We start from the raw sequence: 47,170 nt of genomic DNA, 5'->3' as shown, positions 1-47,170 counted from the left end.
TTACTACCTTGAACACGCGACTGTAAAAAATATTGAAGAGAGAATCGAGTAATCCTTTAGATCTATTTTTTAAAAATAAATTTTATGATAATTTTATAAGACATTAAGAGCCCAATTAGTTTTTTCTATATTAAGTTCGTCTTATGAAAAATTTAGAAGCTAAGAATTAAAAAAGAATAGAAATATTTTAGGATTATTTTTTTATCCATCGAACATCTAACCGGCTCACTTTTACAAAAGGTGCAAATGTAAAAGATCGGTTTAGAAAGACGAAATTCGGATCCTTCAAACTATATAAAAGAAAGGTGACGAAGCTTCGCAAGTAATCCGACATAATTTAAGGTTCTAAGAATCGTTTGAAATAAATTATTTTAGTATCTATGCCTGCGATCTTCATGCTAAAATCGACGGGCTATGTTGAACTCTAGACAGATAAAACAAATTCTCTTCGGCTATCGCGAGAATTCGAAGAAGAATATCGAGGATAAATATGGCAGAAAACGAAATAGATCTTCTATTGGAAGAAGACGAAGCGGATGATGAAGACACACTCGAAAACAAGTTTTTAGTCTTTTCACTGTCGGAAAGAGAATACGGATTAGAAATCAAATATATCATCGAAATTATCGGGATGCAACCTATCACGGAAGTTCCCGATATGCCGGCCTTTATCAAAGGAGTGATTAATCTTCGAGGCAAAGTAGTTCCACTAATCGACGTTAGGTTAAGATTCCACATGGAATCCATTCCTTATACCGAAAAAACCTGTGTCATTATTCTAAGCATAGAAGGAGAAAGCCTCGGCCTCATTGTGGACACCGTTCGCGAAGTGGTAAGTATTCCTTCCGAGAACACTGAACCCGCTCCAAAAATGGGAGACGGTGAGGCAAATCGCTTTATCGCATTCTTTGGGAAAGTCGAAAACTCCGTTAAAATCCTACTCGATGTGCGTAAACTGCTGAGAGACGACGAGTTGGAAGTCCTACATGAAAAACTTCCTGAAAATGGAACTCCAGCCTAAACAAAAGAAATTTATAATAAAGCAAGGATAGAAGAATGAGCGTCAAAGCCAAATTAACCATAGGATTCTCAACCGTAGTCGTTTTGTTGATCTTCGTAGCAGGATTTGCGGTGTATCGTTTAAATACTTTTAATGCAGTAGTTACTAAAGCGGTTAATGTTTCTGCTAAAAAATCGACTATGCTACTCGCAATGCGCACCGCAATTCTCAAGGTTACTCGAGCGGAAAAAAACACGATCCTTTCCACCGAAGAAGATGATATGAAAAAATATATCGGTGAAACGGAGACAAACTTAGCACTTTTACCTCAATTGGGAACGGATGTCTATCCTCTCCTCCAAGAAGCAGGTAAGAAGAATATGGAAGAGTTTAGGGTCGTAGAGAAAGAGTATAGAGCTACTCTGAAAAAAGTTTTAGATCTCGCATATATTAATAAAAACGTAGAAGCAAGGCAGATCTCCCAGGTCCAACTGAGAGCTCACTTGGATAAGATGGAAGGTTATCTGAATCAGATGATCGACCGTGCTCAAAAGGAATTAGATGACGCAAATAAGAGCACGGATGACTTGTATGCAGAAACTACTTTTTTAATGATCTTAATCCCGATCATTTCTTCCTTGATTGCAGTTGCTTGCGCTGTTTGGATCACAGTTTCAGTAAATAAGGCTCTGAGCACAGCATTAGAAGTGGTGGGTTCCGTTTCTTCTGCGGCAGCACAGGTTTCAGCAACTGCATTTTCTTTAAGCCAATCCTCAAACGAACAAGCGGCCAGCTTAGAAGAAACTACCGCGGCTGTGGAGGAGATGTCTTCTACGATCGAACAAAACTCACATAACGCAAAAGAAACCAACTCCATGGCAGAATCTTCTGCAAGAGATGCGAATAAGGGTAGAAAATCTGTATTAGAAACCTTAAACGCGATGAAAAAGATTTCTGGTAAAGTTAATATTATAGAAGAGATCGCATACCAAACAAACTTGTTAGCCTTAAACGCAGCAATTGAAGCAGCAAGAGCAGGTAAACACGGAAAAGGATTCGCAGTGGTTGCGGACGAAGTAAGAAAGCTGGCTGAACGAAGCCAGATCGCTGCCCAGGAGATCAACGGACTTTCTAAAGATTCGGTGGAACGTGCAGAAGATGCAGGAAAACTTATAGAAGAGATTGTTCCAAGTATAGAAAGTACTGCAAAGTTGATCCAAGAAATTTCGGTTTCTTCGGACGAACAAGCAAGAGGTATCACTCAGATTAATACCGCAATGGTCCAATTAGACCAAGCTACTCAAGAAAATGCTGCGGCCTCCGAAGAGTTGGCATCCACGGCAAAAGAATTGAACGAACAAGCAGAAACTCTTTTAGAAGTCATGGGAACTTTGATCAAGATAAGGGAAGAAGTATTAACCGCTTCTAAAGGAAAGTCCAGAAAGCAGGACAGGGAACCTTCTATAATAAATCAACCGGCCAAGTCTCATTTCCATGCTCCTCATTTTGATCTAAAACACGCAGCTTCTCAATTCGGGACCGCAAAGAAGGATAAAAAAAGTTCTAACGGAAAAAATTTCCTTCCATTGATAGATGAAGAGTCGGAGGCAACGAGCCAATCCGAACATTCTTCAGGCGCAGAAGAAAATTCCGGCGAAATAAAAGTATAAAATATGGATCGAGAACATCTTCTTTCGGAATTCGTTTCGGAAGCGCGGGACCTGATCGACTCTGCAGAAACTTCTCTTCTAACATTAGAAGAGGAGATAACAACCCTTGGGCAGGGAAATCCGGAGACTCTTAATAAGGCTTTTCGTTTTTTCCATACTCTAAAAGGTTCTTCTGGGCTGTTAAAACTGGAAACAGTGGTTAAGATCACTCACTTGGGAGAAACCCTTCTAGATATATTAAGAAATCAGAATAAGGTTACCGAGTTTGATTTCAGCGATGATCTGATGGAAACTTTGGACCTTCTTCGCAGGATATTCGATCGTGTGGAAGAGGAAAAGACAGACGCTGGTTTCGAGCAAGAAACAGAGATTATCCGGAATAAACTAAAGGAGCAATTGGATCGAATTTCCAAAGGCCCGGAAAAAGAAAAAGCTCCTCCGGAGAATAAATTCGGATTTTTTGAGGAGGTATCTCCACCTGCTCCAAAAGGATTCGGTTTTTTCGAAGAAGAAACCAAACCCGCAATCGTGGAAAAAATCCCAAGTCCTACTTCAGAGGTAAACCCGGTCATACAAGAAGTCCAAGTGGTAGAGAAGAAGAAGGATATCCGTATCTCAACGGATAAGTTAGATCAACTCATGGACTTCATGGGGGAATTAGTGATAGCAGAGTCTAACGTGATCCATCATCCTGAATTAGAAGGATTAAGATTAGAAGGATTCCGCTCCGCAGCAAGACATTTACACAAAATAGTCAGAGACTTGCAAGAAGTCACATTATCGATGAGGATGGTGCCTTTATCTTCTACCTTCCAAAAGATGAACCGGTTGGTAAGAGACTTGCAAAAACGTTCTCAGAAAAAATTGGATTTTAGGATCGGCGGAGAAGACACGGAAGTTGATAAGTCCGTAGTGGAGATCATACAGGATCCCATCATCCATCTATTAAGAAATTCTATTGATCACGGTTTAGAAACTCCGGAAGAAAGAGCGGAACTCGGCAAAAAAGATAAAGGTGTGATCCGCTTACAAGCCAGACAATCTGCAAACGAAGTGTGGATTCTAGTGGCGGATGACGGAAGAGGACTCGATCGAGAAAAGATCATCAACAAGGCCAGAGAAAAAGGTATACTAAAAGGAAATCCGGACGAGATGAGTGATAAGGAAGTTTTCCAACTCATATTCACTCCTGGATTTTCTACCGCGGAGAAACTCACCGATATTTCCGGAAGAGGTGTCGGAATGGACATCGTTCTTCAAAATATCAAAAAACTAAACGGTAAAGTAGAGGTACGTTCCAAAAAAGGAGAAGGTACCACGTTCATTTTAAGAATTCCTCTTACTTTAGGGATTATAGAAGGAACCGTTTTTGAAGTGGGGGGAACCTATCTCACTCTTCCGACGATAGAAATCAGCGAGTTAGTCAGTCTAAAAGATCAGAAATTGATCCATCCGTATAAGGACCAAGAAGTTTTGGACTTAAGAGGAATTTATATACCTGTAATACGGATCAACGATCTACTCGGCCTCAGAGAAAAGCTCGAATACAAAAGTAAAAACCCTGTCTTGATCATTCTGGAAAATGAAGATAGATTCTTGGGGGTACTCGTGGACGAAGTATTAGGAAATCAGAATATTGTGATTAAACCACTCTCTTCTTCCATACAAAAGGCCCAAGGGGTAAACGGATTCACTATTTTAGGGAACGGAAGAGTGAGTTTGATCTTGGACACTAAATTTTTATTCGAAAAATTCCATGGAGCCGCGTCCACATCGACCGGCGAAAACTCGAATCTAAGTTTGGAAAAATTGGCCTGAACTAGAATGATAAGTGTGTATATCATAGACGATAACCGGATTGTCCGTGAAATAATCGCTTCCCAATTGCAGGAGGACCCTAGATTCACAGTAGTAGGATCTTCCACCGCAACCGAGGCGATGAAGGAAATAATAAAGGCCAAACCGGATGTGATCACACTAGATGTGGAGATGCCGGACATCAGCGGGATAGAATTCCTACAATGGCTGATGCCTAAATTCCCAATCCCTGTGATCATGCTCAGCTCCTTTACGCAAGCAGGAGCCAAAGTCACGTTAGATTCATTGCAAGCGGGGGCCTTGGATTTCGTCCAAAAAGCGGACGGAAGTGAAGAGGATTTCCTCAGAATGGTATTGGAACTTAAGAATAAGATCCGTGCCTGCGCAAAAACGAATGTGTCCGATGTATTAAATCGGAACCAAAGGACTTCTCAAACAAAATCACGGGACAGCTCCGCAGTTTCCAAGATCAAATTGATCGCTATCGGAGCTTCTACAGGTGGAACACAAGCAATCGAATATTTGCTTAGAAATCTTTCTGGAGAACTTCCTCCTATTCTGATTGTACAACATATGCCTGAATATTTTACGGGAATGTTCGCGGAAAGATTAGATTCGGTTTCTTCTTTAAATATCCAAGAGGCTCAAGAAGGCCAAAGTATTTCCAAAGGAAATGTGTACGTTGCTAGAGGAGATCATCATATGGAACTTGGAGATCCCCCTTATTATAATATTCGAATACACAAGGGGGAGAAGGTCACAGGTCATAGACCCTCCGTAGACGTATTATTTCATTCAATTTCAAAATCCCCATTGGCTTCTTTTTGCGCGGCGTTTCTTCTCACAGGAATGGGAAAAGATGGAGCAAAAGGACTAAAGGCACTTTTCGAAAAAGGTGCAATGACATTCGGACAAGACGAATCCACATCCGTAGTATACGGAATGCCTAGAGAAGCATACGAGATGGGAGTGGTAAAAGAACAGATCTCCTTAGACAATATCCCTGAAAAAATTTCAGAACTATGTTTCGGAACAGCAAACAGTTATAATTAATCAAAGGTAAGGTAGAAAATGACAAAAATACTCTGCGTAGACGACGCTCCCACGGTTTTAAAACTTTTAGATTTCACTCTTACGGAAGAAGGTTATTCCGTATGCAAAGCCGCGGGACCTGACGAAGCTCTCACTAAAATAGAAGCGGAAGGTCCTTTCGATATAGGCATCTTCGATGTGAACATGCCTGGTAGAACCGGAATAGAACTCACTAAGGAAGTTTTAAGAACGGAAAAAGGGAAAAGTATGAAAATATTAATCCTTACCACTGAGTCCAGCGACGCAATGAAATCACAAGGAAAAGAAGCAGGCGCAAAAGGATGGATGATCAAACCTTTTAACGACGAGGACCTTCTCGCCGCAGTAAAACATCTGATCGGTTCTTAAATTTTCCAATATAATCTTTTTTTATCCAAAAAGAAAAGGATCAAAAACCATAAGACCAACACAGTTATAGAATATAAGAAGGAACTCAACTCCGGAGAATCTATCCAGCTTTTATAATATTCTTGATAGATCAGATTTTTTAAAGGGATCTTTTTCCCTTCCGGAGAAGAGACCATAATTATATTCAAACTTCTGGCAAATATCCCCGAACCGAAAAACACCAACAAAGCGTTCTTACCGAAAGGAAGAAGAAAACTTTGCAGGACTCCAAACCCAAATCTTTCGTATTTTTCTAAAATTAAAAACAAAGAAACAACAAGAAGAGCCCAGCCCGCTGTCCAAAGGGAATAAGTCCCGGTCCATAAACTTTTATTGATCGGATAATAAATCCCCCAAACCCCACCTACAAACAATACTACAAAAGCGCCTAATGTTATTTTTCCCGAAATAGAGAGAATGGATTCCCCCTTCCCCAAAGAAACTTTTAAAAATTCTCCGGCAAAAATCCCGCAGAACACAGATGCGATAGCCGTAAAAGAAGTCAGAAGTCCTTCCGGGTCCCAGACCTTGCCGAATTTCCATAAATGTGTTTGGCCGAAAACTTCTCTGTCTATCCAAGCTCCCCAGTCTTTTCCTTCTTTCATGCTTGGCTCTAAGGTTTCAGGAGGAGGGACAAATTCCAATAAATACCAATACGCAATCAATAAGGATAAAAATAGGAAGATCCTGAATTTCAGATTTTTCTCTTTGTATAAAATTGCTCCGAAGAAGTAAGCGAATCCTATCCTTTGTAAAACTCCAGGAAATCTAAGATTAGAAAAACTCCATTCTCCGAAAAAATTCAGAAACAATCCAAGAAAGATAAGAATCGAAGCACGCTTTAGAATTTTAGGAAATTCTTGTATTCCATTGGATACGGAAAAGGGAATAGAAGCTCCGACCACAAAAAGAAAAAAAGGAAACACTAGATCCGTTGGGGTACATCCATCCCATTTAGCATGTTTAAGAGGCCAGTACATATTGGACCAGGTCCCCGGATTGTTTACCAGGATCATCCCGGCCACAGTCAGACCTCTCAAAAGATCAATGGATAAGATACGGATCGGATTTTCAGGCTTCAAGTCGCGAATACTACCAAAGAGATCTATGGAATTCCGTGAAACCCCAGACATCTTTGATCTGGACTTCTCTTCCTTTTTCCGGCCTAAAACTGCCTGAAAATTTTCCTACGAATTGCCTGAAATACAATTTAGTCCAGATCAGATTTACTTTTTCTCTTCTTTCTCCCTGGGGTTCGAATTCTAAACGGATTCTTCCCTCCTCGTCCCAAAGCCTCCAAGGCTTATAAGGATCTTTATGAGAAAAATCGAATATACACCTGTTGACTCTTTGCCTTTCAGAATCGATCCAGTAGGCATTCTCAGGGAAAAAACTTTCATTTACTAAAGCAGCAAAATTGGCTCCTATCTTTGTCCTATCAGGAAGAACCGAGGAAAAAGCCGCCCAATACCAATTTGTCTCCCTTCTTAAATAACCACCGGACCAGTCATAGACCATTGTGGTGTTAGAAAGATTTCGCACCAGTTCCTTCTTCTCATATTTTACGCTAATACGATCAGGAATCAATGGAGAACATTTTTCCGTAAATGTCCAACGACTTGGTTCTGACGGATTTAAAACCCTAAGAGGATTATGAGTGAGAAGAGAATATGGAAATTCCCCAAAGATCTCCAATTTATTTCCAAAGTTTGCATCGAGTAGAAGTTTTCCTTCGGAATGCGACTTTCGGATATTCAAGAAAGACTTTCCCTTTTTAAAAGAGATCTCGTATTCATCCGGATTGGCCGGGAATTTTAAAGCAAGACCTAAGTCGGGTCCTTTTACATCGAATTCGTAGACCTTGCCCTGATCGAATTTATATAAATAAGCAAACACGTTATACGCATAGCCGAGGCTCACAGCTGCAATACCGACTAGGCAATCTTCCATCATGATCCCTAGATAATTGAAAGAATGGAATGCGAACTTCTTTTTGAGTCCTTTGATCTCTTTCCCGAAAAAATCCAGAAGAGTAAAATCGTGGTGATTGAATTCGATCGGACTGTCCCAAACTCCGTAGTGTACTTGATTTTCAGGTCCGATAATTTTTTGCATAGATTTCGCTCGATTTTCGAACGCTTAGAGGAAAAATCAATGGGATTTCTACCCTATCAACCAAATCTGCTTTACAATTAACTTTTTCATACCAAGATCGACCTAACAATCGTTCGGGAAAATCGGCATAACCATTTTATGGGAGAAATCCAGAGCAAGCATGCAGGAAGCAGAGAAAATCTCGAAACTTCCGACTTAAAAACTCTGAAAGATAAAAAAACTTCCCGAGAGATCTCAGTTCTTCTCTATCGAGTATTATTTCGAAGCGAAGAAGTTCGGGGAGGTTCGGTCAAAGTAGTTAAAGAGACCTTTATCCGCACCCATTCCAATCACCCGGAACTCTTTCCCATCCTAGACAGATCCAAGTTTGTTCGGGACATGATCTCGGTTTTCAAAACTTCTACTGTCCTTAATCCTGAAAAGTTAGAAGCATTCTTCGCCTCTATACACGCTGCTTTCCAAAGCGAACTTAGATATTTATTAGGCAAGTCCACTCAGTTCACCTTCGACATTATGTTTCAAGTGATAGAATCTATCCTTCAAGAGATGAGTCATCCAGAAGACCAAAGAACCGTGGATGTAAAAGATAGAGAGCTTATCTTAAAACATTTTAGAGCTTATAACGATCTTTCCAAATACTTCAATAAGATGGGAACTTCTAAAGCAGTGATCGACAAGAAGGACGATATCATCACCGAGATCTCCATCAATCATAAAGAGATTACTATCGTTTCAATCGAGAATATGTTCCGAAATATTTTGGCCCAGATCCTTCTTTCCCGAAAATACAATTGTGGGACATTAATAGATAAGTGGTCTACGGAATACGGCTTTGGTCCGGAACAGGCCCAGTCTATGAGAAATTATATCCAAGATACTGCGACTCTGACCGATTTCAGGACACAATACGCAAACGCATTACGCGCTATTGGAACGGAGAATGATATGGATCTTATGTTCCTTAGAACATTATCCAACTATTATTCTTCTTGGGTGACTCAGGTTTCAGAACAGATCCCTGCTTAAGGGAAGAAGACACGCCGCAGTAATAAACCACGGCGTATTTTAAAATTATCCGATCTTTTTTAAAGAATATCCCAAACAATAAGACGCGGCGGCTAATCCATAATGAAATAGATCCACTCTAGGAAGCTCTGCAATCGTTCCCACTGTTCCGATCACAAGTCCGGAAAGAATAAATAAAAGCGCACCAGCGATTCCATACAATGCAGCAGTTTTATGAGAACCTTTATATTTTCGGATACATACTACCAAAACTGCGATCAATGCAATCGCTCCGATCAAAGTAGCATATAAACCTAAAGGATAAAGATAACTTAATACAGCTAAAACTAAAAGAATAAGGCTAAGAAGATTCCAAGTTTTACTGTCTATCTTTCCGAAACCCGCATGGAAAAATGCGATTCCGATCCAAGGAACTCCTACCACTCCCGCAACATGAACGATAGGTCTATAAATTGGGCTAATCCAATCGCCTCCTAAAAAGAAAACCACTCCAAGCAGAGCACCTAACCCGATCAAAAAAAGACCGTAGGCTCCTCCTTTTTTAGAAACATTTCCTCTAGCGGAAGACTGGACGGAAAGACCGGCCCAAGCGGCAAAGATTGCCAATACTAAATCCGAAATAGCAGTACTAATATGCATGACGAACAAAGAATCCCATCCAAATCAAAAAGCAAGAAGGATTCATTTTAAAATTGATTTTCCTAGAGTCCCCTCTATTCTCAGGACTTTTTATTATGAGTTTGGACTCTTGGATCTCAGAATCAGATAGTATTCGTAAGGAAATTAAAAATCCCTATTCGAGCGGATGTATATTCGTAATTGGGATCTTGGCCTTTGGTGTATTTGGAAGTATCGCTTCCTTATTTTTCGGAGTATTATTCCTTACGGAAGAAGATAAAATTTTTCCAGGATTCGGGTTCTTCTTTTGTGTTTCACTCGTTACTATTTTTATCATTACTATGAGAAGTTATAGAAAAGCATCTCATATAGTAAAAACGATCGAGATCCAAACAAATACCTCTCTACTTTCTTTAAGAGAAACAGGCAAGGCAGATGTAGAACTTTCTCTTTCCGAATTCATTTCATATATGATCTTATTTAGAGCAGAAAGATCTTCTTCTACTGGAAGCAGTATCAATACGAACAGCACTTGGAAATACTGGGATTTATACTTGGTATACAGGGATGGAAGTTGTATTTTACTAGAAACTTTTAGAGATGGGAATTCTCTTAAACAAGGATTAGAATTTTTTAAAACAAAACTTCCTCTTCCCGTTTGGGACAGATCGGATCTAAGGATCACAAATCCTGAATCAAAAGATATCCCTCATAAACAAGATCCTAAAAAGATAGAACCTTCTGCCTGGGTTAAAACGGAATCTAAAGACCAAGGAACTAAGATAGAAATTATAGAACCTAAATCTATAGGAAAAACCTTTATCACACTCCTTGTTCCCGTTTTATTTTATGGAGCATGGTTTACGGTCTTAAATTCTTTCCTGAAGAATTTTGAAAATCTGATCTTTTTAATTTTCTTGATCCCATTTTCTATTTTCTTTCTGGGAATTACCACTCTGATGACTGTCTTTATCATATTCAAGAAGACAGATATAATCGCAAATACACTCGAATTAAAATTTCGTTATTCTACCAGAATTCCTATCTTAAGCAGTTTATTATATAAGGAAAGAAGTATCCCCCTCTCTTCTATCCGAAATGTGCGCACGATCCGTATGGAACAGGATAATCATATACTTTGTGTTGCATTAAAATCTTCTCATGGATCAAAACAAAGAACCTTCTTGGATTTTCTATATAATGTCCAGGGAGTCAATCTTTCAGCAAAACAACTTCCTGGAGATACGGAACTTTTAGGAATTATAACTTTAAGCTCCTGGATACCAAAAGGCCCAGGATATAGTGATCTAGTATACGCGGAGAACGTATTGGAATCCGTTTTGGGCCTTAGAGAAGAGTCCCTAACATTCTCTGGTTTGGCTTCTTCTTCCAAAAAATAAAATTATATCATTTAGAAAGAAGAATGGATCCAATCTGTACAAAAGGAGTCTAAGAGCAAGTATGCAAAACTTAATATTAAACCAATCCGTCCGACTCAATAACGGAGTGGAGATGCCTGTCCTCGGACTCGGGGTTTGGAAAACTAGATCCGGAAAAGAATGTATAGATTCAGTTTTGAACGCATTGGAATTCGGATACAGACATATAGACACCGCTAAAATTTACGGAAACGAATCTGATGTGGGAGAGGCGATTAAGAAGAGCGGGATTCCTAGGAAGGAATTATTCATCACCACAAAACTATGGAATGGTGATCAAAAAAATCCACGTAGGTATTTGGATGAATCCTTAAACACTTTAGGATTAGATACAATAGATCTATATCTGATCCATTTCCCGGTGGCTGGAACCAGAAAACAAGCCTGGAAAGAACTAGAAAAAGCCTATAAAGAAGGTTTAGTCCGTGCGATCGGGGTCAGTAATTATACAATCCCTCATTTACAGGAATTGTTTCAATACGCAGAAATTATTCCCACAGTAAATCAGGTGGAATACCATCCTTTCCTAAATCAGAACGAACTTTTAAATACTTGCAAAAAGAATAATATAGTTCTGGAAGCATATAGCCCCCTTGCCCATGGCCAAAAAATTTCAGACCCAAAACTCGCGGCGCTTGCCTCGAAGTATAAAAAAACTCCTGCTCAGGTCTTGATCCGATGGGCAATCGATAAGGGCTTAGTAGTAATCCCGAAATCGGTCAAAAAAGAAAGGATCTTGGAGAATTCGCAAGTATTCGATTTCAAACTCAGCGACTCGGATCTGCAGGCAATGGAAACTTGGAATGAGAACTTTCGGACTTGTTGGGACCCTACTGGAGCTTAAATAGACTTGAGTTTATTAGCTTTTTTTGTTGACTTTTTTCTTTTAGGGAAGTCTATACATTAATAGTTCAATCTTAAAGTATTATGGCTACTCATTATAAAGGAAAGTCTAGAGATGTAAAGGTACTCGATGCCTACATCAAATTAAGCCGTTGCGCGGACTCCATCCGTACAATGGAGGAAAAATTCCTCAGCCAGTACAATCTGACCAGCGGCCAATTCGGATGTTTGGAAACTCTTTATCATCTGGGCCCAATGTGCCAAAAAGAGATCGGTCAAAAAATATTTTCCTGTGAAGGAAATATAACACAGATCATAGACAACTTGGAAAAAAGAAGCCTAGTACTCCGAGTCAGAAGTGAAGAAGACAGACGTTATTTTATCATCAATCTTACCGACAAAGGAAAGGAACTCATCGGAACTTCTTTCCCTGATTATTTGGAGCAGTTGAAGGGCAAGATGTCCTGTCTCAGCGACGAAGAACTCAAAAATTTAGGACAGATCTGTAAGACTGTCGGACTCAAATCCGCGTAATATGAAAGGAGGGATCTATGTTTTTCGGATTTTTCGGCCCATTACTTTAATAATAAACTATTAACCAATAGACTATACAAACAGGAATCATTCAGGAGGTGATCATGATTCAGAAAATTCTCAAAACGGATTCGGATATAACATCTTTAATTCTAAGGATAACCCTAGCAGTGGTAATGTTCCCACATGGAGCGCAAAAGGTTCTAGGCTGGTATGGCGGCTACGGATTCTCCGGAACTTACGCATACTTAACCGGCGCAGGCTTTCCAGGTTTCTTGGTAATACTTTTATTCATCGCAGAATTTTTAGGACCGATCGGATTACTTTCGGGTCTTCTTACAAGGGTAGCCGCAGCAGGTATCGCAGTAGCGATGACTGTCGCAATACTTCCTCATGCAGAGCACGGTTTCTTTATGAACTGGGCCGGAAGCCAAAAAGGAGAAGGTTTCGAATTTCATCTGTTGATGGTTGCAATCTCCTTAGCATTAGTGATCAAGGGAGGAGGAAAACTTTCCTTGGACGGAGCTATCTCCAAAAAATAAAACGTACCATTATACCTAACTACCAACTTGAGAGAGGTCTTCGGGCCTCTTTTTTTTTACCTAAGAAGGGTATGATCTTTCGAATAACGTGCAATTTTCACGACGAAAAATTGTTCTAAAAAGCGTTCCGGATTTCTGGAAAATTAATAAACTAATCATAAGGGCTTAGTATTTGTTTGATTTTAACCTATTACTCAAAGAAGATAGAACAGGATCTTACATAATTCATTATGAAATTAGAAACAATTAAAATTCGCTGCCGCTTTTTATTCGAACTAGAGTATCATTGTTTTGATAGATTCCTGTAGTCTATTTATAACAACTATGGAAAAGGGAAAGAAATCCGGTCCACTTGACCGGGTTTTCAAGTCGATCCAAGGATATCTAACTCCAAAAGCTCCAGTCTCTTCTGGACTTTCCTTTTGGAGAGAACTCATCTTAACTTCTATCTTATTCACTATGACCATACTTGGAACCATAGTATACTTTCCGAGCGTGTATCTTGCTTGGACAGAAGGCAAAACGGAAGTTCTATGGGTAGATTCATGTGCATTGGGGCTGATCTATTTTCTTCTACTTGTTAAAAGAATAAATTTTTCTATCAAAGCCACCATGGTCCTTACTATGAATTATTGTTTAGGACTTTCTCTTTTAATATTCGTAGGCCCGGAAGGAGGAGGATTACTTTGGCTGTTTCCTTTTCCAGTGCTCGCGGGAGTTCTATTCGGGCTCACCCCTTCCCTACTAGGACTTTTGGCGAATATGATCGCGGTCTTTATAGCATCCAGGGCACAATTTTATATGAATCTTCCATGGTATATGGCTCCCGAAAGATTGTACGTAGTAGGATTAAACTTTCTGATCGCTAACACAATCGTATGTGTTCCTCTTACTATACTCATGAGAGGACTACAGGAAAGTGTGCAGAGAAGACACGAATATCTTACGAATCTTAGATTAAGAAAGGCTCATATATATAGATCCAAACGTACTTTAGAAAAAGAGATCGCAACAAGGATCGAAATCGAAAGGACTCTAGAGGAAAATTTAAGAGAGAAGGAAGTACTCCTTCACGAGATTCACCACAGGGTCAAAAATAATCTACAGATCGTTTCCGGAATGTTAAACTTACAGAATATGTATTCTGCTGAATCTACTACTTCCGAAATTTTATCCAAGGCACAAAACAGGATCACTGCGATGGCGATGATCCATGATCATCTATATAAACAGGATAAATTCGCAAATGTGGATATGAAAACCTATTTGGATTCACTTTTAAGACATTTGGTTACGTCTTATTTCCCTTCCGGAAATCGGATCGGTTTCGAAGCAGATATGGAGACGGTTAGACTTTCTATGGAGAAGGCAATCCCCTGCGGCCTGATCGTAACCGAGCTAATTTCAAACTCTCTCAAACACGCGTTTCCAAACGAAGCCAAAGGAAATATTTTTATTCAACTAAGAGTAAAAGAGAATAAAATCCATCTCACTGTCAAAGACGACGGCGTAGGAATGCCTGCCATTCAAGAATGGTTTGGACAAACTGCTTCTAAAAAGAATGACACGGATTCCTCATTGGGTCTAATGATCATTCGTTCCTTATGCAACCAACTCAAGGCGGAGCTGGACCTTAAAAACGTAGGCGGAACTTCTGTTTGCTTGATTTTTAAAACTTGATCGATTTACATTGTTTTGATTCCACTAAATTTTGCTGAATAGAGTCGAATCCATAGAGGGCAAAATGAATTCAGTCCAACACGATGTCGCCGGCAAAAAATTTCTGATCCTGCAAGACGGAAGAGAGGCTCATTTGGTTTATAGGGAGATCGGTGCCCATGTTTGGGACCTATATCATACCTTTGTTCCGACCGATTTTAGAGGAAAAGGGATCGCCTCACAACTTGCAGAAGCCGCGCTCAAAACTGCAAGGGCAGAAACGAAAAAAATTATCCCAAACTGTTCCTTTGTGCAAACTTACCTAAAAAGGCATCCTGAATATTCAGATCTGGTGATTATGGAATGATCCATCATATAGCGATTTCCACAAAAGATCCCGAAACATTAAGAACATTTTATATAAGTATCCCAGGCATTTCTTTCGAAAAGGATCATTTTTATCAGGATGGTCGGCTTAGATCCTCTTGGCTTTTAGCGGGAATTGTTCGGATCATGATAGAAAGGGAAGAAGAATCCAAGGCCCCGCACGCACTGATCTTCTCCGCTACAAAAAAGGAAGAAAGAGTTAAGATAGATTCTTTATTCGGAGATTCTTTTATAGAAAGGACGGATTATACAAAGTATTTTAAAGATCCGGATGGAAATCGTTTAGGATTTAGTTCTTATCCGGAACCTTGGGATTAAGTAGTCGCTAATGCTTTTGCTGCGATAAAGGAAGTGGTCCAAGCGTTTTGGAAATTGAATCCACCTGTGATACCGTCTATATCCAAAACTTCTCCCGCAAAATAAAGTCCCGAATGTAATCTACTTTCCATTTTGGAAAAATCCACTTCCTTGCGGCGAACTCCTCCGCAGGTTACGAATTCTTCTTTAAATACTCCCTTGCCTGAAACTTTTAAAACGGTTCTTTTTAGGATCTCCTCCGCTTGGTGTAATTCTTTGGAGGAAATTTCGGACCATCTTTTTTCAGGGCCGCAGGACTTCTCCCAAACCCTTTCCCAAAATCTGGAAGGTAAGTCGAATTCAGAACGACTCCCCGGTTTTTTGGAAGGACTATCCTTCTTCTTTTCCAAAAATATTTCTCTCAATTCTTGTCTGGAGAGACCAGGTACCCAATCTACAAACAGTTCCGCTTTATAATCGGAATCGAATAATTCTCTGGCAGCCCAGGCGGAAAGTTTTAGAACTGCAGGACCGCTCAGTCCCCAGTGAGTGAAAAGAACGGGACCCCTTTGTTTTAATTTAGAATTTTTGAATATGATCTCGACATCTTGGACTGTCAAACCTTGGAATCCATCTAATAAAGGATCCGAGATCTCGAATGTGAATAAAGAAGGGACCGGCGATTCAATTGTATGCCCCATATTTTCCAGCCATCCCCATACTTTGCGAGAAGATCCGCTCGCCAATAGAACGGAATCGAAATATTCTTCTCCTTCTTCTGTTTGTATCCTGAATCTTTTTACGTTAGGGTCATCATTTTTATAAATTCCTAATATAGAAATTTTAGTTCGTATCTTGACTCCGGACTTTTTTGCCTCTTCTAGTAAACAGTCGATGATAGTTTCTGAATTGTCTGTGACAGGGAACATTCTACCGTCGTTTTCCGTTTTTAATTTTACTCCCCTGGATTCGAAGAAGCGGATTGTGTCCTTGGGTTGAAAAATCTCGAAAGCTCTTTTGAGTTCCTTTTCTCCCCTTGGGTAACGTTTGGATAATTCTTCCGGATCGAAACAAGAATGAGTGACATTACATCTGCCCCCTCCGGAAATTTTTACTTTGGATAGTACATTGGGAGATTTTTCGTACAGTTGTACTGATATTCTTCCTTCTGAAAGAATTCTAGCTTGGATGGCTCCGAAAAAACCGGCGGCACCGCCGCCGATCACTGCTAATTTTTGGGTTTGGGTTTCTTCCATGAACGGGGAATTATATTGTCCCCATTTTTCCTGCGGAATAATCCTCAAATGCCTGTTGTATCTCTTGAGGAGTGCTCATCACAAAAGGACCATAACGTGCCACAGGCTCGTTCAGAGGTTGTCCTCCTAGAATCAATACTTCCCAAGCAAAATTTTCGGGGGCTCTGAGGCCTATACTACCTTCTCCCCCTTGATAAAATACTGTTTCACCTTCTACCAGATCATGTTCTGCATCTGTATCGATTACAGTACCTTCTCCCACGAAAGGATAGGCCAGAATATTATAATCTTTTGGAACTGGCACTTCTGCATACGAACCTGGAGAAAGTTTCAAATGGAAAAATACAATTGGAGTCTGAGTTTGGATGATTGCATTGGTTCCCCAAAGCTCTCCTGCGATCACTTTTGCCCAAACACCGTCTTTTTCTGCCACAGGAAGTTCGGATGAATCCATCTCCTGGTAATTCGGGGAAATAAGTTTTTTATCCCTTGGGAGATTAACCCAGATCTGGAATCCATGCATTCTTCCGCCTCTGGATTGAAAATCAGCCGAAGGAAGTTCTGAATGTACTAATCCTGCACCCGCTGTCATCCATTGGATCCCACCTTCTTTTAATTTTCCCGCGTGCCCCCAGGAATCTTTGTGTTCCATTTCTCCGGACAATAGATACGTAACTGTTTCGAAGCCGCGATGAGGATGATCGGGAGCGCCTATTGCTTTGCCTGGTTCGTAAACGACAGGTCCCATTTCATCCAAAAGTAAAAACGGGTCCCAATAAGAAAATTGCGGAACTGGGAACGGTCTTCGGACTGGAAATCCTCCACCTTCGATAGTTTTTTCGGCGATTCTTGTTCCGGTTATTCGTCTAAAACCCATATTTCCTCTCTATATTACATTGGACTCGAAAAAGGATCCTAAGGGAATTCTTTTTAAAGAATGAGAGAAGTTTCCATGGCGACGACTACTATTGCTTTTACTGTGCCGATTTCTTTGAGCAGAGCGTTCAATTACGTTTCTAATTTCGAACGTTTGCCCGACTGGTCAGGAAATATTCTCTCCTTTAAGAAAAACGAAAGTACTACTAGTTTTCAAGTGAAAACTAAACTTTGGTTTTTTGCATGTAAGTTCGAATATCAAATTTTAGAATCCAAGTATCCAAGCAGATTGGTACTCCGGATCAAAAGTAGATTTTCGGACCAGACGGAAACATTTTCTTTTTACCCAGACCCAAAAGGCTCCGATACTGATACTAAAATCCTTTTTACAAGTCAGATGGAATTGTCAGGATTTTCTAAAATTTTTCGATATTGGATCTTCTCCAAGGCGTTCGAAAATACTCGAAAAGATATCCGAAGACTGCAAGAGATCCTCTCTCACGGCAAAACCTTAGGGATTCGTAATTTTCAGGTGATACATGATTGATCCTGAAAATAGTCCATTAAGCAGATAAATCCTTGTGTTTTTGCTTTCAAAAAGGAAGATATGCCCCATTATTTTTAGTCTTAAATAATATAACATTTCATTATGGAAAATCTTCCTTATAGCGTCGCTCCCTTACCCGAAAACGAAGAAGAAAGGGTACAGGCATTAAGACGTTATAGAATTCTGGATACGCCTGCTGAAGAAAAATACGACGGCATTATAAAAGCTGCCTCCCTAATTTGTGGGGCGCCTATGGCATTGGTTTCCCTGATCGATTCGGAAAGACAATGGTTTAAGGCAAGAATGGGGATTAACGATTCGGAAACCCCTAGGCGAGATTCCTTTTGTCAATTTGCACTCTATGAAAATAAAACCTTAATTGTAGAAGATGCTCAATTAGATCCAAGATTCCGGCAAAATCCTTATGTAGTAAACGATCCGAATATCAGATTTTATGCAGGCGCACCATTAAGAACTCCTGATGGTTACGTTTTAGGCACATTATGTGTATTAGATACGCAGCCGAAAAAATTATCAGAAGCGGAGATACAAGCTTTAGAAGCATTGGCAAATTCTGTGGTTTCTTTTATGGAATTAGATGCTAAATCTCAGTCATTGATACAGCTGCAGGCTGTAGCACTAGAATTACAAAAAGCTAAAGAACAATTTTTCATTAATATGAACCATGAGCTTAGGACTCCCGTGCATGGAATCCTGGGAATGGTGGATTTACTTCATCAAACAAATAATCCTGAACTTCAAAAGGAATATCTGGATTCATTAACGGAAAGCTCGGAACATCTGATTCGTTTGATCAATGATGTGATCGATTTCAGTAAGGCAGAATCAGGCTCCTTACATTTCAGTTTTAAAGAATTCGATATGATTTCCCTTCTGGAAAGATATTCGGAAGAAGCCTCCGACAAAGCGTTCAAAAAAGGATTGGCATTTAAAACCATCCTTCCCCCCGCAAGAGAAAGTATAGATGTAAAATCAGATTCGATACGCGTTAGGCAGATCCTTGTTAATTTGGTTTCAAACGCTTTGAAGTTCACTGAAAAAGGCGGAGTCACCGTAGAGTTGGCCTTAGAACGTGAGACCGAAACGGATATAACTCTTTCTTTGAGTGTAAAAGATACAGGCATAGGGATAGAAGCTCATCGGATCCCGACTTTATTTGAGGCATTCTCACAAACCGATATTTCCAATTCTAGAAAATACGGCGGTACAGGTTTAGGACTTTCTATCTGCAAACGAATCTGCGAAGCATTGGATTGGAATATATCCGTAGAAAGTGAATCAGGAAAAGGTTCTAGATTCGTTTTAGAAATGACCCTTCCAAAAGCGGACCTCTCCGAAAAAGTTAAAATTGTAGAATCTAAAAATCGGATCAATTTCGATTTCTCTGAACATAAAGACCTGAAAATCCTTGTGGCGGAAGACAATCCGGTAAATCAAAGATTGATCCAAAAGATGTTGGAAAAATTAGGGTTACGTTGTGCGGTCGTTTCCAACGGAATAGATGCATTGGCATATTGGGAGGAGATGGATGTGGATCTTCTTCTTTTAGATATACAAATGCCGGAGCTAAGTGGATTAGAGACCGCAAGAATCTTAAAAAAGAAACCAAGTACAAGAAAGGTTCCTTGGATCATTGCAGTCACCGCCCATGACAGCCCCGAAGACAGAAAAGCATGTGCGGAAGCTGGCATGGACGATTATTTAGGAAAACCTTTTCGGATAGAAGATCTGGGGGAGAAGATCCAAGAATTTTTGAAAGATTTCCCCTCCTCCCTTGCCTCCTGAATTACATTAAAAAATTCAAAAGTATCTTCCTTCCTCCTTCTGTGGCAAAAGACTCTGGATGGAATTGTACTCCTTCCATTCTTTTTTCCTTATGCCGAATTCCCATCAGTTCGGTGCCGGCATAGGCGGTCCTTTCCCATTCTTCTCCGAGTGAATCCTCATCCACTACTAAAGAATGATATCTCATCACTTTTAGGCTAGAGGGAAGATCCTTAAACACTCCTTTTTGATCAGTTTTGATCTCTGAAATTTTTCCGTGCATAGGATATTCTGCTTTTATAATATTTGCTCCTGCAAAATGAGCTATACCTTGCATTCCGAGACAAACTCCTAAAATAGGAACATCTCCTCCCAACTGTTTTAGGATTTCCATAGAACAGCCGAAATATTCAGGATCTTCCGGAGTTCCAGGCCCGGGAGAAAGTAAAATTCTATCATATCTCTCCTTTAAAACTTTGGAGACATCTGTTTCATTCTGGCGAATCACATCCAATTTGAATCTATAGGGGAACTCTTCTTCTAAAATTTCTCCCACAAGTTGGAATAGATTATAGGAAAAAGAATCATGATGATCTACTAACAAAACTTTCATCGAGTTGCCTCCATCGCTTTCAAAATCGCTCCTAATTTATGACCGATCTCTTCGTATTCTGCATCCGGATCAGAATCCATCACGATCCCCCCGGAAGCTCTGACCACTGCCTCTTCTTCCTTTCTGAAATAACTTCGGATCGGAATACAAAAGGAACAATTTCCATCGAAGCCGAATCTTCCTACCGCTCCTCCATAAGGTCCCCTAGGATCGTTTTCTATCCTATGGATGATCTTCATGGATTCTATCTTAGGAGCACCGCTTAACGTTCCCGTAGGAAAAGAAGAAGCTAATCCGGAAAACATATCCTGGCCGACTCTCAATATTCCCGAAACTTCCGTAGATAGATGTTGCACATGACTGAATCTTTTGAGAGCAAACGAATCTCTCACTTTTACAGTTCCAAATTTGGAAACTCTTCCCAGGTCATTTCTATGCAAGTCTACGAGCATATTATGTTCTGCTATCTCTTTCGGATCGGAGAGAAGTTGTAACGCAAACTTCTGATCTTCGTCTTCGTTTTTTCCTCTTCGAATTGTTCCTGCCAAAGGAAAACTTTCAGCAAGACCGTCCTTCAATCTAAATAAAAGTTCGGGACTCGCTCCCAAATGAACTTCTCTCGGAAAACTCATAAAAAACATAAAGGGAGAAGGGTTTATTTTTCGAACCGACTTATATAATTCGAAGTCACCTTTCTTCCTGGAATCGGCGGTTTCACCTTCTCCGACTAAAAAAGTTTTTCGAAAGCCCACTTGGCATTGGAATGTATTTCCTTTTCGGATCTCTTCTAAAACTTCCTTTACCATCGATTTATGTTCTTCTTTCGTTTTAGAAAAACCTAAATCAACCGACTGGAACTTTCCTCTACCAGGAGTTTTCCTATTATAAATTTCCTCGAATAAACGGTATCGATCTGTTCCGTAATGAAAATATTTGGATTCTCCTGTTCTTCTATCCAAAAGGATCCCATCTTCCATCCATGCAAAACAGAACTTTGGAAATTTGGAATGTTCTTTTAGAAGGAGGCTTGGCTCCATATCATTCGCCGCCTCATATGAAAGGTAGCCGTAGAGGCCTCCTCCACCTGATTCCGTATATTCTAAGAATGATTTCCGAGGGGGGAAAATTTCAGAAAATAACCGGTATGGATTTCCCCTAGCAATCTCTTTTCCGTCACATTCTAATCTATCTTCTTTTGCTCGGAAGACTCTCTTGGGAAAACCCGAAATAAAACTGTATCTGGAATTATCCGATTCGGGTCCCAAACTTTCGAAGAGGACCGCGACCTCAGTTTCTTCCATTAATTTTTGAAAATATTCCAAGACATCTTCTTCCTTTAAAGGAAAAGCTCGTAAGATAGGCCTTGGAAAAAGAAAATCTGCCTCTTTTCTTAATTTTTGTATTTCTATGGACATACTTATCTCCTCATAAGTCGAATGCGAACATTCGATAATATATTATAAAAAAAGAATATGTAAGTATGATTTGGCCCGGGAGGGCCACCAAGTAAAGATAGAAGGGATCAAAACAAAAGAGTACAAACCGAAAGAATGCAATATTTTCCCGTTCGAAAACTCGAACGAGAAAATATTCACTAAATCAAGCTGCTTGTACTCTGACAATTTCAACCTAAGAGCATCTCCAAATTACTTTTTCCAGGAGGTACCATAGGAAGAACTTGAAGATCCTGATCGATCGGAACAACGATCAGTCCAGGGCCCTTCTCTTTCAAAAAAACCTCAAGATCTTCTAAATTTTTTTCCGTATCTCCCAAATCTAAACTAGGAATCCCAAAAGCGTTTGCGATCTTAGAAAACTTGGAATGAGAAGGATAAGAGCTTCCATTGTATCTACTTCCGTAGAACAAATTCTGCTGCTGGCGAACAAGTCCAAGATTCCGATTATCGAATATTATAATTTTAAGATCCGATTGTAACTCGCTCAAAGTATCCAATTCCTGGATATTCATTAAAATGGAGCCATCACCGGAAAAACAAACGATCTTAGAATTAGGATCCGCAAGCGAGGCTCCTATCGCTGCAGGCAAACCGAAACCCATAGTGCCCAGTCCCCCGGAAGTCAAAAATGTCCCGCTTTTTTGGAATGGATAATATTGAGCCACCCACATCTGGTGTTGGCCAACATCCGTACTGATCCTTGCGTTCGGTCCTAAAAATTTTGCAACAGTCAAAATGATATCCTGAGGAGAAAAACCTTTAGACGCGGAAATGGAATTTAAAGGGTACAGCTCTTTATAAGAACGAATCTGCTCTCTCCACTCTTTTCTTTCTTGGATGGGAAATTCGCCCATATTCTCCAGAAAGTATTTTAGATCGGAACAGAATCCGAAATCAGGTTTTCTTAATTTTCCGATTTCCTTATAATCTATGTCTACATGGATCACTTTTGCATTCGGGCAGAATGTTTCCAATTTTCCGGTAGCCCTATCGTCGAAACGAACTCCAAATGCCAAAAGAAGATCAGACTCGGACAATAATCGATTCGTATAAGGAGAACCATGCATTCCAAGCATTCCCAAAGATAAACTATGAGTTTGGGAAAAAGAATCTAATCCCATCAAAGTACAAACTACTGGAATTTCCTGAGCCTCAGCCAATTGAAGGATCAGATCTTCTGCACCTGAACCTCTAACTCCTCCACCTATATACAAAACAGGTTTTTTAGAATTTTCTAATAGAGAATAAAATCTAAGCCTATCTGCTTCAGAGATAAAGATAGTAGGAGAAATTGTTTCTTCTTGAGAACTCCAAATAGATTCTATCTGGGACATAGAAAGTGAAATAGAAGAAGCCTGTACATCCTTGGGTACATCTATCCAAACAGGGCCTGGTCTAGGTCCTTCTGCAATTTGGAAAGCCTCAGGCAAAATACGGATGAGTTCCGATACAGAACGGACCAAATATGTTTTTTTAGTAATGGGCAAGGAAAGACCGTATGTGTCTATTTCTTGAAAAGCGTCCGTCCCAATGAGAGATAAAGGTACTTGGCCTGTAATTGCGACTAACGGAATAGAATCCGATTTTGCATCCGCAACTGCGGTGATTAAATTTGTAACTCCTGGGCCAGAGGAAGCCAGACAAACTGCGGGTTTTTTAGTGACTCTGGCTTCTCCCTGAGCCATAAATCCTCCACCCTGTTCGTGTCTCGCGAGAATATGACGTATTCCGCTATTATGAAGTGCATCGTATAACGGTAGATTGGCGCCGCCAGGGATCCCATATACATTTTGGATCCTTCTTCTTTTTAAATAAGCAACGATCAGTTCGGCTCCGTTTTGGGGAACCTTATCTTCTCTAAGCCAGGCCTTGTTTTTTTCAGTAATCGTTTCCATTTTTGCCTCATACACTGTGTAGAAATAAAAAAAGCCCCCCTCGGCTTTACGCCGAGAGGGGCTTTTCGAAGATTGCTGCCTACGAAAGAACCTTAGGGCGTAAAGGATAACCAGGGTAGCGTGACCACTACCACCATCCAGAGGACGACCCAAAGGGTTTGGTTAGACTGTAGACCTAATTTATTCATTACGTAGAAAATGACGGATAAACCGCTTAAGATATTCACGATTTACTTATAAAAATTTGCAAGAACTTTTTGATACCTTACCTCAGTCTGAAAAGGAACGTAAAGAAGCGGATTTTCGTTGCTCAAATCAGCTTCCGACGTATCATCCCTTCCCAAGGAAACAAAAATGGCAAGCGTCACTCTTAAAGGTAACCCAGTTCAACTCGAAGGAAAATTATTAGAAGTAGGAGCAAAGGCTCCTGAATTTAACGGAACAGCAAAAGACTTAAGCACCAAGTCTCTCAAAGATTATAACGGAAAAGTGAAAATTTTAGTTTCAGTCCCAAGTTTAGATACTTCCGTATGCGCAATGGAAACCAAAAAATTCCATGAAAGAGCGGCAAAGCTAGACGGGATTGTAACTCTAGTTGTCTCTGGAGATCTTCCTTTTGCAATGAATCGTTTTTGCACTATGGAAGGATTAGATTCTCCGAATCTGGTAACACTTTCCCAATTCAGGGATTTTTCTTTTTCTAAAGCTTACGGGACTCATATCGCGGACGGAGGTTTACAAGGACTTTCTGCAAGAGCCGTTTTCGTTGTAGATAAGAATGATACGGTCCAATATGTGGAATTAGTTCCTGAAATCGCAAGTGAGCCGAACTACGAAGCTGCGATCGGAGCCGCAAAAAAATTAGTTTAGATATTTATCAAATGCCCATTGTTCTATTTTTTAAAGAACAGTGGGCCAAGTTAATAGTGCTTTGTTATCTTATGATAAAGATCTAAAAACGATTCAGTTTTTAGAAGATTTTTGCAGAAGCACTGAAGAAAGTTCAGTATAACATATAGGAGAAAGATGACTGATATCCGAAAATCTTTCACATTTTAATTTTTCATCGGATTCGAAATCGACAAGTATCGTATCGTAACGATTCGCCAAATTTTTCAATCTTTCCTTCCAAATAATTTCCAACTTATATTTTTTATGAATTTTTTCCAATTCAGGATGAACTTTAGGGATCCAAAGAACGACGGGAATTTTTCTTTCTTTCGCTTTTTTGAGAGTTTCTTCCATGAATTTCCAGATTGCCTCATCCTGTTCGAAGGCATTATAAAACTCTTTCTCTAATGCTTTTTTGCTTATTGCAATTTTTAACTTCAATTCGTCCGACTCTGGATCTAAAGGAGAAAAGTCCTTAAATTCCTTCTCCGTGTATACTCTAGGTGCTTCTTTCGATTTCTTGCTAAATGTATCGCTCAACTCATTATCAAAATTTTTTGTTACGAGCCTAAGCATAGCTTCTTGGGCTTTGGCTTTCCCCGATAAATTTTCTTCGATAGCTTTCCTCGAAATTCTATATCTCAAGGTTGCGAATAATCTTGTGGTAGTTATATCGTAAATATATTCATAGGGAATCGAATCAAGATGGTTATAGACAAAGGAAAAGGGAATAGCTTCTAACTTTGCATACTTAGTATATCTATTATTTTTGTTAAATCCAAAGGCGGACGTTTCTATAAAAAGAACATCAGGCCTCATATTTCTTTCTAACAATTCTGTTACCCTAGTGAAAAAAACCACTGGATTTGATCCCGGACTTGCGAAAGCAAAAAACTCGTAAGAATCAACGAGAGACTTCTCCCTTGAATCGGTAAATCGATCCACTTTAGTGTGAAGAGAATTTGGCATATGATAAAAAGATAATGATCGAGAAGAGCCGAATGCCCAAACGATTTTTTTTCCTTCCACAGGTATCATGCCTGCTTCCTTTGGATCGCTATTATCCAGCGTCTCTTGATAAGGATTGGATTTTAATGAATCCGTCAAAAAATATTTCACTCCCGGAATAAGGACCAACTTATCCAATAGAAAATACAAAATAAAAAAGATTTGAATGGCGTATTTTTTCATGCGATCCCTTAAAATTGAAAGTAAATAAATGGAGAAGCTTGAGAAGAGACCGAAGCAGTCAAGAATGCAACGATCAATGCGAATACGGGAACAATAATCTCTCTATATCGAAAATGAATCGACTTGGATTTTTTAGGTAAAAATTCATATAACTGAGTTACGATCCCGGAAATAACTAATAGAAGCAATGGACCAATATCTAATAATCTCATTTGACCAGAATTAGTAAACATACCGGAAATTATTGAAAACGAAAGCGAGGCCGAATCTGCTCGAAAAAAGATCCAAGCAAAACACACTGCATGGAAAACTATAAACGCAGAAAGAAACTTGAGAAAGTTTGGTCTATCTTGAGAAAGTTTCTCAAGGCCTAACAATCTTTCGATGACCAAATATGAGCCATGTAAGAAACCCCAAATTATAAATGTATAATTTGCACCATGCCAAAGACCTCCTAAAAGCATGGTAAGAAATAGATTCACAAAAGTTCGAATTTTACCTTGTCGATTTCCACCAAGAGAGATATATAAATAATCTCTTAACCATGTAGAAAGAGTTATATGCCATCTAGTCCAAAATTCTTTAAAGGAAAGTGAAAAATACGGAGCCTTAAAATTAGGAGGGATATCGAAACCCAAAAGTAAGGCCATCCCTCTCGCCATATCCGTATAACCCGCAAAATCGCAATATATTTGAATAGCAAATCCATAAATTGATGCAAGTAAGCTAATCGAATCGTAATCTCCTGGATGAGTAAAAACCGGATCGATAATTACTGAAATCGAATCGGCTATTAAAACTTTTTTAATGACTCCAAGAATTATAAGAATATAGCCAGAATTAAAAGAAAGATTCGAATACCGACGATTACGATCCAGCTGGTCGAAAAAATCTCCGTGTCTCATGATCGGACCCGCTATCAGCTGAGGGAAAAATAAAATGAAGAGACTGAACTTTTCTAAACTGATTTTCTCTGAGAATTTTTCTCTATGCGAATCTATTTGCAAAGCTAGTATTTGAAACGTATAAAAACTGATCGCTAATGGAAGTACTATACTTTTTGAATCTATAAGTAATTGTTTTCCAAAGTCCCCCGCTATACCCAGATCAACGAAAGAACTCAAGAGAAAATATGTGTATTTGAAAAAAGCTAGATTTAATAAGTTTAATATTACAGTTATGCTCAGACTGACTCGGCCCGGATATTTAGAGGCCCATATATAAAGAAAATAATTGATCAATATTGTTCCAAGGAAATGGAACAGAAAAGGAATGCTCCAATAGCCGTAAAAGATTACGGAGCCTATTAAAAGAATAATGTTCCCAAATCGTTTGGGTGCCTTCCAGTAAAGAAAATGAAGAGATATAAAGAATACAACAAAAACAATTGAATTAAAGATCATTCCTGGAAAGGTTGTTTTAAATGGCCGGATGGGCAACAAAAAATTCTCTTAGAACAAGAAAGCGAATTTTTCGTGCTTCGTTAATTTCTTTATTCCTTATCTTCCATATATCAAGTTGCGATAAGCCTCCACAGACCGAATCAGACAACCTTCTCTCTTATTTACTAAAACCTTCTCTTGCAATGTATGGAGATAGCGTAATAGCCGGTTGGCCAATCGAAAAGCAGCTTTCCGAATTTAACGGAATTAAGTTCGCATTCCCGGTAAGAAATACCCACTTAATTCTAAGCTCAATTACAAGCGACCATCGAAGATATGATGCGTGTTTATATGAAGGAGGAGTAAATGACTTTCTAAATAACTACGCTCCGGACCCGACAGAAGTGGATGCTACGATCGACAGACAAATACAAGGTATTCAAATTTTACAAACAAGATGCACCCATGTCATTGCTTTAAACATTTGGAACGTTAAGTTCCCATGGCCGACTTTAGCTGCAGCAATGATAACGGCTAAAATGAAAGAACGAATTAACTTTATTCCAAGAATTGATACCGAATTACTCATCACGGACGATATGATTCCGGACGGAGCTCATCCGAATGAATTAGGATACGAGGTCCTCTCCAAAGCAGTTCGAGAACAATTAAAACCATTTTTTCCGATCTTGTATCTAAACGAATAAGGCTATAACAATGAGAAAAAATAGTATTATAGCCTGGTTTTTCGTATATTCGGTTTTCATAATCCCTCTTTTATCCGCACCAGGAAGTGAAGAAAGACCTGTACATCCAAATCTTAACCAAGAATTAGCAGTATATAACAAAGTGTATGTTTCTGGGACTGTCACCGATAGGACTCCAAGACAATCAGATGGATACGAAAGGGATAAAAAACTTTCCGCATATGGAGAAATGAAACTTACGGATTCATTCTCGGTCACAGCAAGTTACGGATACATAGATCATTATTCCACAACCAGAAAAATTTGGAGCGGTTGGGATAGGTGGGCAGTCGGTGCAAAATATTACGTAAAAACAGATTTTGCAGCATTCGGAGCTGGGGTTCAATTTTTCGGACCTTCCGTTTCACAACCAAGAGAAGCGGATATCAACCCGGATCTATTTTTGATCCGTGCATATTTTGGGGTTTTAAAAAGATTCGGTGCGTTTTCCATCCAAGGAACTGCAAACTTTGAATCAGAGACCAATTCTTCCGGGAAAGAAACCGCAGAAGAGAATTTTAAAAGATTCTTATATTCCGGACTCACTCTTTCCTATAGTCTACCCTCTAGAACAAATCTGCTTTTGGAATTCAGCCATAGAACTTCTATTGCGAATACGATTACACCCTACTCCGATTATTTTGTAATTGCACCCGGGATCCAATACCCTACAAATCCAAACGGCTATCTAACCTTCTCCTTGATGTTGCAAACAAGGACCGATTCCAATATGGACCGCGGATTTAAAATAGGCTATTTATACTTTTTCGGAGACTAAAAGCCTCCTCACTTAAATCTGAATCATAAGATTGCTGGACAAAGCCAAAACTTTGTTCAAAACTATAGGAATGGAAAAGCTCTTAGGCTTAATCACAGGCTCCATTCTATTCTTCTTATCAGCATTGCATGTTTTCTGGGCGTTCGGTGGAAAATTAGAATCAGTCACTGTCATTCCGGAAACTAATGGCAAACCCACATTTGTTCCAAGCAGGGGATTAACATTACTAGTCGCACTTGCACTTTTTGGATTCGGAACAGTGGCACTTTGGTCCTCCGGCAATATCTTTTATCCAAACAAAACAAGTTCAATCTTCTCCTTATTAATCTCTTTTATCTTTTTAGGAAGAGCTATTGGAGATTTCCGATTAGTAGGCTATTTTAAAAAAATCAAAAATACTAAATTTGCAAAATACGATTATTTACTTTATTCACCTGTCTGTATTCTACTGGGAACTTCGTATTTCTATCTTGGTTGGAGAAGTTTTTAATCCTATACTTTGTTTTTCCAACCAATGAATAATTTGATATAAAACAATAATTTCCCCTTTTCCAAATTTTTACACTTTCCAGTCTCGAAGAATAGGAGCAAGATATGCAAATCTCTAAATCATTCTTTTATGAAATCCCAGTCCTTTGGAGCCAATGTGATCCAAACGGCCATTTGAATGTTGGAAACTTCCAAGTATTTCTTCATGAAGGAAGAATGGTTGCTCTGGAAGAAGCAGGCCTTTCCTTCTCTCAAATGAAATCCGAGAATATTGGCCCGATGATCCTAAGAGGAGAAACGGATTATAAAGCAGAAATTCGTTATCCGGATACCGCTCTAATAGAAACTCAATTTGGTGAGATCTCGGGATCGAGATGTAAGGTGTTTCAAAAATTAATCCGAAAATCAGACGGTAAAATTTCCTGCGAGTCCATCTCTCATTGTATCATGTTTGATTTCGGTAAGAAAAGACCTTGGAAGTATACGGACAAATTCCTGGAAGGATTAGGACTTTTGGAAAATTCGTCTGTTGTTGGGATTCCAACATCGGGAACTATTGGGCGGCCCACTCGCTAAGCTCGGGTCGCGCTGCTTCGATTTCGCTATCGCTCATCCGGGCTCGCCCGGACTAAAGATCTACGCATCGCTGCCGCGGTTATATTCGCTAAGTCAAGGAATTTCTTCTCGCTTAGCTATGTTGGAGTTCTAACAAAGTCCTACGCAATTTGTAGTTGTAAATTTTAAGATTTTATGATATAGGAAAAACAGCTTCTCCCACAAGCCCACCTCCACCACCCAAACCAGGGTGGGGGCCGTTTTTCAAAAAATGCTTTCGATAAAACTTAGTTCCGTATCCGAAAGCGGCCGACTCCTCACTCCTATCGTCGTTCCGGAGGGGCGGGGCCGTCCTTTCGAAAATGTTGGAGTTCTAACAAAAAAGCCCTCCGAAGAGGGCTTTCAAATCGAAGAAAGTAGAAGAAACTTTTAAACGAAGAACTTCTTAGTGAATTGAAGCATTTTGTCCACGAATCCAGTGTATGGCGGATATAACATTTCAATCGAAGAAAATGGAGCTTGTTTGAATACTGATTTCTCATGAGAGAATGTTCTGAATCCATACCAGCCATGATAACTTCCGTGTCCGGAATGATTGATCCCTCCGAATGGTAGATTCGGGTTCGCCAAATGTACGATAACGTCATTCACCGCGGCTCCTCCGGAAGATGTTTCCTTCAGGACCTTATTGATATGTTTGTTATTGCTTCCGAATACATAGAGTGCGAGAGGTTTCGGTTTAGAGAGGACCTTCTCCACTGCTTCGTCCAAGTTTTTGTAAGTTAAGATTGGAAGCACCGGCCCGAAGATCTCGTCTTCCATGATCCTTGCATTTGCTGGAACATCGGCAATCAATGTAGGCTCTATATAGTTTTGAGAAGAATCTGTTTCTCCTCCCATTACTACTTTTCCACCTTTTTCAACTGCTTCGTGGATATACCCGGAAACTCTTTGGAAGTTTCTTTGGTTCACTAAACGACAGAAGTCTTTATTACTCTTAATATCGGCAGAACTTTCTCCATAGAAAGATTTTACTGCAGCCTTCGCTTGTTTTACAAATTCTTCAGTTTCTCCTTCTGGTAGAAGTAGATAATCAGGCGCCACACAGGTTTGCCCCGCGTTCATGATCTTTCCCCATACCAATTTCTGAGCTGCCTTTTTCAGGTTTGCTCCTGGCACGATGATAGCAGGAGATTTTCCTCCTAACTCTAAGGTCACTGTAGAAAGATTTTTAGCAGCGGCTGCCATTACAATCTTTCCTACATGAGTACTTCCGGTGAAGAAGATATGATCGAATGGTAACTCCATTAAAGCGGTAGAAACAGTATGATCTCCTTCGAATACTGCAACTTCTCCTTCTTGGAAGGTCTCTTTTACTAGTTTAGTAAGTAGTTTAGAAGTTTCAGGTGTGAATTCGGAAGGTTTGATAATCGCAGTATTTCCTGCTGCAAGCGCTGCAGTCAAAGGTGCAATCGCGAGATAGAATGGATAGTTCCAAGGAGAAATAATCAAAGTTACTCCCTTTGGTTCGTAAGAAATGGAACTCCTTGCTCCAAAGAGTGAAATTGGAGTTTTTACTCTTTCCGGTTTCATCCAAGTTTTTACATGTCGGATTGCGTCTTTTAATTCCGCAATAGATGGCATGATCTCCGTTAGATCCGTTTCGTGAGGAGCTTTTCTAAAATCGTTTTGTAAGGCTTGTTTGATTTCTGGAGTAAGTCTTTCTACTGCTGCCAGTAATTTTTTCAATAATACGACTCGATCCTTTCCCTTGGAAACTTTCAGAACCTTATGAAAATGACGTTTTTGGGCATCGAATACTCTTTGCATCTCCTTAGGGTTCGGAGCTGGAAAAGAAGCCGTTCCGCTGGAAGCGGAAGAGACTGAGCTCGCCGGTTGTGTAGCTGTGCTGGACATGAGGGGTCTCCTAAGTTCTAACATTCTTCCGGAAATCCGGACTGGTAGAGAACCAAGGTATAATTTCATCAAATTAAGGATTTTGACGCAACCTTTTTATTGAATGATCATTCATTAACTTTTTACAAAAAAGCCACCTCCCTGGACCCGAGTCGCTTTTTATTCTACCTGTTATGATAAGAATTTTCCTACCTGAACAAGTGATAGACTAGCCCAAAAGGATTAATTTACATCGACGTTTTTGGAAATTTATTTCTGACAAGAATCGTAATATAAATCTTTCTCCTGGTTTTTTTTTCTAAGTTTAATCCGTATAATTCGCTTAGCAGAAACTTATTTTTAATTTATAAGTTACGCTAATTCTTGACAGAGACCACTAACGTTTTTCAGAGTTACTTGATATGAGCCAAGGGAAAACCCTAGAACTTTTCCACCACAAAGACCAAGGTATATTCAGCAATCTGAAGGACCTGAATCATCCTATTTCGGAGAATACGCCGTTTCATTTTAAATTTTTCAATCTTACTGAGAGCGTGGACAGCATTCTTTCCAAGACCTTGGATCGTTATCTTTTACATTTAGATATCATATTCGTAAGGGATTCCGTTCTCGCGGCGATGAAAGAAACCATCACTAACACAATCAAAGCAAATATCAAAAGGATCTATTTTAGAGAACTCCAAGCAGATATCCAAAATCCTAGTGTATATCGTAGCAAAATCACAGGTTTTAAACAAACTTATCTAGATAATAAGGAGAAGTATGAAGATCTTCTCTTTAAGAATAACTATGTTGTCCTTGTTTCATTCATTCACAATAAGGACGCGATCCGTATCCGTGTGATGAATAATGTAAAACTCAGCCCCGAAGAAGTAGATCGTATCAACGAAAGGATCGAAAAAGCAAAAACGTATAACGATCTTGCCGAAGCTTTTTTAGAAAAAGGAGACGAGACCGAAGGCGCCGGCCTTGGACTGATCATGACTCTCATGATGTTGAAAAACGACGGATTGGGTGCAAGTTCCTATAAAGTAGAAAGCCAAGGTAATAATACTTCTGTTATCATTGATATTCCTATTCGTATCCAAAAAGAGAATGTACAAATCCAAAAAGCGGAAGAAATTATCAAGGAAGTAGACCAACTTCCTACCTTCCCGAAAGCGATCCAAGATATCCAATTGGCGATCGATAAACCGAATTCGAGTATAGGTCAGATCGCTGAGATGGTGAAGAAGGACGTGGCTCTTTCTGCAAACATTCTAAAATTATCTAACTCGGCTGCTTTCCGCAGAGGAAACAAAGTAGAGTCCTTGGATAGAGCAATCCAACTCATCGGTTTGAAAGAATTGCAGGTTTTATTATACTCTCTCGGAACAAAACAGATCCTGGAGAACAAGTTCCCTGCATTCTTAACAATCTGGGAAAAATCCAACCAATGTGCGTATTACTGTAAATTGATCGCTCAAAGATTAAATCTTCCTAAGGATGCGATGAGCAATCTGATGTCCGCAGCACTTCTTCATGATATTGGAGAGATTATTCTTCTTTCTTTGGAACAAGAGCGTATGGGCAAGATCCAAAATTATTCCGCATCCAAGGAAATCGCTTCTTCTCTTTCTATGGAAGAAGCTGCATTCGGTATTACTCATACTAAGATCGGTGCATTGATCGCTGAAAAATGGAATTTCCCAGAGTTATATTCTAAAACAATGGAATACCACCATAGACCCCAATTGGCGGAAGAACAGTATAAAGAGATCATCTTCCCTATTTATCTGGGAGATATGATGATCAAGATCAATAACGAAGAAGCTAAGTTCTCCGAGATCCCCGAAGAAGTACTAAAACATTGTAAATTTTTCTCTTCCGGAGATTTCCATTCTTTCCGGACCAAAGCTTTAGAAAGTTTCCAAGCCACTCTATAATTCGCCGAATTATAGGCAGATACTTTCTTCTTTTATAACAAGCTGTCAAAAATACTATTACCCGAAGGTTCTAGTAATCTAACCCTTCCGGCGTATTGCTTAAACAAGTGATATCGGCATAATCAAGGCATTCTCGGGTGCGATTATGATAAAAAGAATTCTACTCAGCTTTTCCTTTTCTTTCAGTTTCCTACTGATGTCCTGCACATCTTCCAGCGATCCAAACTACGCATGGTTGATGAGTCTTGTAGCAGGATCCACTGCAGTGGAGGCTCCTTCCGGTCCTACTGATTTCGGGATCGATATCAATGACGAGACTACTCCGGTTGATTTCGTATTCGATACCACCCGTACAATCACTGTAAACGTTCAAGTGATAGATCCTGTAGCACCGGTGAACGGTTCCATGGTGCAGGTTACTGTACCTTCTGCCGTACCTGGTGCCGCTAGTAATAAATCGGTTTTTAAAGCGTATACAAATCCTAGCGGAGAAGTTACCGGCAGTTTTACGATAGATGGTGATACAAAAACTGTTCATATCACTGTAGAAGCTTACGGTAAATTTTACGAGGCTGATATTTCCATCGTAAATGTAAGTAAGGTAGATCGCAGAATTTCGGTGGGATTTACAGCAGTGACCACTCAGATCATTGACTCTGATGGAGATGGTGTTCAGGATTTTGAAGATGTATTCCCGAACGATCCTACAAGAGTGAGTTCGATCCGTGTCCCTGCAGAAGATTATTACACTACATCATATGAGGACTTATTCCCTAAACAAGGAGATGCGGACTTCAACGACTATGTGATCCGTTCCTATTTCGAAGAAGATCTGAACAAATCCGGCGAAGTAGTACGAGTGAGAGGTTATTTCACTCATGTTGCGAAAGGTGCAGGATACAATCATACTCTTCGCTTCGGATTGCCTGGAGCAAGTGTGACAAGTTATTCACTTCTTCGTTATGCAGCCGATGGAACCACATTGGAAGAAAATTTAACCGGAACCCCAGCTTCCATTTCCGATCTGGAAATTTTAGGAAATAGCTCTACTACAATTTCTAAATCGAACGCTTCCAAAACGGACACTACCTTCGTAAAAGGTAAAACCGCAAAACTGGAAGTCATACTTTCCGCTCCAATTTCTAAACTGGTATTGGGACCTGCCCCTTATGATACATTCATCAGAGTGGTTAATACCGGTAAGGATATACATGCTGCAGGAAAGTATTTTGATGCTGAAGGTAAGGACATCTACAGAGATGCTACCGGTTTCCCTTGGGTGCTCCTTGTGCCTGGAAACTTCCAATGGCCATACGAAGCTACGGACATACGTAACTCTTATCCTACTTTCAAAACTTGGTATGAATCTCTCGGAACCACCGATACTGATTGGTTCCGAACTCCGAATACTTCGGAAGTGTTTCCGGCTACGCCCTAATTTGGGACTCCTGAAAGAGTAAAAGCAACCTCCCCCTTCCCTCATTCGGCCGAGGGGAGGGGTTTTTTTCCTTTTCGATCCATAAGCCGGACTATATCCTGAACTTTAAGTGGCTTCAGGACTCCTCAAACGAAAAGACACCAAACAATCGGGCTCGTATTCCGGTAAGGAGCAGGCCTCTAATTTTCTATCCTTGGTAGAAGAAATCTCTCCCATCGTAGCCTTGGACGAAAACAATATTGTCCGATTTGCAAACGCATCCTTTCGTAAAGAATTCAGGCTCAGACTTGCAAGCCCAGTGGGTAAAAACCTATTCAATCTATTAAGATTGGATTCAAAAGAAGAAGCGAACCTAAGAGAAAATCTCCACAAGGCTCTCAAAACAAAATTACAAAACCAGGAATTCAAAAAAGGAAAGAAGTCTTACGGATATTCTATCTTTAAATTCAAAAATAGCCTGGGTATGATCTTAAAAGATATCACTGAAAATAAGAAGTTAGAGAAGAAGATCGCAACTCTTCACACACAAGTACTCGCTTCCCAAGAAGAAGAAAGGTCCAGACTCGCAAGAGAACTTCATGATGGAGTTGGGCAACTTATTCTTGCCGCAAAATTACATTTCCAAGCTTATCAAAAATCGGAGAAGGAACATCCCGAATCTTTCGGCTCCGGTCTAGGACTCATTGATAAAGCAAGCCAAGAACTCCGCGAAATTTACACAAATTTGCAACCTTCTTCCTTAAAAGAACTAGGGCTGGAAGCAGCTTTAAAGTCTCTAGCGAACCAAATTTTTCCGATACAGAAAATTAAAGTAAAATCCGAGTTTAAGGTTCCCGAAAAAATTCCTCAGGAAATACAGAACCAAGTTTTCCGAATATTACAGGAAATTTGTGCAAATATTCTGAAACACTCCCAAGCAAATAAAGTGGAGTTGAAGATCTTTTCGGAAAAAGATACTTTGGTAGTTTCCGCAAAAGATAATGGAAAAGGATTTAAAGAAAAAGAAGCTAGAATAAACTCTACCGGATACGGATTGGAAAATATTCGGAGAAGAACCGAGGACCTGAACGGTACTCTTTTTTTAGAAACGGAACCTAATAAAGGCACTCAGTACGTGCTTAGGATCCCGTTAAAAAAACGTTCCAAGGAGAAAGTATGAACGCCCAACCCTCCGTTTGCAAACTCTATCTTGTAGACGACCATGCCATCTTAAGAGAAGGTCTTAGACTGATTATTTCCGGACAAAACGATCTGGAAATCATCGGTGAAAACGGGAACGCCGAACAAGCGCTAGACGAAATCGGAAAATTAGAACCCGATATTCTAATCACAGATATCTCTATGCCTGGAGTCAGCGGCATTGACCTCGTCAAGGGAGTCAAAAGATATTATCCTAAAGTACAGGTCATCATTCTATCCAGACATGATAACGAAGAATATATCCAAAAACTGGTGGACCTAGGCATCAATGGTTACGTTCTAAAAGACGATGCAGGAGAAGATCTCCTGAGAGCAATAGATGCTGTTCGCAGAAAAGAAACTTATCTGAGCCCAAGGATTGCAACCAGAGTTCTCTCAGGAATAGGTCGCAAAAAAACGGGAGAACTTCAGGAAGAAGGTCCTTCCGTATTTTCCGTTCTTTCCGACAGAGAAAGACAGATCTTAAAATTGATCTCCGAGGGGAATTCCAACGAGAAGATAGGGAAACTTCTTCATATCTCTCCTGCTACCGTAAAAGTGCATAGAGCCAATATTATGAAAAAGTTGGACTTACACAAAGTGGCGGACTTGGTAGTCTATGCGATCCGCGCAGGTATTGTAGAAAGTTAATTTCTAACGCAGAGTAAACTTAAAGGGGTGTCGCAAGCATTTCCGAATCCACTATCAAATGCAGTCTCGGTCTGACTTCCCGGGCTGCCGTAACTTGCATCGATCGCAGCGTTTGCAGACATCCAATTGGAACAAGTGGTCCCAGTACCATAGCCAGAGCCAGAATTTGAAATTCCTGTCCAATAATCCCCAGCTCCTGGAATTCCAGTCGCGCTGTTCATCGGCAGAACAGGAAGTCCGGAGCTGTCCGTATGAAAGATCAAAGTTTCGCTTGGAGACATTGCGTAATATTTCGTGCCTGCAAGTAAGGGCCAGCCAAGGCCTCCGGGAACCCTGGTTGAAGAAGCAATCAAGGCTACATATTCCAAAGGGGATCCGGGTAGATCAGGAACCTCTGCAGTTTTCGCACTTTGGCAGATCAGGTCGGCTCCTGCAACTCCGCCTAAATCTCCCGTATTGGTAGAAGTAGTAACGAACAAATAATGTGTTTTTCCTATAAGTCCTAAGAGAATCAATTCATCTCCTCCAGGGAACGGTTTGGAGCAAGCGGAGCTAAAAAGCCCGGAAAGTAGAATGAACAAAGTATAAATTCGAAGAGCCATAGATCAGAAGCTCCTTGTATATTGGACTTCCCATCTGTTCTGAGAAAATCCAGTATTTGCAAAAGTATTTAGGTTTCCGCCTCTATCAGGACTCACCTTGAATTGAACAGTATCTCCTTGCGGAAGTTTATTCTCCAACCAAAGAGAAAGTGCAACGCTTACAATTGCCGCTCCTCCTAAGAGAACCTGATTGTTCTGGTGTATTTCATATTCTTTCTTATCATTCTCTCTCGCCTGCCAAAGATAAAGAGTAAAAGCAGAAGGTAGATTTAAACTTAATATACCGATATTCATCGGATCGTTTAACGGCTTTGAGGCGAGAATATTCCCTGACTCTCTTTCCGAATTTCCGAGATAGGCGAGAAATCCGAACCAAGCCCAGATCCCGTAGGACTTCCAACGTTCTCCTTTGGAATAATATCCCGTTCCTGGGATCCAAACAAACTTAGAAGTTTTGATTCCTTTACTTGCCTCTTCTTTTTCAGCCATAGCGACTGCTTTCGGGCGGTCTTGTTCTACTTTAAAATTTGTCCAGTTAGTGAATGCAGAAGGTTTTCCGAATCTATTTAATGCAGCGATCCTATATTCATAGGTTCCCGCTTCTAAGGAAAATTCTATTTCATTCTCGGAAACCTTCTTCTCCAAAAATAATTCTTGAGGAGGTTCCGCTTTTCGGACTTCTACCACGTAACCGCGGCTTCCTTTTACTTCTTTCCATTCTATATAATATACGAAACTTTTTTTCTCAGCGAATACGCCTGAGGATACGAAAAAGAATATTAGAATAAACTGAAATAGCAGAGCGAAATTTTTTCCGCGGAACAAAGACATGCCTTCTCCTTAAGGGCGGGCGCCACTGGATTTTGTTTCCGGGGCTTCCAATTCTTCCCTAAGTAATATTTTAAAATCCGCTTCTGATCTAAGGTTCGGGTCCGAATCAGATTCTATGGTCCAATGGAATGTTCCTACATCCAATTTTTCCAAGTCTTTGAATACCAACCTGTCACCTTTTGTCTTTTTTTCGTAGATTAGCTCGTCACCCGAACCTCTCTTATAGAAAAGACGAAATTTCCATTCGCTTTGCTTCTGTTTGGTGGAGAATTTCCAGCGAAAAGAGATACTTTCTTTACCGGTCATATCCACGACGGCACCGTTTTTCGGGAAATCTACGGAAAGATCCGCATTATCCTTTGTTTCGGAAGTCGCAAGAATCTCTTGTTTTGTTTCCGCAACCTGGATAGTAGGAAGTGAAATAGAAAATTTACGTACTTCCGAGAATGTTTCCGTTCCGGGAAGATTCGTATAAGACTGTATTCTCCAGTAATAAGTCCCAGGATCCAAAGTAAGTGAAAAATTCGTGCGGAATACTTGGGTCTCGGAAAGTGCTCCGAAATTTGGATCTGCAGAAATCTGCAATTTATAACCGCTTGCTATTTTCTGTTTTGCCCAGGAGAATGCGACGGTCCTGTCTTCTTGAGAAATATCTTTTTTAGGATAATGTAATTCTACAGGAAAGTTCGGAAGAACTCTGAATTTTCGGACTTCGGAAATTTTTTTTCCATCCTTGGAGTTGATCCTCCAAAAATAGATCCCTTCCGGAAATTTTTGTTTATAATAAGGTTCTTTAGAAGGCCTTTTGGAGATATAAACGGAGAAGTCCCGTCTATGAGAAATTTCTAATATACCATCTTCTCCGCCTTCCCAACGGAATTCGACTGTCTGTTCCATTTCTGCAGGGAAATATCGAAAAGAATCTTCCGGACTAACAAGGCTCCAATTTTGATTGAGTTTATTTCCATTTAGGGAACTTTCTTTATCACCTAATGTTTGTTTAACGGTACCATCTTCGGACCATTCTACCTGTCCTCTCTCTACATCAACTCTAGTACCATTTTCATTTCTGGTAACTTGGAATTTGGAACCTAGTTCCGCTTCTAATCCTACTGTTCCGGCAATAACAGAGAGAACTTTTTTCCCACTCTCTACGAGTATATTTCCTTCGTTCAGATCCAGGTTTTCTCGATTCTCCTTTAATTGGAGAACGACCATAGACTGAGGATCTAATTCTATCCGAGTTCCTGATTTTAAAAATACCACTGCTTCGGAAGCCTCGTCTGTTCGGATAGAGTCCCTATCATATACAGGCATTCCTTGTTCCAGATCTTCCCATAACATTCTATCCGGGAATTTTCTTTGGGCTGTTTTGTAACGAAAGGAGACAGTTCCCATGATCTCCTTTCCGACTCCTCCGTTTGATTTGGATTCGAAATACAGAAGGTATAAAGATAAGAAAAGTACAATGAAGCAGCCTATCCCTACCTGCCATTCTCTTTTGTATATTCTCCAGTCCATATCTTAGCCCGCAATTGCCTTAGAAGGAGAATCTGGTTCTGGTATTCCGCAGATCTTGCGGAGTTCCTGTAAATTTTTCGGACAATCCGGATCATCTAACCAACCTAAAACTGCATAAAGCTTTTGAGGCTTTTCTTTTCCTCGGATCCAAACAGGAGGAAGTTCTTCAAACTTATAATGATCTTTTACTTCTTCATAAGATGTATCTGAAACTAATATATCGGTTCCAAAATCTTTGGTTAGATATTCTATACGAGAAGCAAGATTGACTGCGTCTCCAATTACTGTGAACTCTAGTTTTTTTTCAGAACCTATCTGACCTACTACCACAGGCCCTGTATTGATCCCACATCCGAATCTTGCTTGAGGTCTTCCAATCTCATTGCCGATACGATTGAATTCGAATAATGCATTTCTCATCAGAAGTGCGGAGTTAATGGCATTCCTTGCATCATTTCCATCTGAATACAATGCACCCCAATGGGCCATAATCGCGTCGCCGATGAACTTATCCACGATCCCTTCCGTGAGATAAATACACTCTACCATTTCAGTGAAGTAAGCGTTTAGAAAATCCACCACCTCGCTTGGTTTTAATTTTTCGGACATCCCGGTGAAGTTTCTTAAATCGGAGAAGAATACGGTTACGTCCTTAGTGACCCCGCCTAATGGCATATCTCCCGCGAGGGCCCTTTCTGCGATTTCCTTGTTTACGAATTTTCCGAAAGTGTCTTTAATCTTTTCTCTTTCTTCTAACCCGTGGGCCATCTTAAGAAATGAATTTGTTAGAACTCCAACTTCGTCTCTGGTTACCGGTTTGATCCCTACCTTATAATTTCCTCTTTCGATCTGTCTAGTCGCACTCAATAGATTGATGAGTGGAACAGTCAAAGTTCTGGAGAAAAGGAACACTACCAAGAATGCAAGGCTCAAGATCGAGATTAGAATATAAAAATTCTGCCTTCTGATCTTATATACCGCTTCGAATGCTTTATCAGCTTCGATGGAAGATACTACTGCGAGGTTCCCATCTTCTAATTGTTGGAAAGATCCTAAAGTTTCTTTTCCTTCGAAGACGGAAGTTTGGGATCCGTTATCTGCTGGGCTTCTTAATAAAAATTGGACTAGAGGATTTTTAGAATAATCTTTTGCGGAAACCGTTTCGGATTCTTCCGTATGAGCGACTAACCTTCCCCTGGAATCTACTACCCAGATCGCGAATAATTCAGTTTGCAAAGCCGATCTGGCCGCTTCCCAAAGATCTTGAGGAGATATTAAGAAGAAACCATGCCCTTTACCGGATAAATCTTTCTCTATAAAAAGTACTGCAGGGAATCCGAATTTAGAACTGATATTTTCCAATCGAGTGGACTCGAATTCGGAAGCGAAAAATTTCTCCTTATCTTCTTTTGGAATGGAGATCCATAGAGCACGGACCTCATCTTCTTCTTTCCTTAGATCTCTTAAAAATCTCGGATTAAAAACGAGTATGGATTCTCCTTGTTCGTATTTTCCCCAAGCAAGAATTTTAGGATGAGTAGAAAAGAACCCGGAGATATAAGCAGGTGGAGCAATCTTTTTAGAATCAGAACCTTTAGAAGGACGAATATTCCATTTGTCTGCAAACTCGGATGATTTAGTAGAAAGTTCCTTGATCCTAAGACCGACTTGAAGTCCGGTCAATCTTGCTAAGCTTAAGTTATATTCCTGGATGAGTGATACTGTATAATTTCTAAAAAGATTGGTAGCAAGCCCGATCACAAGTCCCATGCTCACCACCACGATTGCCGAAACGATCGCAAGAAGTTTCACTCGAATAGTGATCCTGGAGGCTTTAAAATCCTCTCCGTGATTTTTAGGAGGCTCTTGTTTTTCTTTTTTAGATTTTTCAGATACTATATTAGGAGAATATGGTGTATATACTTTTGTAGATTCTTCCTTTTTACCGGAAAGTAACTCCTGCATTAATTTTACGAATTCAATCGCTTCATTTTCAGAATAACAAACTAGAACAGAACCTAAATGAGATCGAAGGAAACGATCCAATTTTCGCGCAGAGTCGGGAGAAGAACGGAACTTTGCGCCGTCCATCGTAGATAGACGGATCTTATCCTCCTGGAGTTTTTTTACCAGATCCCTAAATAGCTGGCTATTTTTCCAACCACTTGCTTCCGATTTCGTTCCCCAAAAAACTACTTCTTGGATACCTCTAGTATGGATCTCGTCCATCCATTCGGAAAGATTTCCGCCTTCTTCCGGAAATCGTAAAGAGTACGCGGACATAGTGTCCGTCAGAGGAACTTCTAAAATTTGATTTTTTCCTACTCCCTCTTGCATGGGGATAGGAGTCTCAGAAATCTATCCAGTTTGTCATTCCAAAATCCTATTTTATCTCTCTTTAGATTTGCCCTCGGTTTGCCACATAATTCGGCACTTCCATTTTTTCTTTTCTAGAAAATACTTCCTCTTAATCTGGGAGAATGATTTGGATGGACTCGATTTTAGGTTCTAATTGGTTGCTTGCAGTAATTTCGGTTATTTCCGGAATTCTTTTGGGTTATCTTTTCGGTGGGTTCATAGTTCCTAGACTCGCAAAAACTCTAACAAAAGACCAGCTAGACACCAATCATCCTCTTTATACCGCGCTACTTTCCTTAGTTAGATTTTCCTTTTTTATTTTTGGATTATATACCGCTCTTCGCTTTCTGAAATTAGAAGATTCCTCCGAAGAAAAAATTTCTCTCTATCTGAAAGTATTCGGGATCTTGGTTTTCACATTTTCCTTTGCCAGAGTCGGTTCCGGAGCTTTTACTTTATATTCTTCAAAGGCAGAAGGACTTCTCCCTTCTGCATCCATACTGAATAATATAGTTCGGATGCTGATCTTACTCACTGGAGGTTTGGTCGCATTACAAACTCTCGGTATCTCCGTTACTCCTGCATTAACAGCATTAGGAGTCGGAGGTCTTGCATTCGCGTTAGGTTTGCAGGAAACTCTTTCTAATTTGTTTGCAGGGCTTGGAGTTTTACTCGGTAAAAAAGTATCCGTAGGAGATTATATTTCTTTAGAGACCGGAGAAGAAGGTCTGGTAGAAGATATCAATTGGAGAACTACTTCTCTCAAAAAAAGAAATGGAAGCACGATCATTATCCCAAATGCAAAGATGTCCAAGACTACTTATACAAATTATAGTCTTACAAACACGGGACTTTGGACCGAACTAGAGATCAGCATCCCTAAAGAAGGAAATTTAGAAAAATTAGAATCCATTCTCGGTCAGGTCGCAAATTTTTCTCTAACACAGATCTATGGAAAAGGCGGTTATAACGAATCCAAAATTTCATTTCGTTATGTTTCTTTCGGTCAATCGAATATCGATTTAGTGCTACATCTTCCTTTAAAAAATATAGACGACTCGGGACAAATTAAATCCGTTTTCATAAAATCCTTGCATTCTCAATTTAGATCAGAAGGAATCGATAACATATCCGCGAACACAGTAAAATAATCCGAAACAACCTAATCTATTTGCGGAAATCCGTCGTAAAAGAAACCGTATGCGAAACGTTTTAGAAAACAAACTTTGGTTTTATGTTCATGTACTAAGCTTGGATATATGTCTTGGCGTTTTAGGTTCCGGGGCTCTGGCCACAGTAGTAACGGGCGCCAAGATGAAAACAGTATGGTGGTTTCTTCTTCCCTTAAGCGTTTGGGTCATCTACACCTTAGATCATTTATTAGATGGAAAGAAAGTGGGAGAAGATTCAATCAACCCGCGTCACAAATTCCACTACGATCATTCCAAAGTTTTGACAATACTCTGCACAATTGCGGCAATCATTTCCGCAGTTCTCGCATTCCTATTATTAAGAGAGATCGTGTTATTAGGCGGAGTATTATTATCAGCTTTGGCTATTCTTCATCTAGGGATCGCTCGTTGGGGAAAGATACGTTTCGGAAAAGAATTCTCAGTAGCATTGATCTATACTTTAGGTGTCTGGTTCGGTCCTCTATTGGTTGTAGGGTTTCGTTCTTGGACAGTTCCCCTTCTTCTTTTCTTATTTTTTTTAGGCACCGTTCTAAATTTAGTAATGAACTCTCTCATGGAAGCAGAGTTAGACGCTAAGGAAGGCCAAGTTTATCTATTAGGAGTTCTCTCTCCGAAGCTTGCTAAGGAGTGGGTGTTACGATTGTCCTTGCTCGGATTTCTGGCTGCCTTAGTATTGGCCGGCGGAATAAGGAAATGGGCGCCGGGCACCTCGGTTTCGGCCTCTTTGGTGATCGCTCTCATCTGTGCAGTTCCGGGAGGAATCCTGCGTTACGCGGATAAATTCCAAGATTCTCAAAAGTATAGGATCCTTGGAGAAGGTGTTTTTATCTTGGGATTGTTCCCTTGGTTTTTAAACTCCCTTTAGATCTTATACGCCGCCTAAGAAATTTAATATCGGAGATAAAAATATGGGAGAATTTTTCAAAGACAAAGTTGTATGGATTACTGGAGCCTCTTCTGGGATCGGAGAGTCCTTAGTAAAAGAAGCCGCGAGAAGAGGAGCGACATTAGTTCTTTCTTCCAGGAGAGAAAAAGAACTCAAAAGAGTTCGCAAAGAAAACGGACTAACAGATTCAAACAGCATGATCCTTCCTTTGGACCTGGAAGATTATAAAAAGTTAGGAAAGGCTCCTGCTCAAGTACTCAAAACTTTCGGAAAGATAGATGTTCTCATCAATAATGGCGGGATCAGCCAACGTTCCTTGGCTCACGAGACTTCCCTCGAGACTTATGAAACTTTGATGAAGGTAAATTATTTCGGTAATATCGCCCTGACTCTCGCAGTGCTCCCGCATATGAGAGCGAGAAAACAAGGTTGGGTTTCTACCATCGCGAGTGTTGCTGGACTTATCGGGGTTCCACTTAGAACCGGATATTCTTCCACCAAATTTGCATTAACCGGTTTTTACGAAGCACTTAGAGCGGAAAATGCAAAAGAAAATTTGAAAGTTACCTTAGTATATCCAGGTTTCGTCAAAACCAATATTTCGCATAACGCACTCAAAGGAGATGGAAGTCCTCAGAAAAAAATGGATAGTGTGATCGAGAACGGAATCGATGCGGACGAATGCGCTCGCAAAATTTTAGATGCAATCGAAAACGAAGATCTGCAAGTGATCATCGCAGGCGGAAAAGAGAAATTCGGTCTATTCTTAAGACATTATTTTCCTAAGGCTTTCGCTAAATTCTTATCTAAGACGGCAGTCACCTGAGGCTGTAGGAATTCCTACAGCATTTTAAAAAAAACGACCCCCACCCTGCATTGGGATTGGGGGGAGTGGCCCGTGGGAACCCTCTCGCCTTCTATCATAAAATCGTAAATTTTACGACTAAAAAATTCAGGGCAATTTTGTAGGAGCTCCAACAAACCTGAATTTTATTTGTAATCTTTCACTTCCTCATCTTCCAAACAAATCGGATCTTCTCATTTCTAAAATCTTCCGGATGAGTTTGTTTGGTAATATCCTGAATGTCTTCCCAAAGAAGCTCATCCGAATCCAATTTGAATTTTCGAAAATTTGTGGAGAAAAAGAGGATTGCACCCGGCGCAGAAAAATCCCGAAAAATTGAATTCAGTAAAAAAGAATAATCTCTCTGGACATCAAAAATGTCCCTCATCTTCTTACTATTCGAGAATGTAGGAGGATCAACAATAATAAGATCGTATTGTGTTCTATTCGGATTGTTTCTTTCCCTCTTCAACCATTCTGTAATATCTTCTCTAATAAACTCATGCTCTTTGTGAGACAATCCGTTAAGTTCGAAATTTTCTTTGGACCAATCCAAATATTTTTGAGAAAGATCGACGCTGGTAATTTTTTCTGCGCCACCGGCAGCGGCATATACCGAGAATGCGCCGGTATAAGAATATAAATTTAGAACATTCTTCCCAGAAGCTTCTTTTCTAAAAAGATCTCGAGTAGTTCGATGATCCAAAAAAAGTCCGCTATCCAGATAATCGCTTAGATTCACTTTGAACTTCAATCCACCTTCATGTGCCAGGATCGATTTCTCTTGGGTATCCAACTTTTCGTATTGTAGATTTCCTTTTTTGCGCTCTCTCGTTTTCCAAAATAAATTTTCAGGAACAAGTTGAAGGATTTCGATTATAAAATTACGGATAATATTTCTTTCCGATTCTCTCTCTTCCTCGGACATCGGATAAGAATTTAAGTATTCGGAGACCAGACAGTAATTTTCATACAAGTCAATTACGATCGGAACCTGAGGTATATCGCGATCGTAGATCCGAAAACAGGTAATTCCCCTTCGTCTCGCCCATTTTTTCCAATGTTTGGACATTCTAGTCAGGCGATTGGAGAACATTTCTAAATGTTTCATTTCTCCCAAAGTTTTGGATCCACCTCTACTAAGGGATAAACTTTCGCATCCCCGTCATTATAATGCCACCATTCGGAACTGATCTGTTTGAATCCATGTTTTGTTAGAATTCCAACAAGGACTTCTAGATTTTTAGAAACGGCCGGGTCCAGATCTTTGCGAAAAGGAGAAGCTTTGTATGTAAATTCGTCGTAAGCGCTTGGCATTTCCAATTCTTTTCCTTCCGAATCTATAAGAGTAAGATCGACTGCTCCCCCTCGGTTATGAACGGACCCTCCTTTTGTAGGATTTCCTACATACCTTGGATCGGGGACTTTCTCCCATAGGACCATTTGTGCGTAAGGGGGACGATACCCATCCCAGATCTTAATTCTATATCCATAACTCTGAAAATCGGCGTTAGCAGCTTTTAGTTTTTCTGCCGTTTCTTTTCTGAGTAAACAAGTTTGAAAAGGATAGATAATGGAGCCTGTAAAATTCTCCGAAGTAGAATAACGTAAATCGACCACTATATTCGGGTCTATATCCTTTATGTTGACTAAGCCCTTTTCAATTTTTAAGAAAGGTTTAACTTCTTCTAATTTTGGGGTAGGAGGTTTTTGGCAATCATAGAAGGTAAACAAAAGGAAGATCAGACTAAAGCTGTAAACTCTCATACAAGAGTTGATTTCGACTCTTAGACTTTGATTGTCAATACTTATGAAGCGTCATAATCTTCCGGCAAACACGAATCTAGTCTGATAATATTTTTCGTCCAAAGAATTTACGGTCACACCTTTTACTACGGAAGCGTGGACGAACTTTCTATCCTTCAGGTAAACTCCCA

The 47,170-nt window shown here is 39.9% G+C and carries 44 protein-coding genes and 1 pseudogene (1 of these 45 cut by a window edge); 27 read left to right on the top strand and 18 right to left on the bottom strand.

The window, feature by feature from the left end; translation table 11 throughout:
• The first annotated feature begins 490 nt into the window (after positions 1-490).
• The 5 genes from CH365_RS16890 to CH365_RS16870 are packed head-to-tail and all read left to right on the top strand — an operon-like array spanning position 491 to position 5,928.
• A complete protein-coding gene (locus tag CH365_RS16890) occupies positions 491-1,021 on the top strand; it encodes a chemotaxis protein CheW (RefSeq protein WP_100769708.1) in 531 nt (176 codons plus the stop codon).
• Positions 1,022-1,056: 35 nt separating this feature from the next.
• Positions 1,057-2,670, top strand: coding sequence for a HAMP domain-containing methyl-accepting chemotaxis protein (locus CH365_RS16885; protein WP_100769707.1), 1,614 nt, complete (start codon positions 1,057-1,059; stop codon positions 2,668-2,670).
• Positions 2,671-2,673: 3 nt separating this feature from the next.
• A complete protein-coding gene (locus CH365_RS16880; protein ID WP_100769706.1) occupies positions 2,674-4,488 on the top strand; it encodes a chemotaxis protein CheA in 1,815 nt (604 codons plus the stop codon).
• 6 nt (positions 4,489-4,494) lie between these two features.
• Positions 4,495-5,541 (top strand): chemotaxis-specific protein-glutamate methyltransferase CheB, encoded by a 1,047-nt coding sequence (gene cheB / locus CH365_RS16875; protein WP_100769705.1) that lies wholly within the window; start codon positions 4,495-4,497, stop codon positions 5,539-5,541.
• Positions 5,542-5,559: 18 nt separating this feature from the next.
• A complete protein-coding gene (locus tag CH365_RS16870) occupies positions 5,560-5,928 on the top strand; it encodes a response regulator (protein ID WP_100769704.1) in 369 nt (122 codons plus the stop codon).
• Here the strand turns inward: CH365_RS16870 and CH365_RS16865 are convergent.
• Positions 5,925-7,100 carry an acyltransferase family protein gene (locus tag CH365_RS16865; protein ID WP_100769703.1) on the bottom strand — a complete coding sequence of 392 codons (1,176 nt, stop codon included), beginning with the start codon at positions 7,098-7,100 and terminating at the stop codon, positions 5,925-5,927. The two genes, CH365_RS16870 and CH365_RS16865, sit on opposite strands and share 4 nt — an antisense overlap.
• Positions 7,060-8,082, bottom strand: a complete 1,023-nt coding sequence (locus tag CH365_RS16860) for a DUF2804 domain-containing protein (RefSeq protein ID WP_100769702.1) — start codon at positions 8,080-8,082, stop codon at positions 7,060-7,062. The genes CH365_RS16865 and CH365_RS16860 overlap by 41 nt, the downstream gene beginning before the upstream one ends.
• A gap of 138 nt (positions 8,083-8,220) precedes the next feature.
• Between CH365_RS16860 and CH365_RS16855 the strand changes: the two genes are divergently transcribed.
• Complete coding sequence (locus tag CH365_RS16855) at positions 8,221-9,108, top strand: LIC_13029 family protein (RefSeq protein WP_100769701.1); 888 nt, start codon at positions 8,221-8,223, stop codon at positions 9,106-9,108.
• A gap of 45 nt (positions 9,109-9,153) precedes the next feature.
• Here the strand turns inward: CH365_RS16855 and CH365_RS16850 are convergent, their stop codons facing one another.
• Positions 9,154-9,747 carry a DUF6962 family protein gene (locus tag CH365_RS16850; RefSeq protein ID WP_100769700.1) on the bottom strand — a complete coding sequence of 198 codons (594 nt, stop codon included), beginning with the start codon at positions 9,745-9,747 and terminating at the stop codon, positions 9,154-9,156.
• 95 nt (positions 9,748-9,842) lie between these two features.
• Between CH365_RS16850 and CH365_RS16845 the strand changes: the two genes are divergently transcribed.
• From CH365_RS16845 to CH365_RS16815, 7 genes are all read left to right on the top strand, one after another.
• Positions 9,843-11,126 (top strand): hypothetical protein, encoded by a 1,284-nt coding sequence (locus CH365_RS16845; RefSeq protein WP_244283256.1) that lies wholly within the window; start codon positions 9,843-9,845, stop codon positions 11,124-11,126.
• Positions 11,127-11,187: 61 nt separating this feature from the next.
• Complete coding sequence (locus CH365_RS16840; RefSeq protein WP_100769698.1) at positions 11,188-12,009, top strand: aldo/keto reductase; 822 nt, start codon at positions 11,188-11,190, stop codon at positions 12,007-12,009.
• A gap of 83 nt (positions 12,010-12,092) precedes the next feature.
• A complete protein-coding gene (locus CH365_RS16835) occupies positions 12,093-12,542 on the top strand; it encodes a MarR family winged helix-turn-helix transcriptional regulator (RefSeq protein WP_100769697.1) in 450 nt (149 codons plus the stop codon).
• A 104-nt stretch (positions 12,543-12,646) separates the two neighbouring features.
• Entirely contained in the window at positions 12,647-13,084 is a 438-nt protein-coding gene (locus CH365_RS16830; protein WP_100769696.1) for a DoxX family protein, read from the top strand.
• Between the two features lie 324 nt (positions 13,085-13,408).
• The gene (locus tag CH365_RS16825) at positions 13,409-14,764 is read left to right on the top strand and encodes a sensor histidine kinase (protein ID WP_100769695.1); all 1,356 of its coding nucleotides are present in this window, start codon (positions 13,409-13,411) and stop codon (positions 14,762-14,764) included.
• A gap of 64 nt (positions 14,765-14,828) precedes the next feature.
• On the top strand, positions 14,829-15,110 hold the full coding sequence (locus tag CH365_RS16820; RefSeq protein ID WP_100769694.1) for a GNAT family N-acetyltransferase: 282 nt from the start codon (positions 14,829-14,831) through the stop codon (positions 15,108-15,110).
• The gene (locus tag CH365_RS16815; protein WP_100769693.1) at positions 15,107-15,448 is read left to right on the top strand and encodes a VOC family protein; all 342 of its coding nucleotides are present in this window, start codon (positions 15,107-15,109) and stop codon (positions 15,446-15,448) included. Before CH365_RS16820 ends, CH365_RS16815 begins: the two co-directional genes overlap by 4 nt.
• Here CH365_RS16815 and CH365_RS16810 read toward each other — a convergent pair.
• Complete coding sequence (locus tag CH365_RS16810) at positions 15,445-16,683, bottom strand: BaiN/RdsA family NAD(P)/FAD-dependent oxidoreductase (protein ID WP_100769692.1); 1,239 nt, start codon at positions 16,681-16,683, stop codon at positions 15,445-15,447. The genes CH365_RS16815 and CH365_RS16810 overlap by 4 nt on opposite strands.
• Before the next feature lie 10 nt (positions 16,684-16,693).
• Positions 16,694-17,560 (bottom strand): pirin family protein, encoded by an 867-nt coding sequence (locus CH365_RS16805; RefSeq protein WP_100769691.1) that lies wholly within the window; start codon positions 17,558-17,560, stop codon positions 16,694-16,696.
• Between the two features lie 60 nt (positions 17,561-17,620).
• Here CH365_RS16805 and CH365_RS16800 point away from each other — a divergent pair, with 60 nt between their 5' ends.
• Both CH365_RS16800 and CH365_RS16795 read left to right on the top strand, forming a co-directional pair.
• Complete coding sequence (locus tag CH365_RS16800; protein WP_244283254.1) at positions 17,621-18,106, top strand: LIC13081 family protein; 486 nt, start codon at positions 17,621-17,623, stop codon at positions 18,104-18,106.
• Between the two features lie 102 nt (positions 18,107-18,208).
• Complete coding sequence (locus tag CH365_RS16795) at positions 18,209-19,912, top strand: hybrid sensor histidine kinase/response regulator (RefSeq protein WP_100769690.1); 1,704 nt, start codon at positions 18,209-18,211, stop codon at positions 19,910-19,912.
• Position 19,913: 1 nt separating this feature from the next.
• Here CH365_RS16795 and CH365_RS16790 read toward each other — a convergent pair whose 3' ends face one another.
• The 3 genes from CH365_RS16790 to ilvB all read right to left on the bottom strand — a co-directional run bounded on the left by CH365_RS16790 (position 19,914) and on the right by ilvB (position 23,856).
• Positions 19,914-20,504, bottom strand: coding sequence for an anthranilate synthase component II (locus tag CH365_RS16790; RefSeq protein WP_100769689.1), 591 nt, complete (start codon positions 20,502-20,504; stop codon positions 19,914-19,916).
• Positions 20,501-21,919 (bottom strand): anthranilate synthase component I family protein, encoded by a 1,419-nt coding sequence (locus CH365_RS16785; protein WP_100769688.1) that lies wholly within the window; start codon positions 21,917-21,919, stop codon positions 20,501-20,503. The genes CH365_RS16790 and CH365_RS16785 overlap by 4 nt, the downstream gene beginning before the upstream one ends.
• Before the next feature lie 209 nt (positions 21,920-22,128).
• Positions 22,129-23,856 (bottom strand): biosynthetic-type acetolactate synthase large subunit, encoded by a 1,728-nt coding sequence (ilvB, locus tag CH365_RS16780; protein WP_100769719.1) that lies wholly within the window; start codon positions 23,854-23,856, stop codon positions 22,129-22,131.
• 354 nt (positions 23,857-24,210) lie between these two features.
• Between ilvB and tpx the strand changes: the two genes are divergently transcribed.
• On the top strand, positions 24,211-24,726 hold the full coding sequence (gene tpx / locus CH365_RS16775) for a thiol peroxidase (protein ID WP_100769687.1): 516 nt from the start codon (positions 24,211-24,213) through the stop codon (positions 24,724-24,726).
• Positions 24,727-24,819: 93 nt separating this feature from the next.
• Here tpx and CH365_RS16770 read toward each other — a convergent pair whose 3' ends face one another.
• Positions 24,820-25,938 carry a DUF1574 family protein gene (locus CH365_RS16770; protein ID WP_100769686.1) on the bottom strand — a complete coding sequence of 373 codons (1,119 nt, stop codon included), beginning with the start codon at positions 25,936-25,938 and terminating at the stop codon, positions 24,820-24,822.
• A gap of 8 nt (positions 25,939-25,946) precedes the next feature.
• Entirely contained in the window at positions 25,947-27,341 is a 1,395-nt protein-coding gene (locus tag CH365_RS16765; RefSeq protein ID WP_165782622.1) for an MBOAT family O-acyltransferase, read from the bottom strand.
• A 20-nt stretch (positions 27,342-27,361) separates the two neighbouring features.
• Here CH365_RS16765 and CH365_RS16760 point away from each other — a divergent pair, with 20 nt between their 5' ends.
• The 4 genes from CH365_RS16760 to CH365_RS16745 all read left to right on the top strand — a co-directional run bounded on the left by CH365_RS16760 (position 27,362) and on the right by CH365_RS16745 (position 29,909).
• Positions 27,362-28,027 (top strand): SGNH/GDSL hydrolase family protein, encoded by a 666-nt coding sequence (locus tag CH365_RS16760; protein ID WP_100769718.1) that lies wholly within the window; start codon positions 27,362-27,364, stop codon positions 28,025-28,027.
• Positions 28,028-28,037: 10 nt separating this feature from the next.
• Positions 28,038-28,844 carry a hypothetical protein gene (locus CH365_RS16755; RefSeq protein WP_100769684.1) on the top strand — a complete coding sequence of 269 codons (807 nt, stop codon included), beginning with the start codon at positions 28,038-28,040 and terminating at the stop codon, positions 28,842-28,844.
• A 70-nt stretch (positions 28,845-28,914) separates the two neighbouring features.
• Positions 28,915-29,334, top strand: a complete 420-nt coding sequence (locus tag CH365_RS16750; RefSeq protein WP_208861230.1) for a DUF3995 domain-containing protein — start codon at positions 28,915-28,917, stop codon at positions 29,332-29,334.
• A 104-nt stretch (positions 29,335-29,438) separates the two neighbouring features.
• Positions 29,439-29,909 (top strand): acyl-CoA thioesterase, encoded by a 471-nt coding sequence (locus tag CH365_RS16745; protein WP_100769682.1) that lies wholly within the window; start codon positions 29,439-29,441, stop codon positions 29,907-29,909.
• A gap of 408 nt (positions 29,910-30,317) precedes the next feature.
• On the opposite strand, the gene CH365_RS16735 is transcribed toward CH365_RS16745, so the two are convergent.
• A complete protein-coding gene (locus tag CH365_RS16735) occupies positions 30,318-31,805 on the bottom strand; it encodes an aldehyde dehydrogenase family protein (protein ID WP_100769680.1) in 1,488 nt (495 codons plus the stop codon).
• A gap of 401 nt (positions 31,806-32,206) precedes the next feature.
• Here CH365_RS16735 and CH365_RS16730 point away from each other — a divergent pair, with 401 nt between their 5' ends.
• The 4 genes from CH365_RS16730 (at position 32,207) to CH365_RS16715 (ending at position 36,998) form a co-directional block, all read left to right on the top strand.
• Positions 32,207-33,730: an HDOD domain-containing protein gene (locus CH365_RS16730; RefSeq protein WP_100769679.1), complete on the top strand. Its 1,524-nt coding sequence runs from the start codon at positions 32,207-32,209 to the stop codon at positions 33,728-33,730.
• Positions 33,731-33,875: 145 nt separating this feature from the next.
• Positions 33,876-35,168, top strand: coding sequence for an LruC domain-containing protein (locus tag CH365_RS16725; RefSeq protein WP_100769678.1), 1,293 nt, complete (start codon positions 33,876-33,878; stop codon positions 35,166-35,168).
• Positions 35,169-35,277: 109 nt separating this feature from the next.
• Complete coding sequence (locus CH365_RS16720) at positions 35,278-36,327, top strand: sensor histidine kinase (protein ID WP_100769677.1); 1,050 nt, start codon at positions 35,278-35,280, stop codon at positions 36,325-36,327.
• The gene (locus CH365_RS16715) at positions 36,324-36,998 is read left to right on the top strand and encodes a response regulator (protein ID WP_008594648.1); all 675 of its coding nucleotides are present in this window, start codon (positions 36,324-36,326) and stop codon (positions 36,996-36,998) included. Before CH365_RS16720 ends, CH365_RS16715 begins: the two co-directional genes overlap by 4 nt.
• Here the strand turns inward: CH365_RS16715 and CH365_RS16710 are convergent.
• The 4 genes and pseudogenes from CH365_RS16710 to CH365_RS16695 all read right to left on the bottom strand — a co-directional run.
• Entirely contained in the window at positions 36,995-37,600 is a 606-nt protein-coding gene (locus CH365_RS16710) for a DUF1554 domain-containing protein (protein ID WP_100769676.1), read from the bottom strand. The genes CH365_RS16715 and CH365_RS16710 overlap by 4 nt on opposite strands.
• A gap of 3 nt (positions 37,601-37,603) precedes the next feature.
• Positions 37,604-38,431 (bottom strand): hypothetical protein, encoded by an 828-nt coding sequence (locus tag CH365_RS16705; RefSeq protein WP_100769675.1) that lies wholly within the window; start codon positions 38,429-38,431, stop codon positions 37,604-37,606.
• Positions 38,432-38,440: 9 nt separating this feature from the next.
• Entirely contained in the window at positions 38,441-39,952 is a 1,512-nt protein-coding gene (locus CH365_RS16700) for a FecR family protein (protein ID WP_100769674.1), read from the bottom strand.
• 3 nt (positions 39,953-39,955) lie between these two features.
• Positions 39,956-41,782, bottom strand: a pseudogene (locus CH365_RS16695) (adenylate/guanylate cyclase domain-containing protein); the annotation flags it as partial.
• Between the two features lie 659 nt (positions 41,783-42,441).
• On the opposite strand from CH365_RS16695, the gene CH365_RS16690 reads away from it, so the two are divergent.
• From CH365_RS16690 to CH365_RS16680, 3 genes are read left to right on the top strand one after another with little or no spacing between them, the layout of a single operon-like run.
• Positions 42,442-43,461 (top strand): mechanosensitive ion channel family protein, encoded by a 1,020-nt coding sequence (locus tag CH365_RS16690; RefSeq protein WP_100769717.1) that lies wholly within the window; start codon positions 42,442-42,444, stop codon positions 43,459-43,461.
• Positions 43,462-43,510: 49 nt separating this feature from the next.
• Positions 43,511-44,368: an LA_0991 family prenyltransferase-like protein gene (locus tag CH365_RS16685; RefSeq protein ID WP_100769672.1), complete on the top strand. Its 858-nt coding sequence runs from the start codon at positions 43,511-43,513 to the stop codon at positions 44,366-44,368.
• Between the two features lie 43 nt (positions 44,369-44,411).
• Positions 44,412-45,215: an SDR family oxidoreductase gene (locus CH365_RS16680; RefSeq protein ID WP_100769671.1), complete on the top strand. Its 804-nt coding sequence runs from the start codon at positions 44,412-44,414 to the stop codon at positions 45,213-45,215.
• A gap of 178 nt (positions 45,216-45,393) precedes the next feature.
• Here CH365_RS16680 and CH365_RS16675 read toward each other — a convergent pair whose 3' ends face one another.
• The 3 genes in view from CH365_RS16675 to CH365_RS16665 are tightly spaced (at most 51 nt apart) and all read right to left on the bottom strand, a layout consistent with a single transcriptional unit that may run on beyond the window.
• A complete protein-coding gene (locus CH365_RS16675; RefSeq protein WP_100769670.1) occupies positions 45,394-46,344 on the bottom strand; it encodes a class I SAM-dependent methyltransferase in 951 nt (316 codons plus the stop codon).
• Positions 46,341-47,000: a M15 family metallopeptidase gene (locus tag CH365_RS16670; protein WP_100769669.1), complete on the bottom strand. Its 660-nt coding sequence runs from the start codon at positions 46,998-47,000 to the stop codon at positions 46,341-46,343. The genes CH365_RS16675 and CH365_RS16670 overlap by 4 nt, the downstream gene beginning before the upstream one ends.
• A gap of 51 nt (positions 47,001-47,051) precedes the next feature.
• On the bottom strand, positions 47,052-47,170 hold the 3' portion of the coding sequence (locus tag CH365_RS16665; protein WP_100769668.1) for a C40 family peptidase. The gene runs 436 nt beyond the window's last position; the window shows 119 of its 555 coding nt (coding positions 437-555); its start codon lies off the right edge, out of view — the gene reads right to left on this strand; the stop codon is at positions 47,052-47,054.

It is taken from the genome of Leptospira neocaledonica (assembly GCF_002812205.1).
GTDB lineage: Bacteria > Spirochaetota > Leptospiria > Leptospirales > Leptospiraceae > Leptospira_B > Leptospira_B neocaledonica.
The sequence above is the reverse complement of the archived record's forward strand: the minus strand, read 5'-3'. Positions and strand labels throughout refer to the sequence as shown.

Coding starts and splice junctions, on each gene's coding strand:
- CH365_RS16700 (WP_100769674.1), bottom strand. CDS start 39,952: ATGGACTGGAGAATATACAAAAGAGAATGGCAGGTAGGGATAGGCTGC.
- CH365_RS16850 (WP_100769700.1), bottom strand. CDS start 9,747: ATGCATATTAGTACTGCTATTTCGGATTTAGTATTGGCAATCTTTGCC.
- CH365_RS16730 (WP_100769679.1), top strand. CDS start 32,207: ATGAGCCAAGGGAAAACCCTAGAACTTTTCCACCACAAAGACCAAGGT.
- CH365_RS16765 (WP_165782622.1), bottom strand. CDS start 27,341: ATGATCTTTAATTCAATTGTTTTTGTTGTATTCTTTATATCTCTTCAT.
- CH365_RS16690 (WP_100769717.1), top strand. CDS start 42,442: ATGGACTCGATTTTAGGTTCTAATTGGTTGCTTGCAGTAATTTCGGTT.
- CH365_RS16715 (WP_008594648.1), top strand. CDS start 36,324: ATGAACGCCCAACCCTCCGTTTGCAAACTCTATCTTGTAGACGACCAT.
- CH365_RS16790 (WP_100769689.1), bottom strand. CDS start 20,504: ATGAAAGTTTTGTTAGTAGATCATCATGATTCTTTTTCCTATAATCTA.
- CH365_RS16845 (WP_244283256.1), top strand. CDS start 9,843: ATGAGTTTGGACTCTTGGATCTCAGAATCAGATAGTATTCGTAAGGAA.
- CH365_RS16750 (WP_208861230.1), top strand. CDS start 28,915: ATGGAAAAGCTCTTAGGCTTAATCACAGGCTCCATTCTATTCTTCTTA.
- CH365_RS16805 (WP_100769691.1), bottom strand. CDS start 17,560: ATGGGTTTTAGACGAATAACCGGAACAAGAATCGCCGAAAAAACTATC.
- CH365_RS16870 (WP_100769704.1), top strand. CDS start 5,560: ATGACAAAAATACTCTGCGTAGACGACGCTCCCACGGTTTTAAAACTT.
- CH365_RS16855 (WP_100769701.1), top strand. CDS start 8,221: ATGGGAGAAATCCAGAGCAAGCATGCAGGAAGCAGAGAAAATCTCGAA.
- ilvB (WP_100769719.1), bottom strand. CDS start 23,856: ATGGAAACGATTACTGAAAAAAACAAGGCCTGGCTTAGAGAAGATAAG.
- CH365_RS16820 (WP_100769694.1), top strand. CDS start 14,829: ATGAATTCAGTCCAACACGATGTCGCCGGCAAAAAATTTCTGATCCTG.
- cheB (WP_100769705.1), top strand. CDS start 4,495: ATGATAAGTGTGTATATCATAGACGATAACCGGATTGTCCGTGAAATA.
- CH365_RS16885 (WP_100769707.1), top strand. CDS start 1,057: ATGAGCGTCAAAGCCAAATTAACCATAGGATTCTCAACCGTAGTCGTT.
- CH365_RS16825 (WP_100769695.1), top strand. CDS start 13,409: ATGGAAAAGGGAAAGAAATCCGGTCCACTTGACCGGGTTTTCAAGTCG.
- CH365_RS16810 (WP_100769692.1), bottom strand. CDS start 16,683: ATGGAAGAAACCCAAACCCAAAAATTAGCAGTGATCGGCGGCGGTGCC.
- CH365_RS16670 (WP_100769669.1), bottom strand. CDS start 47,000: ATGAGAGTTTACAGCTTTAGTCTGATCTTCCTTTTGTTTACCTTCTAT.
- CH365_RS16880 (WP_100769706.1), top strand. CDS start 2,674: ATGGATCGAGAACATCTTCTTTCGGAATTCGTTTCGGAAGCGCGGGAC.
- CH365_RS16835 (WP_100769697.1), top strand. CDS start 12,093: ATGGCTACTCATTATAAAGGAAAGTCTAGAGATGTAAAGGTACTCGAT.
- CH365_RS16735 (WP_100769680.1), bottom strand. CDS start 31,805: ATGTCCAGCACAGCTACACAACCGGCGAGCTCAGTCTCTTCCGCTTCC.
- CH365_RS16680 (WP_100769671.1), top strand. CDS start 44,412: ATGGGAGAATTTTTCAAAGACAAAGTTGTATGGATTACTGGAGCCTCT.
- CH365_RS16770 (WP_100769686.1), bottom strand. CDS start 25,938: ATGAAAAAATACGCCATTCAAATCTTTTTTATTTTGTATTTTCTATTG.
- CH365_RS16840 (WP_100769698.1), top strand. CDS start 11,188: ATGCAAAACTTAATATTAAACCAATCCGTCCGACTCAATAACGGAGTG.
- CH365_RS16755 (WP_100769684.1), top strand. CDS start 28,038: ATGAGAAAAAATAGTATTATAGCCTGGTTTTTCGTATATTCGGTTTTC.
- CH365_RS16860 (WP_100769702.1), bottom strand. CDS start 8,082: ATGCAAAAAATTATCGGACCTGAAAATCAAGTACACTACGGAGTTTGG.
- CH365_RS16705 (WP_100769675.1), bottom strand. CDS start 38,431: ATGTCTTTGTTCCGCGGAAAAAATTTCGCTCTGCTATTTCAGTTTATT.
- CH365_RS16890 (WP_100769708.1), top strand. CDS start 491: ATGGCAGAAAACGAAATAGATCTTCTATTGGAAGAAGACGAAGCGGAT.
- CH365_RS16710 (WP_100769676.1), bottom strand. CDS start 37,600: ATGGCTCTTCGAATTTATACTTTGTTCATTCTACTTTCCGGGCTTTTT.
- CH365_RS16725 (WP_100769678.1), top strand. CDS start 33,876: ATGATAAAAAGAATTCTACTCAGCTTTTCCTTTTCTTTCAGTTTCCTA.
- CH365_RS16675 (WP_100769670.1), bottom strand. CDS start 46,344: ATGAAACATTTAGAAATGTTCTCCAATCGCCTGACTAGAATGTCCAAA.
- CH365_RS16760 (WP_100769718.1), top strand. CDS start 27,362: ATGGCCGGATGGGCAACAAAAAATTCTCTTAGAACAAGAAAGCGAATT.
- CH365_RS16830 (WP_100769696.1), top strand. CDS start 12,647: ATGATTCAGAAAATTCTCAAAACGGATTCGGATATAACATCTTTAATT.
- CH365_RS16785 (WP_100769688.1), bottom strand. CDS start 21,919: ATGTCCATAGAAATACAAAAATTAAGAAAAGAGGCAGATTTTCTTTTT.
- CH365_RS16815 (WP_100769693.1), top strand. CDS start 15,107: ATGATCCATCATATAGCGATTTCCACAAAAGATCCCGAAACATTAAGA.
- CH365_RS16800 (WP_244283254.1), top strand. CDS start 17,621: ATGAGAGAAGTTTCCATGGCGACGACTACTATTGCTTTTACTGTGCCG.
- CH365_RS16795 (WP_100769690.1), top strand. CDS start 18,209: ATGGAAAATCTTCCTTATAGCGTCGCTCCCTTACCCGAAAACGAAGAA.
- CH365_RS16685 (WP_100769672.1), top strand. CDS start 43,511: ATGCGAAACGTTTTAGAAAACAAACTTTGGTTTTATGTTCATGTACTA.
- CH365_RS16865 (WP_100769703.1), bottom strand. CDS start 7,100: ATGTCTGGGGTTTCACGGAATTCCATAGATCTCTTTGGTAGTATTCGC.
- tpx (WP_100769687.1), top strand. CDS start 24,211: ATGGCAAGCGTCACTCTTAAAGGTAACCCAGTTCAACTCGAAGGAAAA.
- CH365_RS16745 (WP_100769682.1), top strand. CDS start 29,439: ATGCAAATCTCTAAATCATTCTTTTATGAAATCCCAGTCCTTTGGAGC.